The organism is Faecousia intestinalis (genome assembly GCF_040096185.1).
GTDB lineage: Bacteria > Bacillota > Clostridia > Oscillospirales > Oscillospiraceae > JAZOXB01.
Genome location: NZ_JBBMFF010000205.1, coordinates 1 through 57,671 on the forward strand (window position 1 = coordinate 1; position 57,671 = coordinate 57,671).

Here is a 57,671-nt window from a genome sequence, read left to right on the forward strand (position 1 = left end):
TCAGGAATCCCGTGTGCTACGCACACTCGCATCGTGCTGACGCACGCTGCGCCGTCTCATGCAGAATCTGACGCGCTTTCGGCGCTATAAAAAGCTTTTAAAGCTTTTTATCAGATTCTAGTATCAGTTCGCGTAGGCACGCCAGAGGAACGTCACGGCGTGAGCACGCTGGCAGAGCGTATCCGGCTCAAAGTGCGTCTCATCCATGCCCTTGACAATGCCGTTCTCTACGCCCCAGGCAACTGCCTGCGCATAGTAGGCATTGGCCGGGACATCGGCAAACGTCGTGCCGCTTGCCTGCGGCATGCCCTTCGCGCGCCACAGGAACGTCAGCGCATGCGCGCGGCTGCAGGCCGTATCCGGCTCGAAGTGCGTCTCATCCATGCCCTTGACGATGCCGTTCTCGACACCCCAGAGGACTGCGTCATAGTAGTAGGCAGAGGCATCGACATCAACGAACGGATTGGTCGTCGTCTTCGGCTGCGGCATACCGTTTGCACGCCACAGGAACGTCAGCGCCTGCGCACGGGTGCAGACCGTCTCCGGCTCGAAGTGCGTCTCATCCATGCCCTTGACGACGCCGTTTTCCACGCCCCAGAGAACCGCGTCATAGAAGTAGTCCTTCTCGGCCACGTCGACGAAGGGATTGCGGATGCGCCAGCCCGCGTAGACCGTCGTGTCGGCCTCGAGCGTCAGGCTTGTGATGGGCTGCGTCAGCGCGGCGTCGAGATACCAGCCGGTGAAGTCATAGCCCTCGCGCTCCGTCACATAGGCGCTCAGGTCCAGGGCAGTACCGACGGGCAGCTCCACGCGCTCCACAACGGAACCGCCGTTGGAGACAAAGCTCAGGACGGCATTGTGCACCGTCTCGATGGTGAATTCCACCCTTGTTTCCGCACTGACGGAGTTGCCGCGGACGGCGACGGCGCGCACGACGGCGGACTGCTCCAGCGTGAACGGGCCGGTGTAGAGCGTGCCGTTCAGAGGATCGGAGCCGTCAAGTGTGTAGTAGATCGCAGCGTCGGCAGAGGCCGCCGTGATGGTCACGGTCTGCGCCTCGGCGTAGCTGCCGCCGTCCGGCGTGATGACCGGTGCCTCGGGCGCCTGCGGGTCAAGCTCGAGCGCCGGAGCGTTCTTCTGCCGGACCTCGCCGTCCAGGATCCAGCTGTCCACCGTCAGGCTGCCGTCCGCACGCAGCTTGATGCTGTAGCGGGTGACGCCGTCCTGCAGGGCGGAACGCAGCTCGTGGTCCTCGCACTGGTTTTCGTTGAGCAGGTCGCGGAACGTCTCGCTGCGCAGCTCCGCGCCGGTCATGGCGGCCGTGTTGCGCACAACGCCGGTCGAGCCCATGGTCACGTTCGTGCCGATGTCCTTTGCAGGCGTCACGACGCTGTTGCCGCTGCGCTGCTCCTGCTCGCTGTTGAAGTAGCCGTAATTCACGGTGCCGATGGCCGTGTTGCGGCCCGCGATGCCGCCGATGTCGCCCGTGGCGTTCTTCGACGTGAGCTTCATGTCGGAATAGTTGTTGCCCGCAACACCCGCCTGCATACCGGCGATGCCGCCGATGGTCGCAGCGTTCACGCCTGCATCGGCATAGATGCTGCCCATGGCGTAGCTGTTGGCCAGGATCGAGAAGCCGTCCAGACCGACGATGCCGCCTGCCAGCGCACTGCCGCTGACGGAGACCGTCGTCAGGTCGACATGGGCGCTGCAGTTCAGGATCACGCTGTCATAGCTCTGACCCACGATACCGCCGACCGTGCTCCAGTCCTTGGAGGACGCGGAGACCGTGCCGGAGACGGCGCAGTTCGTGATGAGCGCGCCTGCGCCGGTCTCGGACTTATCCATAACACCGGCGACGATGCCCGCATAGATGCGGACGCTGTCCGTGCGCTTGATATTGATCTGTGCATTTTCGATGGCGACGTTGCGGATGATCGCGCCGTCGGCATAGGCGAACAGACCGGCTGCGACATAGTCCGCAGGCGTCTCCTCCGTGCCGATGCGCAGGCCGAGGATCTTGTGGTTCTGTCCGTCGAAAATACCGCTGAAACAGTGCGCTCCGGCATTGCCTGCCGGGACCCATTTGCGGCCCGCGAGATCGATATCCGCCGTCAGAACGATGTATTCCCCGGCAAAATGCTCTTCCTCATTCACGGCTGCCGCAAAGGCACGCAGCTGATCGGCCGTTGCGATGCGGTACGGATCGGCCTTCGTGCCGCTGCCGCCGTCGAAGATCGCGGTGGGATCGGCAGGATCATAGGTCGAGGTATCGCCGAGCAGGGCGCGGTTCAGGGCGACCTTCAGCGCGGACTTCAGGGTGCTGTCGTCCGCCGTGTCGCTGTCGGCGCGTTCGACTGTCTGGCTGCTGACCACGGCGGCGAGGATCTCCTCGGCATGGTCGGCGTCGAAGTCCTTCGGGGTGACGATCTCGGCGGAGACGATCTTGCCGTCCTTCACGACGATGCGGACAATGACATGCTCCGCCTCATCGCGGCCGTAGTACACGCCGTCCTGATAGGCATATTCGGGCGTCGGGTCCGGCTTTTCCACGGGGACATAGGTGATGCCCGCCGCGCCGCCGCGCGGGACCGCCTTGCCGTCGACGACCGTCCAGCGCAGGAGCGGGACCGTCAGCTCGGCCGGGTCGACCGGGAATGCGGCAAAGTTCTCATTCAGGGCCGCGGCCAGAGCGGCAGGCTCCAGCGTCATGGCCGTGACGTTGTAGATAAACGCACCGTTAAGCAGATCGCCGTCCTCGTTGTAGCCGGACGGAACGACCGTGCCGAAGGCGACCGGCGGATCGAGGCGCTGATCCTCGATGGTCAGGGCCACATCCTCTGCATAGTAGCTGTCATAGCTCTCGCTGATGGCCGTGGCCATGCCGCCGAGCGCGCCGACAAACTTCGTCCACGTCTTGGACGTCAGCGTGCAGTCGCTGTAGCAGTTCACAAGCGTACCGGCCTGGCAGCCTGCGATGCCGCCGAGGTAGCTCACGCCGCTGTCGTCCACGGTGCGGTCCGTAGCAGCGGTCAGCGTGCCGGTCGCATAGGAGTTTGCGATGATGCCGAAGGCGTTCATGGCCGTGATGCCGCCCGCCTCGGCGTTTGCCGTCTTGCAGTAGGCGTCGAGCGTGACATCCGCGCCGCAGTTGTAAATCTCGCTGCGCTGGCTGTAGCCGATGAGGCCTCCCGCGAAGCTGCTGTTTTCAAAGCTGCCGTTTTCGGTGCGGACCTGCACCGTGCCCACCGCATAGCAGCGGTCGATGAGCGCAAGGTCGCTGCAGCCTGCCAGCAGACCGGCAGACACCGTCTGCTCGCCCGTGACATAGATGCTGCCCTCCACGCGGAGGTCCTCGGCGGAAGCACCGTCCATCAGGGCCGCAAACAGGCCGTAGTACGTCTTCGTCGTGTCGGTCACAGGCGCGCTCGCTGTGCCGATGCTCATGCCGGAAATGGTGTGGCCACGGCCGTCAAAGTGGCCGCGGAAGGCCTGCACACCTTTGTCCGTGTGGCCGATGGGGGCCCACTCTGCACCGGTCAGGTCGAGGTCGGCCGCTAGAGCGATGTAGGCTCCGTCAAAGTCGCTCTTCGCAAAGAACGCGCGGAAGGCCTGCAGCTGGGCAAGCGTGCGGATGATCCACGGATCCTTCTCCGTGCCGTCACCGCTGTCAAAGAAGTCCGGCGTCGGGATCTCGGTATCCTCATAGACTCTGGCGCTCAGGACCGTCTTGCCGTCCTCATTGCGCTCCCAGGCATACCATGCCGCCGGGCGCAGCGCAGCCAGCTCCTCTGCGGTAAAGCCGACATCCTCGCCGGTCAGCCAGCGGTCGGTGCGGCCGAGGCCCGCAGTCGAGAGGCCCTCGTTCATGGTGTCTGCAAACGTCTTCGCGCCGGTGTCGGCAGCAGAGACATTCTCCAGCCGGACCGTGTCGCCCATGGCGCCCGCGGCAGCCGTCTCGATCTGCGTGCCGTTGGCCGTCACAACGGCGGCCGTCTCATAGCGGCAGCCGACGACCAAGCCGTTCAGCGCGCGGCTTGCGGAAATTTTACCGACCAGCATACCGGCAGCGGGCGTCGCCACATCCATGGCGTTGACCAGCTCGATGTTGCCGGAGGCATAGCAGTTGTGCAGCAGGCCGGTCGCCTGGCCGATCAGGCCGCCTGCAGCGCCGCTGATGGTGCTGGTGAGCGTGTAGCCGTTGTGGGAGATCACATCGCCCAGCGCGGCGCAGTTTGCCAGCATGGCGCCGTTGCTGTTGATGGCAGTGATGCCGCCGACGCAGGTCAGGCCGCTCTTGGAGATGGCGGAGACCGTCACATCGGTCCAGCTGTTCGTGATGACGCCGTTCATGGCCTGCGCGCCGAGGATGCCGCCGGTGTAGGCCCAGTTTTCCGCTGTCAGGGAGATGGCGGAGCCGGTGACGGAGCAGTTGTCGATACGGACGCCCGAGCCAATGCTCAGGGAGCCGCCCGCGATGCCGCCGACGAACGGACGCGTCCACTGGCCCACTGCGGAGCCGTAGATGCTCACGCCGGTCAGGTGCAGATTGCGGACCCGTGCATCGTTTGCCAGAATGTCAAAGAAACCGAGCGGCGTATCCGAGGCATCGGCCGGAGCGGACTCCGTGCCGATGGTCATGCCGGAGACCGTGTGGCCCTGGCCGTCGAACGTACCGGCGAAGGAATGGATCGGCGTCCAGTCGCCGTTCAGGGGGATATCGGCATCCAGCGCGACATACTGACCGGCATAGGTCTCGCCGTCCGCCGTCGTCGCTGCGAAGGCGCGCAGCTGCGCTTCGGTACGGATGAGGAACGGAGCGGTCTCGGAGCCGTCGCCGCCCGCAAACGTCGGGTCATCCTGCGAGCCGCCGAGGACGACTTTGCCGTCCGCAAGGCCCCAGCTCTGCCAGGCAGCCGGGCGCATGGCCGCAAGGCTCTCGGCAGTATAGGAGGTGAACTTGCCGCTGCTCGTCAGGTAGGCATCCGTCTCGGCAAGGCCGCTTTCGGAGATACCGTCGTTCAGGGTCGCGGCAAAGGCCGCATCCGTGACGCTGTCGTGCGCGGTGATCTTGTTGTAGTCAAAATACCATGAGGCGGGGATGGAGCCGGTCGCCTTGGCCGTCTGCGTCTCGCCGTTGCAGTGCAGGACTGCGCCGTTGAAATAGTGGCCGGAGACGACCACACCGCCGCTCTGCTCGCCGATGAGGCAGCCGAGATAGACGTTCTTGACGCTCTCGGCAGAATCCTGCAGGGAGACATTGCCGGAGGCGTAGCAGTTGTGGGTCAGATAGGCAGAGGAGCCCAGCAGGCCGCCCGCGCGGCACCAGTTGTATTCCGCACTGACGCCCGTGACCGAGACATCGCCCAGCGCGGCCGCATTGGCGATCATGCTGCTGCCGCCGATGGTGGCGACAAGGCCGCCCGCGCAGGCGGGAGAATTGGCAGAGAGTGCGGTGACGGCAATATCCGTCCAGCAGTTCGTCACAACGTTTTCGCGGTCGAGACGACCGGCAAGGCCGCCCGCATAGGCAAACGTGCCGGAGGTTGCAGAGATCGTGCTGCCCGTGACGGAACAGTTGTCGATACGCACATTGCTGCCCGCCGTGCCCGCGCCGCCGACGAGGCCGCCGGCATAGATGCGGTCATCCAGCGCCGCGCCGGAGCGCTGCACATAGACGGAGGCGTTCGTCAGGTGCAGGTCATGCACTCTGGCCGTGTTGGCCAGCACATCGAAGAAGCCCGCAGAAACCAGCTTGGAGGGCGCATCGGCCGTGCCGATGGTCATGCCGGAGACGGTGTGATCACCGCCGTCGAACGTGCCGCCGAAGCTGTGGACCGGCGTCCACTCGCCGTTCAGGGCGATGTCGGCCGTCAGGACGAAGCAGACGTTCGTCGTCACGAGCTTCCCGGCCTGCGTGGCCTCGGCAAAGGCGCGCAGCTGCGCTTCCGTCGCGATCTGATAGGGATCGCCGACCGAGCCGTCGCCGCCTGCGAAGTAATCCGGCTCTTCCGGCGTGACGGAGCCGCCCGCCGTGGGCAGCAGCGCGCCGTCCGCATTGCGCTCCCATGTGCACCAGCCGTTTTCCGTCATGCTCAGCAGGCTGTCGAGCGTGATGTCGCCGGTCAGCAGGGATTCGGACTTGAAGTAGGCCTGGCCCTTTGCCAGCTCCTCCGGCGTCAGGGCCGCGGTGAGCTTGTTCAGAAGCGTCTCGGAGGCGATCTCGGCGGCCGTCAGACCCTCGCAGTGATCGTTGTCGCTCTCGCTGTAGTTCAGCACGTCGTAACCGACGGCCAGCGGCGTCGAGACCTCGCCGTCATAATAGGTCTGCTTCTCTTCCTTGTTGAAATAGCAGTTGTAGGCCGCAGACAGAGCCGACGGAGAACCGACGACACCGCCGACCGGCACATCCGCGCCGTCGTCATAGGACATGGCGTCCATATGGATGCGGCTGGAGGAATAGCTGGCATAGACCGCGCCGGAGCTGTAGCCCACAACGCCGCCCGCGCCGTACATCATGGAGGTGTTGCCGTAGTTTGCCACGGAGCCGAGGGCCGCGCAGTTCACAACGGCGGAGTTGTTGCCGGTATCGCCGACGATGCCGCCGACGAAGCTGTCAGAGCTGCCCTTGGCATAGACGACAACGTTCGTCCAGCTGTTGCAGATGAGGCTCTTGATGCCGATGCTGCCGACGAGGCCGCCGACGTAGGAATAATAGGGAGAAGTCGTATCGCTGTAGATCGTGCCGGTCGCCCAGCAGCTCTCGACGATGCTGTTCTCGCTGATCCCGGCCGCCAGAAGGCCGACGCTCGGGTCCGTCGTGGTCTTGTTGTAGATCGCGGCGTTGATAACGCCGACGTTGCGGATGGCAGCGCCCTTGCCTACCGAGCCGAAGAGGCCTGCCTCCGTATAGGAAGCCTTCTCGCTCTCCGAGCCGATGGTCATACCGGTGATCGTATGATAGTTGCCGTTGAAGCTGCCGTTGAACGAGCCCGTCGCGCCGATGGGCGTCCACGCAGTCCCGGTCAGGTCCAGATCGGCATCCAGACTGATGTACTGGCCCTCATAGCCCGTGCCGCCGTTGACGGCTGCGGCAAAGGCCTGCAGCTGCGCGGCCGTGCGGATGAGATACGGGTCGCTCTTCGTGCCGCTGCCGGACGCGAAGACCGGAGTCTCCTTCGATTCGGCCTGACGGAACACGTCCTTCGCAGCTTCCTTGATGGCATTGCTGCTCAGGGTCGCGCCGGTCACGGCGTCGAGCTTTTCGACCTGCTCCGGGGTCTGCAGACCGACGAGCCGGTCAAGAAGCACCTTGGCCTTTTCCCAATAGCGGGCAGTTTCCGAATGGGTCACATTGTCCACGCTCGCGATCGCGCCGTTCGTCAGCGTGAGCGTCAGCGCCACAGACCCGTTGCGGCCCGTACCCGTACCGGTGTAGGTGCCGCTCTCGTAGGTCGCCGCGACAGCCGGAGCGACACAGCCGAGCACCAGAAGCACGGACAGCGCCACCGCCAGCAGGCGGCGAGTCACACGATGTTTTGTCATCTCTTGGGTTTCCTCCTTTTTTTATTTGGCAACACCGCATAATTTGGCCTTCGCCGGATATTTTTCGCCGAATGCTCTCGCTGAATTGTGCGGTGCTGCCTTAAAAAACGGACCAAAAAATTGATCCGATTTTTCAGATTTCCTTCGTCAGCTGCCGGTACAGCAGCGTGACGATCTGCGCGCGGGTGCACAGGTCATCCGGGCTGAAGCAGCCGCTGCCCGTGCCGTTCGTAACGTTGTTCTCCGCCGCCCAGGCAACGGCCGCGGCATAGTAGCTGTCCGCCGGGACATCGGCAAAGGCCGTATTGCCGGAGGGCTCCGGCTCCCCTGCCGCACGCCACAGGAACGTGACGATCTGTGCGCGCGTGCACGGGGCATCCGGGCTGAAGCAGCCGCTGCCCGTGCCGTTCGTAACGTTGTTCTCCGCCGCCCAGGCAACAGCCGCAGCATAGTAGCTGTCCGCCGGAACATCGGCAAACGCCGTATTGCCGGAGGACTCGGGCATCCCGGCAGCACGCCACAGGAACGTGACGGCCTGCGCGCGGGTGCAGGACAGGTCCGGCGAGAACGTCGTCTCCGACGTGCCGTTCACCACGCCGTGGGACAGGCCCCAGACGACGGCGTCATAGTAATAGGCATCCTCCGGCACATCCCGGAACGGGAGCTGCATCACTTCGCCGCAGCGGACGCAGAGGCCGTTCACGACCTCGTGGCCCAGCGGCTCCAGCGGCTGGCGGCGCAGTTCGCCGCAGATCGTGCAGCGGAAGTCGATCCAGCCCGACATGGTGCAAGTCGGCTCGCGACGGCCCGTTTCGACCAGCTGATGATCATGCATCTTCGGCTGCGTCGTATACCACAGGCTGCTCGTCTCGCCGCGGTAGACCGTCAGCGGAGTCTTCGTCTTGGCATAGCAGCGGAAGCAGCCCGCATCCGCATCATACTGCAGCGTGCGGCTGAGATAGCGCGCGCTGCGGATCGTCATATGACCGTCCTCCATGGAAATGACCCAGCGGGACAGCGACGTTCCGGCGTCCTGCGCCGTGTTGAGCTGCTCGCTGTTCGAGCGGCAGGCCAGATAGACCGCGTCGGAAGTACCGCCGAGGCGGATGGCATACTGCTCCGTGCCTGCGGCACGCTCGATCTGTACAACGACCGCAGCGGAAACGCCGCGCAGCGCGCCGTCCTCCTCTGCAAGCCCGGCATCGGCAAACGGGACTGCCGCCTCGCTGCTGCCGAGCGCCGCGCCCGTGACCGAGCCGTCGCACAGGAGGGCGCGGCCCGCAGCGGAAAGCACATAGGTGCCGCTCCAGTCCTCCGGGGCCTCCGTCAGCTCGTGGAAGGCAGGCGTCGTTCCGGCCGGAGTCGCAAAATAGCGATAGACGGCGTAAAGTGTCTGCTTCGGCTGCTCAACAGGCAGCTCGCTTCCGGCGCGGAGATAGGCCATGCTCTCAATCGGCTCCGCCTGCTCCTGCAGGGACCAACCGGCGAAGGAATAGTCCTGCGCATCCGCTGCCGGGGTCCCGGCGGGCAGCGGCAGGGGCTCCGCATCCCCGACATAGCTCTGGATATCCGCCTGCATGACACCGTTCGGCACGGCAAAGTGCAGCACAGCTGGCGTCTTGGCAGAGAAGTGGATCGTGATCGTGCAGTCCGCGCGCAGGGACGAGATGCGGAACAGGTCGCCCTCCTGCGTCACAACAGCGGCCCCCTCCGGGGTGACCGTTGCGCCGTCGGCATAGTAGCCGCGGGCCGGGACGGCCGTGACCGTCATGCCCTTCTGGACGACCGTTCCGGCCGTTTCCGGGGCGTCCGTCGTCACGGTCGCGGTGAAGCTCTCCAGCAGGCTCCAGACGGAGCTGACCTCCTGCACGGCGTCGACCTTGCCGTGACCGGGATAGGCGTCCTCCGCCGAGACGACGATGGGGAAGGCTGCATGCTTCCGCACGGCTTCCTCCAGCGATGCGGCGGTCTGGGAGGAATCGCTGCCCAGAATGGCGGGCGAGCAGTCCCAGTTGCCGTAGCGGGCCTTCATGGTGCGGATAGACTCCGCGACCGTGCCGCCCTGCAGCAGCTTGTTGAAAAATTCCTCTTCAAAGCAGTAATCGCCGATAAAGGTAACGGACTGGCTGTAGCCGTAGACGACACCGGCGCCCGCATCCATAAGCGGACCCTCAAGGCCGTCCGTCGCCATGCCGAGACAGATCGCCATCCAAACAAGGCCGCCGTTGGCGGGCTTGTCCATATGGTTGGCAATGACCGTACCGTCGACCTCGTAATAGCGCATGCCGTTGATGCCGCTTCCGCCGTAGACGGCGTGGCCGCCGGCATAGTCCTCGGTCGTCAGGCCCTCGCCGCTCTGCAGGCAGAGGTAGGACGTCGTCGCTTTGGAGGTGTAGTCCTCATTGTCGCCGGTATAGTCCGTGGTGCCGTGGCTGTCAAACAGGATAACGCCGCCGGACTCGACCGCGTCGGCAATGGCGTCGACCGTCGCGGCCTCCGTCTTATAATAGTAGAACGTGCCCTCGGACTTCGCGGCGATGCGTTGGCCCTCTTCGTAATACTGGCGCGTGAATGAGCTGTCCAGACCGTAGTACGGCTGGAAGAGATACACGTCGCGCCCGTGCTGCACGCCGCGCAGGGCGGGAATGCTTTCCAGCGTTTCCGTCTGCGCCGGTTCCTGCGCACGCTCGCTGATGCGCTCGAGCTGCGGGTTATACGAGCAGGTGATGCCCGCATCCGTCTGCCAGGTCACGCAGCTGCCGTTCGCAGAGACCGTGCCCGGCCGGACGCCGTCGGCTGTCTCCAGCCAATCGCAGAGCGCCCCGGTGTCGGCCGCACCCGCCGTGCCGCCGTTCGTGCCGTCCGCCGACGGCAGCGAGGCAAAGATCGCGTCGGCCGCGGCATAATCGGCAGCCGTCAGCTCCCGCGGCTCCGCCTGCCCGCCCGGTGCTGCCGAAGCGGCGGTGCACAGCGAGAACAGCACGGCCACGGATGCCAGCAGAGCCAGAAGCCGTTTCCATCGATTCAACATGCTATTTCCTCCTGTGAATTCTGGTTAGTCTTGCCTAACTCAAGGCCGCATCCCATCGCCGCATGCTCCGTCCGGAGGGGGTGGCCTCGCTTCCGTTCTGCCGCCGGTTTTGGTTAGTCAGCGCTAACTCATGTTGGAAAGAAATCCGCCCAAAGGCGGTCCGGATATCCGGTTCTCATTTCCCGTATATCCTAGTGTATTTTACCGGAGACATCGGGTATTGTCAAGATGGATTTGTGTAAAATTTTCCTGCGGCGAACACCCGGTTCGCCGCAGGTCAGAATCAGACAATATACTGCAGGACCTCGGTCTCGTCCTCGCCGTTGAGATAGATGCGCGGAATACGCTTGTTGATGCCGCACATCAGCTCATACGGGATGGTCCCAAGGCGGTTGGCAAGGCTCGTCACCTCGATGCTGTCGCCGCCATCCTCGCCGAAGACCGTGACGACGTCGCCGACCTTTGCCTCCGGCACGCGCGTGATATCGACCATGCACATGTCCATGCAGATGCGGCCGACCTGCGGCACGCGCCTGCCATGCAGCAGGAACGACACGTTGCTCGAAAGGCTGCGCGGGAAACCGTCTGCATAGCCGATGCCGACGACAGCGATGCGGGCCGGGTCCTCCGTCGTGTAGGTGCGGCCATAGCTGATCGTGATATTCGGCTCAAAGTCGCGGATCTGGAAGATCGTGGAGCGCAGGGACATCACGGGCCGCAGATCGATCATGCCGCGCAGGTCCTCCGACGGGAGCACACCGTAGGTCGCGATGCCGGGGCGGACCATATCGAGCGCATACTCGGGATAGAGAATGGTCGCGCCGCTGTTGCAGCAGTGGCGGATCTCCGGCTCGATGCCCACGCCCTTGAGGGCGCTCAGCATCTGCGTGAAGCGCTCGAACTGCGTATGCGTAAAATTCGCGTCGGCTCCGTCAATGGAATCCGCGACCGGGAAATGCATGAAAATTCCCTCGATGAGAAGCTTGGGCATCTGCGCAACTTCCTTCAGCTCCTCGACCGTCTTCGGGTGGTCATAGGCAAAGAAGCCGAGACGCGACATGCCCGTATCCAACTTGATATGGACCTTGAGGCGGCGCTCTGAGCCCTTGAGCTCCTCGTGCAGCGCGCGGGCATACTCGAGGCTGTGGACCTCCTGCCGCAGTCCCATAGCGACCAGATCGCGCGCATAGGCAGGCGGCGTATAGCCCAGGATCAGGATGGGACGGCGGATGCCGCCGCGGCGGAGCTGCATGGCCTCCTCCAGATTGGAGACGGCAAGGAACTCCGCGCCCAGCTCACACAGATGGCGGCTGATGGGCACGGCACCGTGGCCGTAGGCGTCAGCCTTGACCACGCCGAGGAGGCGGCAGCCTGATGGGATCTTCGCCCGGAGCTGCTGGTAGTTATGATTCAGGTTGTCGAGCGAAATATCCGCCCAGGTTCTCTTTAAATAATCCATGTAAATTTACTTCCGTTATTTCAGACTGAACTCTGATATCGTCAAATTCAGAATACGCTGACCATTATAGCATACTTCCGCATAAATTGGTATGCCATTTTCAAACCAGGTGTCCACCTTGAGCATTTTTTCTTCATAATCCTTCTCATAGGTCGCGCGGAACCGGCCGTCCTCCTCACCGCCCGCGGCGAGATAGGCGGAGGACCAGCAATATGCCACGACGGCCGGACCGGCCGCCGGAGCGAGCCTTCCGTTTGCCAACAGGCCGAAGTCCATCATCAGGCCGTCATAGGTGACGGTTCCTCCGGTCTCGTCCACCGCTGCGGTGATTCCGGCCAGCGTCTCGGGCGCGGCGACGGTGAAGCGCGTCGGGCCGTTCACCTCTGTCTCGCAGTCGAGCGCAAACGGGACGACATAGTCTCCGTAATCTGCCGTCAGCTCCGCGCGGAAGCTGCAGCCCCCGGCCTGCACCAGCGAGGCGCGGAACGCGATGGCGGGCGAAATGCCCTCGTTTCTTCCTCCGCAGCCGCCGAGCAGCAGGCAGAGGCACATCATCAGTACGGCGCAGCCTCGCCGCACGCGCATCCCCTCCTATGGCAATAGATATGGCAGCTCCGCCGCAACGTCCGAGGGCAGCAGGCCGTACTCCCCCATCCGGGCGGCGCAGCGGTCGGCCGCCGTTCCGTGGAGCCACGCAGCCGCAGCCGCTGCATGCACGGGCGGCAGGCCCTGCCCCAGCAGTGAGACGAGAATGCCCGCCAGCACGTCGCCGCTCCCGCCCGTAGCAAGGCCCGGATTGCCGCAGCGGTTCTCCCAGCGCTCGTCCGCGCCGCAGATGGCAGTCCGGTGTCCTTTGAGCAGCACCGTCGCGCCGGTCTTCTCCGCAAGCGCCGCAGCCGCGCCCATGCGGTCCTCCCCCGGCAGCCTGCCCATCAGGCGGCGGTATTCGCCGTCGTGCGGCGTGAGCACCACGGGACAGGCCGCGCCGCGCAGTACATCTATATGCCCCTCGAGCACGTTTATGCCATCGGCATCCACCACAACAGGGCAGGATGCATTGGCAAGCACAGCCTGCACGGCGGCAAACGTCCCGGCGCTTCTGCCCAAACCGCAGCCAATCAGACAGGCATCGCAGCCGGAAAGCCGCGCCAGAATTTCCGGAACGGCGCTCTCTGCCAACATGCCGCCCTGCGCGAGAAGCGGGAACACCATCGGCTCGAGCAGCTTCCCCGCCACGATAGGATACACCGGCTCCGGCACGCCGACGAAGATCAGTCCTGCGCCGGACCGCGCCGCACCCATGGCCGCCAGCGCCGGAGCGCCCGTATAGCCGACGGCCCCGCACAGCAGCAGAATGCGGCCGAAATCGCCCTTGTGCGTCTCGCGCGCCCGCCGCGGGAGCCAGCCGCAGAGCCGCTCCGCGTCCATGACCGAAATATCCGCCATTTTTCTTTCCCCCATCTGCCGCAATGCGGCCTTTTTCGATATGATTATAATGTACCGCAAAAAAATAGTCAAATCCCCGGCGGATTTCCCTTGCAACCTTTGAAGAAATATGTTAAAATTTTGGCGATACAGAAGAAAAGCTGTGACCGGGCCGCCGGCTGCAGAATGCGGGCTCAGAGAGGGTGCGTTGCTGTGAGCACTCCCCGCAGGCAGTGCAGGCCTTCCCCCGCGAGCTTCCGGCTGAACGCCCTGCGGAGCATACGCTCCGCGGCAATTAGGCACGGACGGGTCGCTCCGTTATCGGTTTGAGTGCGCCGTGTCAGCGGCGAATGGCGGGTGGTACCGCGGAAGTTCTGTCTTTCGTCCCCTTTCGGACGGAGGACTTTTTCTTTTCCTTGCAACATTTCTTTGCAAAAAGGAGAGCCAACATGAAAGAACAACTGGAACAGATCAAGGCGAAAGCACTGGCTGATCTCGCAGCGGCGGCAGATATGCCCGCACTGGATGCCGTGCGCGTGCGCGTGCTTGGCAAAAAGGGCGAGCTGACGGCCGTTCTGAAGCAGATGGGCAAGCTGTCTGCCGAGGAGCGCCCCGTCATGGGCCAGATGGCAAACGCCGTCCGCGCCAAGCTGGAGGAGGCACTGGAGAAGCGCCGCGCCGCGCTGGATGCCGCCGCGCTCGAGGCAAAGCTCGAGGCCGAGGCCGTGGATGTCACCATCCCAGGCAAGCCCGTGGAAATGGGCCACCAGCACCCGATGAACCGCGTGCTGCAGGAGGTCAAGGAGATCTTCATCGGCATGGGCTATCAGATCGTCGACGGCCCGGAGATCGAGGAGGCCGCCTACAACTTCACGAAGCTGAACATCGAAGAGGGCCATCCCTCCCGCGACCGCTCCGACACCTTCTACTTTGACGACGACGATTCCGTCCTGCTGCGCACGCAGACCAGCCCCATGCAGATCCGCGTGATGGAGCAGCAGAAGCCGCCCATCCGCATGCTGGCCCCTGGCCGCGTATTCCGCAAGGACGAGGCCGACGCCACGCACTCCCCGATGTTCCATCAGATTGAGGGCCTTGTCGTCGACGAGGGCATCACGATGGGCGACCTGAAGGGCGCGCTGGAGACGCTCATCAAGCGCCTGTACGGCGAGGACGCCGTCGTGCGCTTCCGCCCGCATCACTTCCCGTTCACAGAGCCGAGCTGCGAGGTCGACATGCAGTGCTTCAAGTGCCACGGCACGGGCGAGACGGACGGTCAGGTCTGCTCCACCTGCCACGGCGAGGGCTGGATCGAGCTGCTGGGCGCCGGTATGGTGCACCCGAAGGTGCTCGAGGGCTGTGGCATTGACCCGAAGAAGTACTCCGGCTTTGCCTTCGGCATCGGTCTGGAGCGCATGGCCATGGGCCGTCTGCGCATCAATGACCTGCGCCTGATCTTTGACAACGACGTGCGGTTCCTTTCGCAGTTCTGAGGAGGTAGAGCAATGAAACTGAACAGAAAATGGCTCAACGAAGAATTCGTGGATCTCTCCGGCGTGCCGGATCGGGAGTTTGTCGAGACCATGACCATCGCCGGTCAGAAGGTCGAGACCTATGAGCGGCTCGATGCCGAGCTGCGCAATGTCGTTGTCGGCCGCGTCGTGTCCATCACGCGCCACACGAACTCCGACCACATGTGGGTCTGCCAGATCGACGTCGGCGCAGGCGAGCCCGTGCAGATCGTCACCGGCGCACAGAACGTACACGAGGGCGACCTTGTCCCCGTGGCCCAGCATAATTCCTGGCTGCCCGGCGGCGTGCACATCACAAAGGGCAAGCTGCGCGGCGAAGTATCGAACGGCATGCTCTGCTCCCTGAAGGAGCTCGGCCTGACGCTCAACGACTTCCCCTATGCCATTGAGGACGGCATCTGGATCCTGCAGGAGGACTGCAAGCCCGGCGACGACATCAACACCGTCATCGGCAACGACGACACCGTTGTGGACTTTGAGATCACGAACAACCGCCCGGACTGCTATTCCATCCTCGGTCTGGCCCGCGAGGCCGCTGCCGCTTTCAACAAGCCGATGCGCCATCACGACCCGGTCGTGCGCGGCGGTGCGGCGGGAGAGCTGTCCGAGCTGCTGGAAGTCGAGGTTCCCGCTGAGGACCTGTGCCGCCGCTACACCGCGCGCATGGTACGCAATGTGAAGATCGCCCCGTCGCCGAAGTGGCTGCGCCAGCGCCTGCGCGCCAACGGCGTCCGCCCGATCAACAACATCGTCGATATCACAAACTATGTCATGCTGGAATACGGCCAGCCGATGCATGCCTTTGACTACCGCTATGTCGGCTCCGGCAAGATCATCGTCCGCCGCAGCGAGCCGGGCGAGGCCCTGACGACGCTCGACGGCAATGTCCGCACCCTGACGCCCGGCATGCTCGTTATCGCCGACGAGACGAAGCCCATCGGCCTTGCCGGCATCATGGGCGGCGAGAACAGCGAGATCATGGACGACACAGTCGATGTCGTCTTTGAATCCGCAAACTTCAACGGCACGTCCATCCGCCAGACGGCCCTTGCCCTCGGCATGCGCACGGAGGCCTCCGGCAAGTTTGAAAAGAACATCGATCCGCTGCTGACGCTCCCCGCCGTGGACCGCGCCTGCGAGCTCGTCGAGCTGCTGGGCGCCGGTGAGGTCATGGACGGCGTCATCGACGTGCTCAACGACATCCCCGAGCCGCGCACCATCGAGCTGGAGCCGGACCGCATCAATGCCCTGCTCGGCACGGACATCTCCGAGGCCGACATGGTCGAATATCTGCGCCGTCTGGAGATCCCCGTCGAGGGCCATGAGATCCACGTGCCGTCGTGGCGTCCCGATCTGGTCGGCATGGCGGACATCGCCGAGGAGGTCGGCCGCCTGTTCGGCTACAACAACATCCCCACGACGACGTTCCGCGGCGCTGCCACGGAGGGCGGCTATATGGAGGCCATGAAGCTCGAGAACCGCGCCGGTTCCCTGTGCCGCAGCCTCGGCTACAGCGAGATCCTGACGTATTCCTTCGTCTCCCCGTCCATCTTCGATCAGATCCGCCTGCCGGAGGACTCTTCCCTGCGCAATGCCATGCGCATTCAGAACCCGCTCGGTGAGGATGCCTCCATCATGCGCACCGTCGCACTGCCGTCCATGCTCGCCATTTTGGCGCGCAACAACGCCTATCACAACGATGCCGTCAAGCTCTATGAGCTGGCGAAGGTCTACCTGCCGAAGCCCGGCCAGATCCTGCCGGACGAGCCGAAGCATCTGGTGCTCGGCACCTACGGCGAGCACGAGGACTTCTTCAAGATGAAGGGCGAGATCGAGGCCTTCCTGCGCGGCATGAATGTCCCCGAGGCCCGCTATACCGCCGAGAAGCACGACCCGACGTTCCATCCCGGCCGCTGCGCCCGCGTCAGCGTGGGCGGCGTCGACCTCGGCTGCTTCGGCCAAATCCATCCGCTCGTGGCCCGCAGCTACGGCATTGACGGCGAGATTTTCGCCGCAGAGCTGAACTTCACGGCCCTGCTGTCCCTGCAGCTGCCGGAGAAGACCTATACGCCGCTGCCAAAGTACCCGGCCGTCACCCGCGACATCGCCGTCGTCTGCGACGAGGCCGTAACGGTCGCCGCCCTGTCCGACTGCATCCGCGCCGCAGGCGGCAAGCTGCTGCGCAGCGTGGAGCTGTTCGATATCTACCGCGGCAAGGGCATCGCTTCCGGCTCGAAGAGCGCGGCCTTCCGCCTGACGCTCCGTGCAGACGACCGCACGCTGACGGATGCCGATTCCGACGGCGTCGTGTCCGCCGTTCTGGCCGCTCTGGAAAAAGAGCTGAACGCCAAGCTCCGCTGAGCACCGTTTTGTTTCCAATTTGTTTACGCATTTTTCCTTTACTTTATCCCGAATTTCGGATATGATAGAGGAAAGGAAGAAAGGAGGCGGACGTAATTGGATCATAACACGATCAAATTCAGCGTGCCGGTCGACAACAGTGCGGAGATGAAGCAGATCCTCACGGAGGTCTATCGCTCCCTCACAGAAAAGGGCTATAATCCGATCAATCAGATCGTGGGCTATCTTCTTTCCGAGGATCCGACCTACATCACCAACCACAATAACGCTCGCAGCCTCATCTGCAAGCTCGATCGCGACGAGCTTCTTCAGGAGCTTGTCCGGCACTACCTGTTTGATTAGTTCCCCGCCCGGGGAGGCTTCTGCGGCAAGTAGAGGCCTCCCCTCTTTTTCTGCCCTCCCAAGCAAAAAACATCCGACAGTTCCAGCATCGCATTCCCGGACCATTGTAACGCTTTCCGCCGCAATGATTACAAATCGGCAGAAATTCCGAATTTGCTATTGACAATTCGGTTTCTATGTGTTACAATTCGGTTACATTTTATTTGGAGGTTCCCGAATGTCCGAAAAAAATGAAGTCCTCACCTACAAGGGCCACCCCCTGATGCGGAAGGACAATCTGGTTTATTACGGTTCCATGGCAGACGAATTCATCGTCATGCTGCAGATCCTCGAAACAAAAAAGCTCGACGATCTCGAGCTTGCAACAAAGGTCTCCGTCCAGCTCCAGCGCACGGATCCCGCCGCCAAGGCGCGCGACCGCGTGGTGAAGAAGACGGAAAAGGACGGCTTCTACACGGCTTTGGATGTTGGCTGTGTGTGGCTGGAACGTGCACTGAACGCAAAATAAGCACAATTTCTGTTTGGGAGGTACTTTTACATGAAACGGATGATCAAGGTCCTGTTGATCCTTGCCGCCACGGTCGCCGCTGTTGCAGCGCTTGCGATCACGGCAGGCGCCACGGAGCTGAAAACCGGCATCGGCATTGTCGAAGCGAGCGGCGGCCTTCGCCTTCGCTCTCAGGCTTCTACCAGCTCCGATATTCTCTCGACGGCGCACAACGGAGACAACGTCGTAGTCATCCGTCAGGTCGGAGACTGGTATCTGGTCAACTACAATCTGAAGATCGGCTACATGCACTCCGACTATATCACCTTCAAGGAGCGCGAGAACATCGAGCTGGGCTACGGCTCCGTCGATCCCTATCTCGCCAATATCCGCAGCGGCCCGTCCACTTCCTCCGGTCTTGTCGATCAGGCCGGCAGCGGCGCGAAGGTCTTCATCTTCGGCTTCAACTGCGGCTGGTACAAGGTGAAGTACAACGGCCAGATCGGCTACATCCGCAGCGACCTCGTCACCCTGCTGGAAAAGCCCTACTGCAACAGCGGTTCCTCGAGCAGCGGCTCGAGCTACTCCTCCGCCACCGGCTATGACGATTCCTATTCCTCGGGCAGCAGCTCTTCGAGCAGCACCTCACTTGGCACGCAGATCGCGAATTACGGCATGTCGTTCGTCGGTTATCCTTACGTCTACGGCGGCACTTCTCCCTCCGGCTTTGACTGCTCCGGCTTTGTGCAGTATATCTACCGCCAGTTTGGCTACAGCATCAACCGCACCGCGACCGCTCAGCTCGCAAACGGCTACTACGTCTCCTATGACAGCCTGATTCCCGGTGATCTCGTCTTCTTCGGCAGCGGCTCGTCCGCTTCCCATGTCGGCATGTACATCGGCGGCGGCGAATTCGTCCACGCGGCCAATTCCCGCTCCGGCGTCAAGATCTCGAGCCTCTCGGAAAGCTGGTACGCAGCCCGTTACATCGGTGCCCGCCGCATCGTCGGCTAAAGCGGAACATACTCCCCTGCGCAGGATAAGCTCCTGCGCAGGTTTTTTTACAGTTGATACCACGCATTTCCCATGGTATAATGAAGCAAATATAGTGGGAGGAGTAACCATCATGAGGTACAGAAGATTGGGAAAGACCGGGCTGCAGGTCAGTGAGATTGGCTTCGGTGGGGAATGGCTGGAGCGGCACCCCGAGGCAGAGGGCATTGAGCTGATCCACCACGCCGCCGCACAGGGGATCAACATTCTCGACTGCTGGATGGCAGACCCGACATCCCGGGATATCATCGGCAAAGGCATCCGGGACAACCGCAGTCACTGGTATATCCAGGGCCACATCGGCTCCACCTGGAAAGACGGTCAATATTTCCGAAGCCGAGACATACAATACGTGCGCCCGGCGTTCGAAGACCTTCTGCAGCGCCTGCAGACGGACTACATCGATCTCGGCATGATCCACTATGTGGACTCCGAGCAGGATTGGGCGCAGATCCAGCACTCGGATTATCTGGACTACATCATGGGCCTCAAAAAGGCCGGTGTCATCCGCCATATTGGCATCAGCTCCCATAACCCGAAGGTCGCAAAGCTGGCTGCGGAGTCCGGTTATGTCGAGATGATCCTGTTCAGCATCAACCCCGCCTTCGATATGCTGCCCGCCAGTGAGGATAGCGACACGTTGTTCGCGGAGGAATTCAGCGCAGAGCTCAAGGGGATCGATCCCGAGCACGCAGCGCTCTACAGCATCTGCGAGCAGCACGACGTCGGCATCACGGTGATGAAGCCCTTCGCCGGAGGCAGGCTATTCGACGCGAAGCGCTCCCCGTTCGGCGTAAGCCTGACGCCGGTGCAGTGCATCCACTATGCCCTGACCCGCCCTGCCGTCAGCTCGGTCCTATGCGGCTATGACACGAAGGAACAGGTCGATCAGGCCGTTGCCTACGAGAACGCCTCGCGCGAGGAAAAGGACTTCGCTTCGGTCATCGCCAACGCGCCGCTCCACGCCTATCGTGGCCAGTGCACCTACTGCGGGCACTGCAAGCCCTGCCCTGCCGGCCTCGACATCGGCATGATCAACAAATTCTACGATCTCGCCACCATGCAGCCGGAGGTCCCCGCCACCGTGCGCTCGCACTACGAGGCGCTGGAGCACACCGCCTCGGCCTGCATCGGCTGCCGCTCCTGTGAGTCCCGCTGCCCGTTCGGCGTGCCCATTGCGGAGCGGATGGAAAAGGCCGCAGCCCTGTTCGGCTGCTGAAGTCCCCTCTGAAACAGCAAATCACGCAGGCCGATTGTCAGCCTGCGTGATTTTCATTTCGATCTTTTATTTTTCTTCCGGCTTTTTCTCCGAGCAGAGCTCCGCTGCCGCATGCAGCCGCTCAGAGGACTCGCGGAATACGTCCTGCACACTGTCAAGCGCCTGCTTCAGACGGTCATAATCCGCGTGGAACCGATCGGACAGGCCTGTAATGTCCTGCCGTCTGGCCTTGAGCTTTTCCTCGGCCTGCTCGAACGCGCTGCGCATCCGGACGGCAGAGGCCGCGGCACGCTCGCGCGCCATGCGCTCTGTCTGCTCTGCACGGCGGTAAGCCGTCAGCTCCATCTCATCATAGCGCGGCTTCTGAACGGCCGCTGCAGGCCGCTCTGCGGGCTCCTGCGCCTGCCGGAGCGCAGCGTTCTGCTCACGCAGCTCGGCAAGCTCGGCGCGAAGCTGCGAAAGCTCCTGCTTCTGCCGCTCCGACTCCTCCTGCCGGGCGGCAAGCTCCTTCTTCTGCTGCTCCAGCTCCTCCTGCTGGCGGGTGCGCTCCTCCGCCAGGCGGCGCAGCTCCAGCTCGTGCTCGCTCGTCGTCTTCTGAATGAACTGCACCACATCCATGCGGTTGAAGCCGTGCAGGGAGCTGCGGAAGCTATCCGTCGTCGCTGCCATTGCCATTCCTCCCGATTCTCTCCCGATTCGGGAGTTTTTTCTCATTATAGCACGCGGAACGGCGAAAAACAATACATTCCACGGAAATTTGACGGATGTTCTCTCCCCTGCCCGGCAAGTTTTCCCATTTTTCTTCTTTACTTTGTCCAAACTATCTGCTATAATAATGGATGCAAATGCGCCGGTGGCTCAATGGATAGAGCATCAGATTCCGGTTCTGAGGGTTGGGGGTTCGAGTCCCTTCCGGCGTGCCATCTCCGGATCAGGCGGGCTGACGATTCATTCGTCGGCCCGTTTGTTGTTTATGCCGAAAAAAACGCGGATGATGCGCCTGTACTTTCTTCTTTCTCCTGTTTTCCGCTATAATCATAGCCGCGGTATCCCGCAAATCAGAACGAGGAGAAAGAAAATCATGAGAAAATGCATCCGCACAGCAGCCGCTCTGCTGCTGGCCCTCGCCCTTGCAGCCGGACTTTTCGGCTGCAGCAAACTTACCCCGATCGTCAGTGGGGGCGACAAACCCCACACCACGGAGCCTGTGGCCACAGGATCGCAAACGGACACCGAAGACACGCAGAACATGGAAAATGCAGAAGACACCGGTGAGCAGGACTGGGCCGGCGAAGAGGAGTCCTCCGATCCGGCGCCCGTGGAGACGGACCCGCCTGTGTGGGAGGGGCCGGAAACCGTAGTATATCTCGCGCCCTATGACGCGCTGGCCGTGGAATACGGCGGCTATTTCTATTATGTGGACCGGGACGACAATCTCTGCCGCACGACCACGGACATGACGGACTATACGCTCTTCTGCGAAGCGCAGATCCGGGGCGACGTCCGCATCATTGGCATCACGGACGCCGGGAGGATGTACCTGAGCAGCGGCGGGCAGTCGTGCTATGTCGATCTGGCCGAGGGCCGGGACGGCATGGCGGCCGACTACGGCATGGTCGAGTCGCAGACGTTCACAGGCGCTGCCCTCTCCATCGGCATCCGCGCCCTGCGCGGCGGCTGGATGTACTACACGAAGTCCGGCGAAAACGGTCTGTTCCGCGCAAAGATCGGCGCAGTACCCGAGGAGGAAAACTGCATCGTCTTCGACAAGGACATCCGTGAAGCGGCCGTGACCGGCGATTACCTGATCTACACCTACAACAGAGGCAGCCGCGCCGACCTGCAGGTCACGCTGGCAGACGATCCCGACAGCCTGCTGCTCACGATCGAGGGCAACGGCACCTATCCGACGACCATGCTCGCCGGTACGGACGACCGGAGCGGGACGCCCCTGCTGCTCGTCTCGCGCTATGAGCTCATCGACCGCGGCGCCGAGTACTCCGTCTACGACCTTTCAACGCTTGAGCTTGCGACAAACAGCATGCTCGACAGCGCCAAATTGCAGCGCCTTGGATATTGCTTCGGCAAAAATGGGGACGAGATCGTCTGCTTCAACAACTGTCTCCGCTTCGATCCCTTCGGGACGTTCTCAGACGGCAGCAGCCAATACTATCCGAACGCCTACTATACGGACGACTATCTCGTGAGCTTTTTCAGCATCACCTATGCCGGAAACGGCTGGTACTTCTTCGCGGACGCGGATCAGGGCGGCGCGACCCATGCCATTGAGGAAGGCGGCACCGAGCTCATCCCGCTCGTCTGACCCATAAAATCAGCCCGGCTGCCAAATGATGGCAGCCGGGAAAATTTAGGGAAGCTCTGATTAAATCAGCAAGAGTGGATGGCGAGAGATTTTCTGTCAAGTCAAGGTTTGAAAAATGCAGGAATACTTTGTGTATTTCAAGTTTTTCAAACCGATGGATTGGCGGAAAATATCCGCCATCCACCGCAGATGATTTATTCAGAGTTTCCTTAGCTCAAATGTGGTGTCAGGAACGCCGCAAGCGTTACGCTTTCCAGATAATTCTGAATGAGATTGTCCAGCTCCGTCCAGATCGGTTTCGTGCGGCAGTCCTGCGTGCGGTCGCAGGAGCACTGACCGTTTTCCATGCACGAAACAGGGGCCAGCGTGCCCTCCGTCAGGTTCAAAATTTCGGCCAAGGTGTATTCCTCCGGTCGGCGATTCAGCCGGTAGCCGCCACCCTTGCCGTGAATAGCATCGACGAGCCCAGCCTTCGACAGGACGGTCATGATATTCTCCAGATATTTTCTGGAGATCTCCTCGCGGTCTGCGATCTCCTTCAGGGGGACATATTCCTCCAGCCCGCTTTCCGCCAGATCGATCATGACGCGCAGCGCATAGCGGCCCTTTGTTGAAATCATCATTGCGTATTTCTCCTCAGAGGATCGTTCCGCCGCCAACGACGGTATCGCCGTCATACAGCACAACGGCCTGCCCGCGTGCAATGGCGCGCTGCGGCTCGTCGAACGAGACATGCACCGTGCCGTCCGGATTCTGCGTGACGGTCGCGGGCTGTTCCTGCTGACGGTAGCGGATTTTTGCCTTGACGTGCAGCTCAGCGGGCGGCGTTTCATAGGCGATCCAGTTGAAATCGCCCGCATCCAGCTCCGTGGTGAACAGGGCCTCATTCGGGCCGAGCACGACGGTGTTGTCCTCCGGGCGCTTCTCACAGACATAATACGGATGCTCGATGCCGAGGCCCAGTCCCTTTCGCTGGCCGATCGTATAGTGGATGATGCCTGCGTGCTCACCAAGCACATGGCCCTCACGGTCCACAAATGGGCCGGGCTTCGCCTTTTGGCCGGTTCGCAGCTCAATGACGCGGGCATAGTCTCCGTCCGGTACGAAGCAGATATCCTGACTGTCGCGCTTTCTGGCGTTCACAAGGCCATGCTTCTCGGCAATCTCACGCGCCTCGGTCTTGTGCAGCGTGCCGAGCGGGAAGCGCAGATGCGCCAGCTGGCGCTGATTCAGGAAATACAGCACATAGCTCTGATCCTTGCTGTCGTCCACGGCCTTTTTCAGGAGCCAGCGGCCGTTTTCCTGCTCGATGCGGGCATAGTGCCCCGTGGCGACGGCATCACAGCCAAGCAACTCCGCGCGCTCGACGAGTTTGGCGAATTTCATGTAGCGGTTGCAGTCGATGCAGGGGTTCGGTGTCGCGCCGCGCTCATAGGCATCCACAAAGCGGTCCATCACCTGCTCGCCGAAGCCGTCCGTGAAATTGAACACATAGAACGGCATACCGAGCTGATAGGCCACGCTGCGCGCATCCTCGACGTCTTCGAGCGAGCAGCAGCTCTTTTCGCGCGATACCCCGGCGTCCTCATTGTGGAACAGCCGCATCGTTGCGCCGACACATTCGCAGCCTGCCTCAGATAGCAGGAGGGCGGCGACGCTGGAATCCACGCCGCCGCTCATCGCGATCAAGATCTTCTCAGGCTTCACAGTGGTCACAATGCGAGCAGTCCGGGAACTTGGACTCGTCATAAGCGATGCCGTGCTTGTCGTAGTAGTCCTTCACCGCTGCCTTGATGGCCTCCTCCGCCAGAACGGAGCAGTGCATCTTGTACGCGGGCAGTCCGTCCAGCGCCTCGGCAACAGCCTTGTTCGTCAGCTCAAGGGCCTGAGACAGGGGCTTGCCCTTGATGAGCTCCGTTGCCATGGAGCTCGAGGCGATGGCGGAGCCGCAGCCGAAGGTTTCGAACTTGACGTCGGAGATTTTGTCGTCATCGATCTTCAGGTAGATCTTCATGATATCGCCGCACTTGGCGTTGCCGACCTCGCCGATGCCGTCTGCGTTTTCAATGACGCCGACATTGCGCGGATGCTGGAAATGGTCCATCACTTTTTCGCTATACAGTGCCATAACTGATTCCTCCTCAGAGAATAAACGATTTCTTGCCCTCGACCAGATCGCGCCAGACCGGGGACATGCCGCGCAGATAGGCGACGATCTCCGGCACGCAGGCCAGAATATGGTCGATCTCCGCTTCCGTGTTGCTCTCGCAGAGCGTCAGACGCAGCGAGCCGTGCGCGACCTCATGCGGGCGACCGATGGCCAGCAGAACGTGGCTCGGGTCGAGTGAGCCGGACGTGCAGGCGGAGCCGGACGAGGCACAGATGCCCTTGCCGTCGAGCAGCAGGAGCATGGACTCGCCCTCGATGCCCTCAAAGCAGAAGTTCACATTGCCGGGCAGGCGATGCTCGCGGTCGCCGTTGAGCGCACAGTGCGGAATTTTCGACAGGCCGTCGATGAGCTTGTCCCGCAGGGCCGTGACCTTGGCGATGTTCTCATCCATATGCTCGCAGGCCTCGCGGAAAGCCGCAGCCATGCCGGCGATGCCGCCGACGTTCTCGGTACCGGCGCGCTTGCCGCGCTCCTGGGCGCCGCCCTCGATGAGGTTCGTCAGGAAAATGCCCTTGCGCGCGTACAGAAGGCCGACGCCCTTCGGGCCGTGGAACTTGTGGGCAGAAAGCGAGAGCATGTCGATGTTCTGCTCGCGGACGTTGATGGGCAGATGACCGGCAGCCTGCACCGCATCGGTGTGGAACAGGACGCCGCGCTCGCGGCAGACCGCACCGATCTCGGCGATCGGCTGGATCGTGCCGATCTCGTTGTTTGCATACATGACCGTCACGAGGCAGGTATCCTCGCGGATGGCGTCCGCGACCTGCTGGGCCGTGACGAGGCCGTTTTCATGAACATCGAGCAGCGTGACCTCAAAGCCCTGCTTCTCCAGCCGCTTCAGGCTGTGCAGGATGGCATGATGCTCAAAGGCGGTGGAGATGATGTGCTTTTTGCCCTTGCGCGCGCCGAGCGTGGCCGCCGTCAGCAGGGCCTGATTGTCCGCCTCGCTGCCGCCGGACGTGAACGTGATCTCCCGGGCGTCGCAGCCAAGGTACTTTGCCATCGTCTCGCGCGAAGCCTGCAGGGACTCCGCAGCCTTCTGCCCCAGCGTATACAGGCTCGAGGGGTTGCCATAGCTCTCGCGCAGGAAGGGCAGCATGGCATCCACGGCGGCCTGACTCATCCGCGTGGTGGCAGCATTGTCAGCATAAACGTTCATGTGGATTCTCCTTTATGGTGTCTCCGGCCGGGCCGGAGTTGGAATTGTAAGATGCCTCCGGAAGAATTTCCCATCATCCCGGTAGGTTAATAGGATGATATCATATTTTACCCACAAAGTCAATGGGTAGTCCGCAGTTTCCCGCAACTTCGCGAAAAAATCTCAGAAAAGACTTGACTTTTGGCGAAAAATCGAGTATGATATGCAAGCTGATTTCAGTGATCTGATATCGGCGCAAAGTGGAGAGGTGGCTGAGCTGGCCGAAGGCGCACGACTGGAAATCGTGTAGGCGTTAAAAGCGTCTCGCGGGTTCGAATCCCGCCCTCTCCGCCAGGAAAAAGAGCACTTGCTGATGCAAGTGCTCTTTTTCAGTATAATCCACCCTTGCGGGTGAGGGAAATACCGCTCCGCGGTGTGATATCCGCCTTCGGCGTGTGATATCGCTGCGGCGGTGGGTGGATTTTATTTCACTTTCTGCAAAGCAGAAAATTTCACGCGCGTATCAACGCGCATTTCATATTTTGCGCCAGCGAAATATTTCACAAAACCGTTCTTTCATAAGTTCAAATTCATCTGTTCAAAGCACGTTATTTTGTTCTCTGCTATATGTCCGCCGTAATTTTGACAGAATTACGGTGGTTTTTTATTGCACGGTGCATTCATGCGTGATACAATGACGATAGATAATGCAATTGGGGGAGGAATATTATGATTTACCACGGTTCATGTATATCCGGACTGCACACGATCAAGGCAAATTCAAAATCCCATTCCACCGGCAGACTTGTTGCATATTTCAGCGAGGACAGATGCTATGCGCTGGTTTGCTGCAGAATCAAGGCTGAAAACTTTGTCACCATGGGCGTTGGTGCGGACGGCAGGCAGCACTATTTTGAGCGTTTTCCAAATCAACTGGAATCCCTCTACAAGGGCCGGCAGGGTTATATTTATCTTCTTGACTCGACGGATGGACTGACACACGGAAAAGGGCACTCATGGGAGAGCGAACATGATGTTCCCGTATCTCAATGCGAGAGCATTGCCGATGTATACAGCGAAATTCTGCGGGAGGAATCCCTTGGCAATATCATCATCCACAGATATGCTGAAATAGATCCGGCAGAGCAGACGGAACACGCAAATTATATCAGGGATCATATTACGGACGAAGGAGACGAGATGGCAAAATTCTACCGTACCCATTTTTCTGCCCTGTGGGATTGACAGCTTTCACCACAAAACGCTCACCGGTCTTATCTATGTACATATAATCTTTCGATATCCAACTAGCTTGTTTCTCTAGCTTTTTCGAGTTTGGCACCTGTTCCTTATCGCACGAATCTTTGTTCTCCGCCAGGAAAAAGACCTGTTGACGTTCGTCGACAGGTCTTTTTCCTGTATTCTTCACTTTTCAGTCTTCATGATTCATTCTTCATTCCCCAACCGCCGAATACGCCCCGACGTACGCGACCGTTGCCGTCGGGATCACGATCCGGCCGTTCTCTGCCCAGCGGTCAAAGATCGCATGAATCTCCTCCAGATAGGCTGCATAGCGCCCGTCGCTCTCTTGCAGAGAATACGAGGAGGACAGCACCCGGTCGAGATAGCCCTGCCGGTCATAGACCTGCGGATTGTCGGCACGGATCAGCTGCTCCCCGCATTTTGATTTTTGCCGCATAGCCGGTATACTGCCAGTCCGTCGCTGATCCCGCAGTCGTGAAAGCCTTTTTTGACCGCGATCCGCTTTGTGGCCTCCTGCGCCGGGTCACATTCGAGCACGACGTCCTTCTGCTCCCGCCGCGCGCGGCCGATCAGCAGGTCTGTCAGCGCCGAGGCATAGCCGCGCCCCCAGGATTCCGGGAACAGCACCCAGCCGATCTCCACGCTTTCCGCATCATATGCGTGATAGATCACATAGCCGAGAAAAGCGCCGTTCTCCTCGGCGGCATACACGAGCGGCGGCTCCGCCAATCCCGCCGTGCGCAGAAACACCTCGGCCTGTGCCCGGTCATAGGGCGGCTCCAGATAACGCATGACCGCCTGATCGGACAGCAGGCGGTACAGCGCGTCCACGTCATCAGGCCGCATGCGGCGGATCGTGATGTTCATTGGTTTCCTCCTTCTGCTTTGCTTTACGGCCCTGCACCTTCCCATTCGTGTTGATATACTGCCCATGCTTCTTTGTCCGGCTGCCATACTGGATGGCAACTATGGGCGGCAGTTCTCCAGGCTTTGGGGAACGGGTCCGCATATCTGCGGTTTTCTGCTGCAGGGAAGCGGAAAATCGTACCATTTTTATTATATGTCGGAAGGGCGATCCTGTCAATCCGGCAAGACCGGCTGATGCCCATGCGGAGAATCTATGGCAAAAACCGCCGGAGCGGCTGCCTCGCAGCGGCTCCGGCGGTTCTGTTTTCGTTCCGTTCAGGACGCCTGCTCAAACTGGCTGTTATAGAGGTCGGCATAGAAGCCGCCTGCAGCCAGCAGGCTCTCGTGTGTGCCCTGCTCGATGATGTCGCCGTCCTTCATCACGAGGATGAGGTCCGCGTTTTTGATCGTCGAGAGGCGGTGGGCAATGACGAAGCTCGTGCGGTGCTCCGTCAGTGTATCCATGGCCCGCTGCGTCAAAAGCTCGGTGCGGGTATCGACGGAGGACGTTGCCTCATCGAGGATGAGCATCGGGCTGTTCTGCACCATGGCGCGGGCAATGGTGAACAGCTGCTTCTGTCCGGCGGAAATGGCGACGTTTTCGCGGAGAACCGTGTCAAACCCGTGCGGGAGCGTCTCGATGAAGTGATAGATACCGCAGGCGCGGCAGGCGCGCTCCAGCGTTTCGTCCGAAACGCCGGTCCTGTTGTAGACAAGATTCTCGCGGACCGTGCCCTCAAACATCCAGGTATCCTGCAGGACCATGCCGAACAGGCCGTGCACCTCCTCGCGGCTCATATCCTTTGTGGAGATACCGTCGATGCGGATGTCGCCTCCGTCCAGATCATAGAAGCGCATGAGCAGATTGACCATCGTTGTCTTTCCGGCGCCGGTCGGACCGACGATGGCGACCTTCTGCCCCGGCGCAACATGGGCAGAGAAATCATGGATGATCGTCTTCTCCGGGTGATCGGGGTAGCTGAAGCGGACGTGGTCAAACTCGATCTCACCGCGCACCGGCTGCGGCGCGGGCAGATTCTTCGACTCGTCCGGCAGCTCCGGCTCCTGCAGGAAATCAAACACGCGGTCGCCCGCCGCCGCGGCGGACTGCAGCTGCGTCATGCCCTGCGCGATCGTCGTCAGCGGCGAGGTGAACAGGCGCACATAGAGGATGAAGGCCGTGATGACACCGAACTTGATGCTGCCGTTCATCACGAGCGCAGCGCCCAGCACGCACACGGCGACATAGCCGAGGTTGCCGATGACGTTCATCAGCGGCTGCATGATGCCGGAAAGGAACTGACTCTTGCGGTTTGCCTCATAGACAGCGCGGTTCATGCCGCGGAATGTCTCCTTGATCCTGTCATTCGCGCGCGAAATGCGCACGACGTCATGGCCGGAATACATCTCTTCAATATAGCCGTTCAGCGTGCCGAGGCTCTCCTGCCGGTCGACAAAGTATTTCTGCGAGCGCTTCATGATGAGGAACATGAACACAAAGCCGATCATTGTCGCCGCGATGGCAGCCAGCGCCATGCGCCACTCCGTCACGAACATCATGATGACGCAGCCCGTAAGCTGGGCCACGGCGCTGATCATGGACGGCAGGCTGTTGGACAGAGCCTGCTGCAGCGTACTGACATCGTTCGTCACGCGGCTGAGGATATCGCCGTGCGCAATGCGGTTGAAGCAGCTCATGGGCACGCGGTTGATCTTGGCGCACAGGTCGCGGCGCATCTGCTTCGAGAGGCCGAGCGTCACGGTCGCCATGATATAGTGCTCGATATAGGTCAGCAGGGCACTGAGCGCATAGATGCCGAGCAGCACGCCCGCCACGCGGCCAATGGCCGCGAGGTCGATCTCCCCCATCAAAGAATCGGAGATCAGATTCGTGATCTTGCTGAGCTGATTCGGCCCGAGAATCGTCAGCACCGCGCCCGCGGCCGCGAGCACCAGCGCGATCAGCATTGGGAGCTTGATCCTCTCGGAATAAGAGAACAGCTCAAGCTGCACGCCGCGCAGGCCGCGCTTGCTCTTCTCAGCAGGGCGCATGCCGCGCCCGCCCATCGGTCCCATTGCCATCAGACTCCCTCCTTTTCCAGCTCTGCCGCAGAGAGCTGCGACATGGCGATCTCACGGTAAACGCTGCAGTTCTTCATCAGCTCGTCGTGCGTGCCGATCCCGGCCACACGGCCCTCGTCCAGCACGACGATGCGGTCGGCATGACGGATCGTGCCGATGCGCTGCGCCACGATCAGGCAGGTCGTGTCGCTCAGCTCGCGCGCCAGACCGGCGCGGAGGCTGGCATCGGTGCGGTAATCCAGCGCGGAGAACGAATCATCAAAGATGAGGATCTCCGGCTTGCGGGCCAGTGCGCGCGCGATGGAAAGGCGCTGCTTCTGGCCGCCGGAGACGTTTGCGCCCGCCTGTGCGATCGGCGCATCGAGCTTGCCGGGCAGCTTGTCCACAAATTCCGTGGCCTGCGCCAGCGAGAGCGCGCGCTGCACGGACTCGTCGTCCTGCGGGGCGCTGCTTTCGCCGAACAGCACATTGCTGCGCACGTCGCCCGCAAACACAATGGCCCGCTGCGTCACATAACCGATGCGGTCGTAGAGCGCATCGAAGCTGTAGCTGCGGACATCCTGCCCGTCGATGAGCACCTGCCCCTCCGTTGCGTCATAGAAGCGGGCCGCAAGGCTGACAAGCGTCGTTTTGCCGCTGCCGGTCGCACCGATGAAGGCGACGGTCTCGCCCTTGTTTGCGCGGAAGCTCACATGCTCGAGCACGTCGCCGGACGAGGACGGATAGCGGAACGAGACATCGCGGAATTCCACGGTCCCCTGCTCCGGCGCTTCGGTCATCTTTCCCTCATGCAGGGAGATCGGCGCATCGAGCACCTCGTTGATGCGGACGGCAGAGACCTGCGCCATCGGCAGCAGAACGAGGATCATGACGAGCATCATAAGCGACATGATGATATACGTCGCATAGGTGCCGAACACCACGATATCGCCGAATGTCGAAATGCGCCCGGCAAGGTCCGTTGCGGATACGCGGTTCACAATCGCCGCGCCGACCCAGTAGATCGTCAGCGACAGGGCGTTCATGGCTAGGCCGACCGCCGGCATCAGCAGCGCCATGGCGCGCTGGTTGAACAGCTGCGTGCGCATGAGAACATCGTTGGCCTTCTCGAACTTGTCCTCCTGGTATTCCTCGGCATTGTAGGCATGGACCACGTTGATGCCGGTCAGATTTTCCCGGGAAATGAGGTTGATGTTATCCGTCAGCTTCTGCACGCGCTTGACCCGCGGCAGAATGACGAGGACGACGATAAGCATCAGGGCCAGCAGCGCCACGACAAAGCCCGCCGTGATCACAGACAGTGTCCAGCTCTTGTTGACGATCTTGATGACCGCCCACACGGCCATGACAGGGGCCTTGATCATGGTCTGCATGCCCATGGCAACGAACATCTGGATCTGCGTGATATCATTCGTCGTGCGGTTGATGAGGCTCGGCACGGAGAATTCCAGCATCTCCTTCTGACCGAAGTCCGCAACCTTCTGGAACACGCTTTCGCGGATGTGATAGCTGAAGCCTGCCGCGACCTGTGCATTGAGATAGCCGCAGAGGATGGCCATTACCGCGCTGATGAGCGTGCAGGCCAGCATCTCAAGGCCGGTGTGCAGCACGTCCGAAACGGTACTGCCCGGCGTTTTGATCTGCACGGTCAGATCGCTCATATAATCCGGCAGGCGGAGGTCAAAGTAGATCTGGCCCAGAATAAGTGCAACGCACAGCAGCGCCATGATCCACTGTTTCGCCTTCATTTGTTTGAGTAGTCTAAGCATAACAGGATTTCCTTCCAGAAATTATCTGCCCATACCGCTGAGCGCCAGCACGATGCCGTCCACGCCCAGCAGGATGAGATAGAAGCCGATCGTCAGGCTCATGGAAACGGCCGACAGCACGGGGTGCAGCAGCATGAGCGTTGCCAGCACGATGCCGAGGATATTCAGAATGAGTGAAATTGTATAGCTCGCGCGGCCCGCCGTCAGGCGCACCCAGTTCAAGTGCGTCAGGTTGGAGATGCAGTGCGTCAGGAACCACAACGGGAACAGCAGGGTCATGGCCCACTGCCCGGCAGAGGGATAGACCAGCAGCATGAAGCCGCACATCACGCTCAGAATACCACTGACAAGCGCCGTCATCGGGCCGAAGCCCGTATGGCGCTCCACGCGCGCATAAAACGCAATGTCCATGATTCCCGTGGCCACGGCAAGTACGCCATAGACCATCACAAAGCTCTCGAGCGCCGCCTCCGGCCAGATAAAGGTCGCAATGCCGAGCAGCACGAGCAGGATGCTGACGATGAGCGCCAGCCAGCCAAAGCCGGAACGGTCACGCATGATGCTCTTCCTCCTTCTGCGCCGCGTGAAGGATCCGCATGAATTCTTCACCGGTGATCGTTTCCTTTTCATACAGCACCTGTGCCAGCTGATCCAGCAGCGCGCGGTGCTCCGTCAGCAGGCTGTGCGCCCGCTCATGCTCCGTGCGGACCAGCTCAACGACCTTGCGGTCGATCTCGCGCTGCGTCTGCTCCGAGCAGCTCATGGACGTATCGCCGCCCAGATACTGATTCCGCGTGGTCTGCATGGCGACCATGTCGAATTCATCCGTCATGCCGTACTGCGCGATCATGGCGCGCGCGATGCGCGTGGCCTGCTCGATGTCGTTCGAAGCGCCGGTCGTGATCTCACCGAGCGCGACCTCCTCGGCCGCGCGGCCGCCGGTCAGCGTAGCCAGCTTGGCCAGAAGCTCGCCGCGGGTCATCAGGTTCTTTTCGCCCTGCTCGACCTGCATGGTGTAGCCCAGCGCACCGGACGTGCGCGGGATGATCGTGATCTTCTGCACGGGCGCGGAGTCCGTCTGCAGGGCCGCCACGAGCGCGTGGCCGATCTCATGATAGGACACGACGCGCTTTTCATGATCCGACAGCACGGCGTTTTTCTTCTGATAACCCGCGATGACAGTCTCGATGCTCTCCTCAAGGTCCGCCTCGGTGACGGTCTTGCGGCCGTCGCGCACGGCGCGCAGCGCGCCCTCGTTGATGATATTTGCAAGCTCTGCGCCGGAAGCGCCCGCCGCCATACGCGCGATGGTGTGGAAGTCCACATCGTCGCCCACACGGATTTTGCGCGCATGCACGCGCAGGATGGCCTCTCTGCCCTTCAGGTCCGGCAGCTCGACCGGCACACGGCGGTCAAAGCGGCCCGGACGCGTCAGCGCCGGATCGAGTGACTCGGGGCGGTTCGTCGCGGCGAGGATCATCACGCCGTTGTTGCCCTCGAAGCCGTCCATCTCGGTCAGCAGCTGGTTCAGGGTCTGCTCCCGCTCGTCGTTGCCGCCGAACTGGCCATCACGCTTTTTGCCGATGGCATCGATCTCATCGATGAACACGATGCACGGGGCCTTTTCCTTGGCCTGACTGAACAGATCGCGCACCTTTGATGCGCCCATGCCCACGAACATCTCAACGAATTCCGAGCCGGAAATGGAGAAGAACGGCACATTCGCCTCACCCGCGACAGCCTTGGCCAGCATGGTCTTGCCGGTTCCCGGAGGGCCGACGAGCAGGATGCCCTTTGGCATGGAGGCGCCGACGTCCGTATACTTCTTCGGATCGTGCAGATAATCGACGATCTCCGCAAGGCTCTCCTTGGCCTCGTCCTCGCCTGCCACATCGCTGAAGTGGATACCGGCCGTGGACTGCACATAGACCTTGGCGTTGCTCTTACCGAAGGCCATGGCATTCTTGCCGCCCGCCTGCTCCACGAGCTTCTTGCCCACATAACGGCCAAGCGCCAGGAACAGCAGCAGCGGCACGATGGACGTCAGGAAAAAGCTCAGCAGCGGCGACATCGTCTTCTGCACATCGCGGCTGAACGTCGCGCCGGAGGCATACAGCCGCTCCGTCAGGCTCGGGTCGTCCATGACGCCCGTGCAGTAGACGGTCTTGCCGCCCTTTTCCGTGTAATAGATCTCATCGTCGTCGATCTCGACCTTTTCGATCTGCTGGGCCTCGATCTTGCTCATGAACGTGCCGTAGTCGACCTCCTCGATGCTGCGGCGGTTCAGCAGCGGCGTTACGAGCAGATTGAACAGCGCAATGATCAGAAGCACGATGCCGTAGTAATACAGCAGGGGCTTTTTCGGTGATTTGACTTCCTTCATTCTGCAGCACTTCCTTTCCTCTGTTCATCGCGGATGGCCTCGAGCGCCACAAGCAGCGCATGGCGCGCCGCCTGCATGGCAAAGTCCATCGCATATTCCGCGAAGAGGAGCTGCATCTCCTCTCCGCTCTCATCGCCGCGCCGGACCTCGGTCTGCACGCGGCGGACAATTTCGCGGATCTCCTCAAACGCATCGGCGATCTCGCCGACCTGATGCGCGCGGCTGTGGCGCAGGCGCTCCGCCAGCGCATGGGCGCATTGTGCCGTCTCCTCGCGCGTCTGCGCAATGGCGGCATCCAGCTCGGCGCTTTCCATCTGCGCGGCTGACTGCAGCTTTGCATGCACGCCCGCAAGCTGGGCGTCTACCTCTGCCAGCTTTCCCGCCAGCATGTCCTGTTCCATGTTCCAGCACTCCTTTCCGTTTGCTCCCGTATTTTACCCCGTCGGCCCGGGAAACGCAATTTACACTTTCGCAGGCCTGTATAGACAAAAAAGCCGAAGTGTAAAGGTTTTTTACACTTCGACTCAGCTGTCAAATCCTTCAATCCTTCAATTTTTCCGGCAGGCGCGTCGCACCGCCCGGCGCAAAGGCGTTCATGCTGGCTGCCATCATCCGGTAGATATCGCGCACGGTCTCGTCGATGTGCGCCGAGTCCTCCTCCGTCCAGCTGCGCATCAGGCCCACCACAGCGTTGAGATGGTAGCGCAGCATCAGGCTCATCTGCTCGCGCGTGCAGCCCGGCGGGAAATGCCACCGCCGCAGGATGCGCTCGATGAGCGAGTTGAACGACTGCGTCACGAGCCGCTCCAGCTCTTCCCGATAGCCGGCGTGCATGGCCTTTTCCACAAACAGACGGGAGCTGAGCGACAGCGTGATCAGGTATTTCAGGCTCTCCTCCGGCGTGCTCTGCATGGAGGCCTCCTGCATGCTGCGCTTCAGGTTTCGCTTCATCATCCACAGCAGCAGATCCGGGATATCCTCAAAATGATAGTAGAACGTCTGTCTTGTGATATGGCATTCGTTCACAATATCCGTCACGGTCAGCTTTTTGCCGTCCCGGCGCAGGAGAAGCCGCCTTGCCGCGGCTGCAATGAGCTCTTTGCGATCATCCGGCATGCTTTTTCCCTCCCGTGCGGCGGCGCTGCTCCAACGTTTCACGCAGCTCGCGCAGATGTTCGTTCAAGGGGCGCTCCGAGCGCAGTGGGAAGAAGAAGCTTGCCTTCTGCGCGGAGCGGTCGTGCACGCTGCGGACGTGTGCCTTGAGGTTTTCATACTTGACGATAACCTCATTCTCATCTGCGAGCTTCTTGATACGGTGGATGAGCTTCGTGGAGTAGACGACGTCGATGAGGAACACGCCGTAAAACAGGCCGATGACAAAGGAGAACGCCAGATTGCGCGAAAGCCAGTCAATAGCGTGCAGGATACGCGGATGGATCAGAAAATAATACGCCGCGCCGAGAATGGCCCACGCCAGCGAGAATTTCGGGCAGATGAGGCCCTGAATATTGCCCCACTGCTTGCTGTAGTCCCACAGGCGGACATGGAAGCCCTTGAGGGCGATGAGACCGGCGAAATATTCCGTCACGGTCATGCACACCGCCATGATCAGGAACAGGACCACGCGATTCCAGAACGGGTCGCGGATAATACTGAACTGCTCCAGCGAGGCGATCAGGTAGAGAAAGCACAGACCGCAGCCATACAGCGGCAAATATGGTCCGACGCAGAAGCCGGGATTGATCCACTTGCGCTCCGGGTTCGCCGAAGAGAAAAAGCGGCGGAACAGCAGCTCCAGCACCCAGCCCAGCGTTGCACCGATGAAAAACAGGAAGGCAAGCGTCAGAAAAATATTCATGGTTCCTCCATGCGCCACGCGCTCGGTTTCGTCGACATCATTATATTCTGTTTTCGCCCGAAACGCAAGGGGTGATGATTCAGTTTGTCAAAAAGTCCCTCCGGGGCTTTTTTGCCAAGCTGCTTCCAGAATTGCAAAATATAATTTTGCTGTATCTTATTTTGCAATTCTGCCGCTGCGGCGGGTTATGGAACGGGAAAGGACACCCTGACGGTTTCCTTTCACACTTTTCTTCCCTCCGAAACTTTTGGTCTGGCAGATTTTTTGGCAGTCTGGATTCCCGTGTAATGTTAATGCATTTTGCAGCCGCTCCGCCGCGCTCCAGATCAGGCGGCTCAGGCCGCAGCACACGAGCGCAGGCAGCAGCAGAAGCCCGGAAAGCACCGCGCCCGTCCAGAAAACAGCGGCAGCGGCCGCTGTCCACAGCCTGCCCGTTCCCGTTTTGCGCATGATTCCACCTCCGCAGAAGGATATATGCGCGCCGGGTGCAGAAAAGAACCGTGCCGCATTGACAAATCTCCGATTCCGGGATATACTAAAGGTCAGAAAGGAGGCGTTCACAATGGATAACGAAAACGTCAAGAAGGAATGGAAGAAAGCCGGTTCCGATCTGGGTCACGCCTTCGCAGGTCTGGGCAAGATGCTCATCCGCACGGCCAAGGTCGGCATGGAAAAGGCCGATGAGTGGGCCAATAGCGACGATTCTCCCAAGGAGGAACAAAAGCCCGAGGGGCAGGAATAATTCCGCACAAAAATATGCCGGGCGATCCCGCATGGCGAGATCGCCCGGTTTTTCTGTTTATTCTGATTCCGCCTGCGGCTCCTCCGCGAATTCCGCAAACGCGCGGCCGAATTCCTCGGCGGCAAAGGCCCGCATCCGGGCGCAGTAGTCCCCATAGGCCGCAAGCAGACGCTCGGCCTTTGGAGAAAGCTCCGCGCCGCCGCCGTGCCGCCCGCCCGTCACCGAGACGAGCAACGGAAAGCCCAGCTCGCGCTCCGCCTGCTTTACGATGGTCCACGCCTTGGAATAGGCCATGCCCATGGTCATGGCCGCGCCCCGCAGGGAATGCGCCTCGCGCACATGGCGCAGGAGCTCCGCAACACCGGGGCCGAAGCATTTTGTTTCCCGAAAGATCCGGATGCTGATAACCGGCCTTAATTTCTTGTCCATAGCTTCAGTATACCACACCGCACGGGCCGCGTCAAGCGCGGCGGAGTTGACGAATCGGGCAGAATGTGCTATAGTCAGTGGCAAAGAGATCACAAGGAGTCGTGTCCTGTTATGCTATTTTCCGAAGCGCTGGAAATTCGCCCCGGCCTGACCGCCGTCATGGGCAGCGGCGGCAAGACCTCCCTCGTCTGCCGTCTGGCGGACGAGCTTTCCGCCGCGCGCGTCATCATCGCGACCTCGACGCATATGCGGCAGGTCCCTGCCCTGCAGACGCGCGTCGGCACCGTTGCGCCCGGCACGCCCGCCATCGTGGGAACACCGTGCGGCGACGGAAAATTCGGCCCGCCGGAGCAGAGCTGGGCCGAGCTCTGTACGCTTGCCGACTATGTGCTCGTGGAGGCCGACGGCTCCCGCGGGCTGCCGCTCAAGGCTCACCTGTCCCACGAGCCGGTCCTGCCGCAGGAGGCCGGGCAGGTCATCGCCGTGCTCGGGCTGACGGGGCTTGGCCGCCCTATTGCAGAGGCTGCGCACCGGCCGGAGCGCTATGCCGGGCTGGCTGGCTGTGCACCGGAGGACATTGCCACGCCGGAGCGCGCCACGCGCGTGCTCGAGACCGAGGCACTTCACACGCGGGTGCTGCTCAATCAGGCCGATGCCGCCGACGGCACGGCCCTGCTGGACCGGCTGCACTGCCCGGCCGTCCTCGCCAGCTTACGAAAAGGAGAAATCATATCATGCTCGTTCTGATCCGCGGCGCCGGAGACCTCGCCTCCGGCATTGCGCTGCGTCTGCACCACGCCCATCTATCCGTCGTCATGACGGACCTTCCGCAGCCGACCGCCATCCGGCGAACCGTCTGCTTTTCGCAGGCCATCGTCTACGGCAGCATGACGGTCGAGGACGTCACGGCCCGCTTCTGCGCCGCACCGGAGAACGCCGCCGCCATTCTGGCTGCCGGAGAGCTCCCCGTTCTGGCCGATCCGGAGGCGAAGTGCCGCACGGCCCTGCGCCCGGATGTCGTCGTCGACGCCATTCTGGCCAAAAAGAATCTCGGCACGCGCATCACGGACGCGCCCTGCGTCATCGGCGTCGGGCCCGGCTTCACGGCAGGTGAGGACTGCCATGCCGCCGTGGAGACCATGCGCGGCCACACGCTCGGCCGGGCGCTGTATCACGGCTCTCCCCTGCCGAACACGAACATTCCCGGCCTTATCGGCGGCTTTGCCGGAGAGCGCGTGCTGCGCGCCCCGGCGGACGGCATTTTTGTGCAGAAGCTCGAGATCGGCACATCTGTCCGCACGGGCGACATAGCTGGTACGGTAAACGGCGTGCCCATGCTCTGCCAGATCGACGGCATGCTGCGCGGCATCCTGCCGGACGGCACCCCCGTCACGCGCGGCATGAAGTCCGGCGATGTCGACCCGCGCGGAAAGCGCGAATACTGCGACCTTGTCTCGGACAAGGCGCTTGCCATCGGCGGCGGCGTTCTGGAAGCGATCCTTTCGCTCACCGGAGCGCTCCGCGCCTGAGGGAGGCCGTTATGGAAAGCCGCGGAAGACGCGTTCACTCCATTGAAAAGGCCATTCGCCTGCTGGACTGCTTCTGGGAAGCGGACAGTCCCCTCTCGCTGCACGAGCTGGAGCAGCGGACCGGCTGGGCCAAGAGCACGATCCACGGACTGCTTGCCACCATGCTGGACTCCGCCGTCGTGGAGCAGAATCCGACCGACGGGAAATATCGCCTCGGCTATCATCTCTTCGAGCTGGGCAGCGCCGTCCGGCAGGGCTGGAGCGTTCCGGAGCTCTGCCGCCCCCATCTGCGCGCCATGGCCGCGCGCCTCGGCGAGTCGGTCCATCTGGCCCGCCTGTCCGGTGATGAGCTCATCCTCGTCGCCTGCGAAGCCCCGCAGCGCGGCTTCCACATGACCTCGGAGACGGGCACGCGCCTGCCGGTGCACGCCAGCTCGCAGGGCAAGGCCATTCTGTCCGCCATGCCAGTCTACGAGGCAGAGGCCCTGCTGCGCAGGCGGCCGCTGCAGGTCTGCACGCCGCACACCGTGACGGCCCCGGAGCAGCTTCTGGCGCAGCTCCCCGCCATTCGCCGCGGCGGCTATGCCGAGGAGCACGAGGAATACCGGCTGGGCCTGAAATCCGTGGCCGCGCCCATCTACGAGGGTGACGGGCCATGCCGCTATGCCATCGGCGTCATCTGCATTGCCGGAACACCGGCTGCAGAATTCGCCTCCATGCGAGCCGCCGTGATGGAAACGGCGCAGAATCTCTCCGCCCTGCTGGGCCATCGCGCCCCGGGCGGTATATAAGAGGGGGATCCTATGCAGTATGAACCAACAACGCCGCAGCGGGACGGCTTTTCCATGCCCGCAGAGTTCTCTCCGCATCAGGGCTGCATTCTGATCTGGCCGGAGCGCCCCGGCTCGTGGAAAAACGGCGCAGCCGCCGCACGCAAAGCGTTCCGCAGCGTTATCGCCGCCATTGCCGAGAGTGAGACGGTCTATGTCGCCGTGAATCCGCACTCGCGCCCCTCGGCCGAACGGATGCTCGCCGGAATGGCCAACGTCCGCCTGCTGGACCTTGACAGCGACGATGCCTGGGCGCGCGACGTTGCCCCGACATTTGTCCGCCGGGCCGCCGACGGCGCGGTGCGCGGCGTCAACTGGCGCTTCAACGCCTGGGGCGGCGAGGTCGACGGCCTGTACGCCCACTGGGAGAAGGACGATGCCTTCGCGGGCGGCCTGCTGGATATGCTCGGCTTTCGCGGCTATGATGCCGCGCCGTTCGTGATGGAGGGCGGTGCCGTCCACAGCGACGGCGAGGGCACGCTGCTCGTCACAGAGGCCTGCCTTCTGAGTGCCGGGCGCAATCCGCAGCTCACGAAGGACGAGATCGCCGCAGCACTCTGCCGTATGCTCGGCGCGAAAAAGGTTCTGTGGCTGCCGCGCGGCATCGACGGCGACGAGACGAACGAGCACGTCGACAACGTCTGCGCCTTTGTGCGGCCGGGTGAGGTCGTGCTCGCGTGGACGGACGATCCCACAGACCCGCAGTATGCCTGCTCGCAGGCCTGCCTGCGTTATCTGGAGGGCGAGACGGACGCGCAGGGCCGCCGCATCCGCGTGCATAAGCTGCCCATCCCCCGCGTGCCGGTCCTTGTCACGCAGGAGGACCTCGAGGGCTATACGTTTGAAGACGGCGAGGACGTCCGCGAGGCCGGCGAACGGCTGGCCGCATCCTATGTGAACTACTACTGCGCAAACGGAGCCATTGTGCTGCCCGCATTCGGCGGCGAGAACGCCGCGTCGGACGCGCAGGCCGCGGCCATTCTGGCCGGACTGTTCCCGGAGCGCCGCATCATCTCCGTCTATGCCCGCGAGATCTTAACGGGCGGCGGCAATATCCACTGCATCACGCAGCAGATCCCGGAAGGAGCGAAATTATGAGAAATATCACCGTGGCAGCCATCCAGATGTGCTGCGTCCCCGATCCCGCCGAAAATCTGCGCACGGCCGAGCGCCTCGTGCGGCAGGCCGCCGGGCAGGGTGCGCAGGTCGTCCTGCTGCCGGAGCTGTTTGAGCGGGAGTATTTCTGCCAGCAGCGCCGCTACGATTTTTACGCCTATGCCACGCCGACGGACGAAAATCCCGCCGTGCAGATGGGAATCCGTCTGGCGCGGGAGCTGCACATTGTGCTGCCCATCAGCTTCTTTGAGCGCGACTGCAACAATTTCTACAACACCGTTGCCTGCATCGACGCGGACGGCACACTGCTCGGGACGTACCGCAAGACGCACATTCCCGACGACCATTATTATCAGGAAAAGTTCTATTTCACGCCCGGCGACACCGGCTTCCGCGTGTTCCGGACGAAATTCGGCTGCATCGGCGTCGGCATCTGCTGGGATCAGTGGTTTCCGGAGACGGCGCGGTCCATGGCCCTGCTCGGGGCAGAGCTGCTGCTCTATCCCACGGCCATCGGCTCGGAGCCGATCCTGGAATGCGACTCCATGCCGCACTGGCAGCGCTGCATGCAGGGCCACGCTGCGGCGAATCTCATGCCCGTCATTGCGGCCAACCGCATCGGCACGGAGGCCGTGCTCCCCTGCCCCGAAAACGGCGGCCAGCGCTCGGAGCTGTGCTTCTACGGCTCGTCGTTCCTGACGGATGAGACCGGCGCGCTGCTGCAGTGCGCCCCGCGCGATGCGGAGGCCGTGCTGCTGCAGACCTATGACCTCGACGCGCTGCTCGAGAGCCGCAGCTCGTGGGGCCTGTTCCGTGACCGCCGCCCGGAATATTACGGCGCCATCACCCACCGCGCACAGGATGATCTGACGCGATAAAGTAATTTAAAAAACCATACCGGCAGCTGTGAATGAACAGCAGCCGGTATGGTTTTATTATTTTCGGCTCAGATACTGTGCCACAGTGTCCGGCTCCGGGAAGAGGGAGGCCTGATGGATGTTGACCTGTTCGAGCTGCTGCACGATGGCCGCCTTGCAGCCTGCCGGGATCCGCAGCTCCTTGAGCACATGCTTGCGGAGCTTCCGGTCACTGTCCGCCTCGTCCGTGTCGAGGCCCGACAGCAAGAACGCGCCGTCCTGCCGGAGGATGCGTGGGTTGTCCTGATTGCTCTGGACAAAGACGGGGCGCAGCAGGTCAAACGGGCGGATATCGCGCGTGAAGGCGTTGTTCTCCTTCTGAATGTCGTAATACAGCCGCTCGAGGACAGCGTCGTCATATTTCTGGTTGCTCTTCTGCGGGAATTTGCCCGGCCGGAGCATGTAGCGGTACGACAGAGCCTCGAGATGGCGCTGATCCGCATGGCTCAGCTCCGGCAGATGGGACAGCATCTGCACACGGTCACTGGAGGCATAGGCCACATCTGCGGCCTCCACACAGAACACGATGACCTTACCGTCGCAGTCAGGCTCCGCTGCGCAGGCAAAATACAGGGCAACGAGCGGATTTGCCGTGATATCGAGCAGGCGCGTCGGCGCGCCGTAGTGCTGCATGTACGTCAGCTTTTCCAGATAGCGGCGGCCCGCGAACGGAGCCGGGCAGCGCACCTGCAGCTCATGGAAATAGAAGTCCTCCGGCTTTTCCCCGGTGCGATAGACACCGGGTGCGAGCAGGTAGCGCTCATTTGCCGCGCCGCGGTAGAAGAAGCGCAGCCGCTCACGGGAAAGCGCCTGCTCTGCGCTCCCTGCCTCCGGGAAGCAGGCGTCATAGAACGCCGCGGAATAGGCCCGGCTTCTGGCCGCCGCCAGCCCGGCAGCGTCGCCGCCCTCGAACAGGCGGATCTGCTCCCCGGCATCCGGCTCCCGCAGCGCCTCGGTCAGGCCCTCCCGGTCCGGCGTCGCATCGGCGGCGAGCCGCTTCCGGAAGCCCTCCAGCTCCGCATTCTCCGGGAAAAACGCCTGCAGAAATTCCTGCAAATTCTGACATTCCTTCATGAAAACGCGCCCTCTTTCTCTCTGATTTGCGCGGGGAATGGGCCTCAGTCGCCCAGGGGGATCTTCGCATCGGGGTCCGGGCCGAGCGTACCGTGCTCGGGAATGGTGCAGTAGGAGACGGGTTTTCCGTCCTCAAATGTGATCTGGTAGCCGTGGCCGGGGTCCGGCGTCCAGACAAAGCGGTGCGGCATACCGGGGAACCAGCGGTACATCAGCCCGCCGATCACGCCGCCGTGCGCAACGATGACCGTGTCCTTCCCCTGCGCCAGAATGGGGGCAAGCGCCTGCAGCGCGCGGTCCGTCAGGCCGTTCCAGCTCTCGCCGCCGGGGCAGACGTTGTTTTCATAATCGCCGCTGCACCACGCGCGGAAGGCCGGGTCGTCCTTCAGGTCCGCGTAGGTCTTTCCTTCGAATTCGCCGAAGCGCATCTCCTGCATGCCGGGGAGCGTGCCGTGCGGCCGGTCGCCGTACAGGGCGGCAAACGTCTGCTCCGTGCGGGTCATGCCGCTGGTAAAATACCGCTCCGCCTCCGGATAGCCGCCGCCGTCGCGCAGCGCGTGCAGGGCCTCGATGCCATCAGGCAGCAGCGGCAGGTCCATCGCGCCATAATAAAGCCTGCGGATGTTGCCCTCCGTCAGGCCATGCCGAATCAGGGTCAATTTCACTTTAACCGTTCCTCCAGTCCGCAAAATATCCGGCTGACGTGCTCCGCTCGGGCCGCAAGGCCCTGCAGCACCGCGCCGTGCACCTCGCGCCAGCGGCGCTCCGCCGCATCGAGCGGCACGACACCGGAGCCGACCTCGCGCGAGATGACAAACGCCTCCTGCGTCAGCGGCAGCAGGCGGTCCAGCACCTGCTGCGCCGTCTCGCCGCGGTCGGAAGCCGCGCGCGTCAGCGCTTCAAGATGGCGGCAGCAGCGCACGGGCGCTTCGGGCCAGCCATCCTTCAGGTCGAACACCGGTCCGACCATACCATGCGACGCCGCCCAGGTGAGCTTTCCCTGCCACGCGCCGCCCAAAATCAGGATCATTCTCTTACCTCACAAGACACAAGACCGCAGCCCCGGCCAGCTCGCCAACTGTCAGGCTGAAGCCGGAAATATCACCGGACATGCCGTCCAGCTGCCGGAAGCCGCGCCAGACGGCAAGGCAGTAGCCCGCCGCCGCCGCAAGCGGCGCAAGCCCGGCCGCCCCGCAGAGCACAGGCGGCACAACGCAGGCCGCCAGCAGGCACACGAGTGGGAACACGAGCTGCAGGCCCGTACCGCGCTGCATGGCGGCATACTGGCTCGTGCCCATCGGGTGCAGGCGCTGCACGGCAACGGAAGCGCAGGCGCGGCTCGCCACGGGGAGCGCCCCGAGCGGCAGCAGACGCAGCCACGGCGCACCCGCAAACAGCGCGCACTGGCCCGCGGCCAGCAGGACCATACAGATGACGGCAAAGGCCCCACAGTGCGAATCCTTCAGAATTTTCTGCCGCGTGGCAAGGTCGCGCCGCGACAGCAGGGCATCGCAGACGTCCATATAGCCGTCGAGATGCAAAAAGCCCGTGACGAGCCACGGCGCAGCGGCCAGCAGCACCGCCCGCAGCGGCGCAGGGCAGCCGAGGCGCTGCAGCAGCCATGTCATCGCCGCCCACACAAGTCCGACCACGCCGCCCGTGAGCGGCAGGCAGGCGACCATGTGCGGCCGCGCCTTCTCGTCCCAGATGCGGCACGGGCACGGAATGGCCAGAAACATGCCCCATGACATCATAAAGCCCGTGAACCAGCGCTTCACGGCAATTCCCCCTTCCAAAGACGCGGCAGTCCGGCCGTGACCTCGCAGACCGTGTCGAATTCCGCCGCTAGCGTGCGGCAGACGCACGCAAGGCCGCTGCGGTAGCGCTCCGTCCATTCGTCATAGGCCGCACCGTCGCGGAAAATATCGTCGCAGACGCAGACCAGATGTGCCGCACGGCAGCTGAGCGCCAGCAGCTCCTGCGCTGCCCGCTCCGGGGCGGCGGCATCCGGCTGCGCGCCGGAGAACATCTCGTTTGCGAGCAAAGCCGTCACGCTGTCAAACAGCACGCAAGCCCTCTCCGGCAGTGCGGCGCGCTCCAGCGCCCGGCCGCACTCGACCGTGCTGAAGCCCCAGCCCGCGCGCTCGTCCAGATGGCGGGCGATGCGGGCGCGGTCCTCGCCGTCCACCGGCTCCATCGTCGCCCAGTAGATCATGGGCGCACCAGCGGCAAGCCGGACGCAAAGCCGCTGCGCAAGGCCGCTTTTTCCGCTTTTGCTGCCGCCGACCAGTAAAATTTTCATGGTGTATCCACCCGGAACGCATCCGGCGTGCGGATGGACTCCAGATAATCGTCGTTGATGGCGGCCTCCGCAAACGTCGCCATGCCATTCATGACGGCGCAGGCGGCCTTCAGCACCTGAAAGGCCAGCGGACAGCCGCTCCCCTCGCCCAGCCGCATGCCGAGCTGCAGGAAGGGCGCAAGGCCCAGCTCCTCCGCAGCGCGGCGGTAGCCCGGCTCCTTTGAGGCATGGGACAGGAAGATCGCATCCCGCGCAGCCGGGCACAGGCGCACGGCGCACAGGGCTGCGACCACGGAGATGAGCCCGTCGGCTACGGCCGGGACATGCGCTGCGGCAAGGCCGAGGAACGCGCCCGTCATGGCCGCAAGATCCAGACCGCCGACCGCGGCCAGCACGCCGACGGGGTCTGCCGGGTCCGGCCGGTGCAGCGTGAGCGCACGCCGGATCACGTCCTTTTTCTTCCGGAAGGCATCGTCCGTCAGGCCCGCGCCGCGGCCGGTCAGCTCCTCCGGCGCAAGGCCGGTCAACGCCGCCAGAACGGCGGCCGACGTCGTGGTGTTGCCGATGCCCATCTCGCCGATGCCGACGGCCTGCATACCGTCCTGCGCGGCGCGCTGCGCCTGCTCCATGCCGACGGAAATGGCCGTCAGCGCCTGCTCCCGCGTCATGGCGGGCTCCCGCGCGATATCGCCGGTGGAGCGGCGGATCTTCCGATCCACGATCTCCGGGCAGCGGACATCCGCGTCGATGCCGACGTCCGTCACGACGACGGAATCGCCAAAGGCCGCCGCCAGGGCGGACATGCCCGTGATATGCCGTGTCATATTGATAGACTGACTGAGCGTGACCGAGACCGGCGTTGCCGAAACGCCCTCGGCCGTAACGCCGTTATCCGCCGCGAACACGAGCACGCGGCAGCGGTCAATCCGATTTTTCACCCGGCCGGTCAGTCCTGCCAGCCGGATGGAGACATCCTCCAGTGCGCCGAGGCTGCCCGGTGGCTTGGCCAGCTCCGCCTGACGGCGGGCGGCAGCGTCCATCGCGGCGCGGTCCGCCGGGCGGATGGAGCGCAGAAAGGTCTGAAATTCCTGCTCTGTCATGGTTCCTCCAGATAGCCCCGCGCGCAAAGCCAGCGCAGCGAGAGCTCACAGTTCTGATTTTCGATCGTATAATCCGCCGCCGGGCACTGCTCCGCCAGCGCGGCAAGGATATCCGGCATCGGGATCATGCCCTGCCCGAGCGCGTCGTGCAGGTCCCAGTCGCCGTCGTTGTTGTGCAGGTGCACATGGCGCAGCCACGGGGCCATCGGCGCGATCCAATCCAGAGGCGGCGTTTCGCTCACGCGGGTATTGGCATGGCCGACATCGAGGCACAGGCCGAAGCGCGGGTCGTTGACTGCGGCAGCGATCTGCACGAGCATATCCGGCCCCGGCTCCATCACGTTTTCCAGCGCAAGGCAGAGGCCGTCCGGGGCATCCCGGAGAAATTCCCGCCAGAATTCGACGGAACGGGCCGTGAACCACTCCGGAAAATAGACAAGCGGGATATAGCCGCTGTGCACCACGATGCGCCGGATGCCGAGCGCCAGCGCCGCCTGCGCGGTCTGCCGGAAGCGCAGCATGACGACCTCGCGCACGCGCGGGTCGATGGCGCAGGGCGACAGCTCCGCAAACGGCGCATGCAGCCAGAGAGAGCCGATCCCGCTGCAGCGCGCCCGTGCGGCCTCCGTAGCCGCAGGCTCCTCCAGCCTCCGCGCCTCGCAGAAATCCGTCAGCTCCAGCCCAAGGCCCCATTTCCGGGCCAGTGCGGCGGCATTTTCATCCATCCCGGAGAGAAATAACTTCCCGCGTAGCGTCTGCATGTATTCACCCACTTTCAAAGCCGCACCGCACGATTCCGTAAGAGCATTCGGCGAAGGCCGAAGCTGCAATTGTGCGGTGTTGCTCAAATATGATATCACAAAAAGCGGCGGATGCCAACATCAATCTCGATGCGGCATCCGCCATTTTCCCGGCATTCCCGCACCGCCGCAGAGCGGCGCGGGAGCGCCATAGTCTCAGGGAATCTCCGAACCAATCGTCTGCGGCTGAGCCGCGAAGCTTCTGCCGATTGATTCAGCGCTTTCCTTACTTGCCGAGGGAAGCGAAGCGCATCAGCAGCGTTGCGACCTCTGCGCGGGTCGCCGTGCCCTGCGGCTCGAGGCGGCCGTTGCCCATACCGCGCAGCAGGCCGACGGCAACTGCCCAGCGCACCGCTGCGAGCGCATAGGAGCTGACCTGCATCCCATCGGAGAACTGCGACAGATCATCGCGTGCGCCGGTGACAGCGCCGGTCTTTTCCGCATAGCGGACGATCATCGTGACCATCTGCTCGCGGGTCACCGGGGACTCGGGGTCGAACGCCGTGGTGGACACGCCGTTGATCACGCCGGCCGCATAGGCCCAGCGGACTGCATCGGCATACCAGGCATCGGCAGCGACATCCGCAAACGGGAGCGCCGCGGAGCTTGCCGGGCTGCCTGCCACGCGCCAGAGCACCATGGCGAACATCGCGCGGCTCATCTGGCCGTTCGGGCGGAACGTGCCGTCCTCAAAGCCGATGAACAGGTGGTTCGTGATGGCATAGTCCGTGCTGAGGTGATACCACTGCGCGGGATCAAGATCCGGGAAGGCGCGGCTCGGGCAGTTCGCACCGCCGTCACACACCGGGGCCTTGCCCGTCACCGTGACGACACACTGGCTGTAGGTGTGGTTGCTGTCGCCCGTCGTGAGGACGTAGACGCCTGCGGTGTCAAAGTGCCAGGCAAACGTGCCGTCCGCGGCCGTCCTGCCGAGCAGCTCGCCGCCGCAAAAGATCTGCACGCCCTCTGCCGGAGCAACACCGGTTCCCATCTGGTACACCGTTGCCGTGAACGTCTCGCTCGCCGCTGCGGTGAGCGCGGTCTCGTGGAACCAGACGTTGTACTTATAGCCGTAGTAGCTGTCGGAGTCGGCCGTCGACTCATTGGCAAACACGCCGTAGATGCCGCCGGCCGTGACGGGGACCGTCAGCGGGGAGGACGTATCATACGCGCCGTTCACGAAGTAATACTGGCCCCAGTATGCCACTGCCGCATTGGCCGCGTTGAAGTCTTCCGGGCCGGTCAGGCTGCCGATGTAGCCATATTCGCTGACCGTGAGGACATAGTCCTCGCCGAAGCCCTGCTGCAGCGCCTCTGCGACCGTGCTGGAGGAAGAGACCTCCAGCGTGCGGTCGATCGCGCCGATGCCGTTCACGCCCGTTAGGCGGACCGTGACCGTCGCCTTGAAGGGCTTCTCCGTCACATGGACGCGGCACTGGCTGTAGGTGTGCAGCTCGTCGCCGGTCGTGAGCACATAGTCGCCCGCATGCTCAAAGCGGCAGATAACCTTGCCGTTCTCATCGCTGACGCCCATCACATTGCCGTCCGCATAGACCTTCACGCCTGCCTGCGGCACGGCGGTATTGCCCTGCATCTGGCAGACCGTGACGTCAAAGGCCGTCTCGGCCTCGGCGGTAACGCTGCGCTCGTGGATCCAGACGTTGTACTTGTAGCCGTAGTTCTCGCCGGTCGTGTTCTTCTCGTTGGCGAAGATGCCGTAAACTGCGCCGTCCGTGACAGGGACCGTCAGCGGAGAGGACGTGTCATACGCGCCGTCGATGTAGTAATACTGACCCCAGAACTCAACGCCCGCATTGGCGGCGTTGAAATCGTCCGGGCCGGTCAGACTGCCGATGTAGCCATAGCCGCTGACCGTGAGCGTGTAGTCCTCGCCAAGGCCCTCCTGCAGAGCCTCTGCCACGGTCTTATCCGACGTTGTGTCGAACGTGCGGTCCACCGCGCCGACACCGTTCACGCCGGTCAGCACGACCGTGACCGTCGTCTTAACGGGAGGCTGGTCGCCGTCCGGGTTCGGGCCGTTCGTGCCGAGGACCGTCATGGTGGCGGAGACCTTCTGACCGATCAGCTTGGAGAAGTAGTCGTCATACCATGCGCCGGACGTAATCTTCTTGGCATACTTGGCAAAGACGGCATGCTCCAGGACGCTCTCAACGGTGACAGACGTGTTGTACTTCGGCTGCGTCAGCACCAGATTCTCATGGGCAATGACGGCCGGATTGCTGGACTTGAACTTGTTGTACTGCTCCTGACCGCCGACGGAGGAATAATCCGCCTGATCTCCGGCCACGATGCCAGCACCATGCGCGTCGCGGTAGTCATACAGCCACGTCAGGCCGCCGTTCTCGCCCGCAACGGCCTCGCGGAAGGCGTGGAGGCTCTTCGTCACGGCGTACTGCGACTCGTTCGCTCCGTCGTTCAGGCCGTCCCAGTAGTGGGCCTTGGCCTGCTCCATGAGGTTCAGCGCATCGTCAAGCTCCGCCTTTGTCAGCGGCAGGACCTTGAGGGCGATCTGCTTCTGTACGGAGACGTCCTTCGTCTTGTGCTGCATGGTAACGGTCAGCGTCACCTCCGCCGCGGCTTCGCCGGGCATCGGGCGGTAGATATTGGCGCGGTAGGCGTTGATCTCGGCCACATCCGGATCGCCCGAGGTGACGATGAACTTATAATCGTCATAGTTCTCGATGCCGGTAGCGCGTGCCGTGAGGAGCTGGATGTCGCCGTTCACGGCCTCGGGGTCGATGACCTCGCCGGTCACAACATAGGTCAGCTTCGTGACGAGATAGTTCTCGTCAAGCTCCTTCTGCATCTGCTGACGCAGCGGCTCGAGATCCTCGGCCGGGAGCGTCAGACGGAAGCCCTCGGCCTGCAGCGAGCTCTCGTTGAGCTGGAACGTCAGGGTCGGATAGAGATGGACCTTCGTGTCAACGCTCGGGCGTGTGACGCGGCCCGTCAGGACTTCGCCCGCCGTGCTGCCCTCGATGGAGATCAGCTTGGAATCGGATGTCCAGGCGAACGTGACGAACGGATAAGCGCCGGTACGCTGCGGGAGCTGCAGGTCGGAGATAATCTCCGCTTCGCTTGTATTCTGATTGCGGATGGTATCGAACGTAACGGAGGCCGCCGCCTTTTCGAGGTAATCCCGGACGGTGTCCAGATCCCAGTTCAGGATGACCATCGCCGTGATATCCGCACTGCTCTCGCCGCGCGTAAGCGTCAGCTCCACGCCGGAGACGCGGGCAAAGTGCGCCGCAAGGCCCAGCGTTGCGGGGTCCGCATTGAAATAGGTGATCTTGCCGTCGGCCGCGATGCCGGTCGTCTGCGCCACATCCATCGGGTAATCGAGCGCGCCGGGGTCCTTCACGGTGACGGTGAGGCCGTCAAGGTTATTTCTGCTCAGATAGTTTTCCACATAGGTGCAGAGGTTCGTATCCGTACCGGGGACCGGGTTCAGCGTGGACTTGCTGTCCAGCAGGGACTTGGCCGCCGTGACAAGCTCGTCGTTCTGCGCCTTCAGGGACTTCACCGTGATGAGGAAGGTCTTCGTGCCGGTCTCGCCGCCGTAGGCCAGCGTTGCCGTCAGCTTCACATAGACCGTGCCCGCAGACGGGAGCGTCACGACGCCCTCCGGCGTGATGACCGCGCCGTTCGAGCTGGCCCAGGTGATCGTGCCGTCAAAGCCCTCGACCGTCGAAGCAAGCGCCAGTGTGCAGTTCTCGGTGACGAGCGTCGGCTCGACCGTGAGCTTTTCCGCCGCGCGCGCAATGGCCTCGGCCGCCGCCGTGTTGACCACATGCGTGCCGCCCTGCCATGCCAGCAGCGGATAGCCGCCGTTGCGGCCGTCGTCCTGGTGGAAGGCTTCATTGCCGAGTGCAAGGACAAAGGCAGTCTCCTTCATCTCCGCGGCGGTCTTGGCCGTCGCTTCGACATTGACGCCGTCCTTCGTGTTGCCGGTCGCAGCAGAGGCGGAGCCTTCGAGATAATAGCTGTTCCGAATTTCGGCCGCATATTCGCCGACGAGCGCGCCGCAGGAAGCACCCTTGACGCTGCCGGTGTTATAGCAGTTCGTGACCGTGGGGTCCATGCCGCCCGTGTGCTTGCCCGCGATGCCGCCGACGCAGGTCGCGCCGGTGACGGAGCCGGTATTATAGCAGTTCAGGATCTGCACGCTGCCGTTTTCGGTGTAGCCGACGATGCCGCCGACATAGCCGCGGTTGTTGCTGCCGCCGTTGATCGCGCCGGTGTTATAGCAGCCCGTGATGGGCGCGTAGCTTGCGCCGACGATGCCGCCGACCTTCGCGTCGGAATAGGCGCTGCTCAGCGTGCAGGTCACACTGCCCTCGTTGCCGCAGTTCACGATCGCACCGCTGGCATAGACGCGCGCGGCGATGCCGCCCGTCACGCCGCCGTAGGAGGCCGCATTCGTCACGTTCACACGGCTGACGCAGCCCTCGATACGGCCGTAGCTCTGGTTGGCGAAGGCGCCGATCGCGCCGTCGCCCTCGATCGTGCCGACAAGCGTCAGATTCTTGATCACGCCGTCTGCCCCGAGGTAGCCGCACAGGCCCATCGCAGATTCGTAGGTATCGTCATTATCGCAGCTGTAATAGCCGCTGATCGTCTTGCCGTTGCCGTCCAAAATGCCGCCAAACTGCGCGCTGTATTTGCCGATACCGCCCCAGCGGTTGGCCTTCGGAGCCTCCGTGCTGTTGAGCACGAGGTTCACCATGATGCGGGCGTTGATCGTCGTCTCACCGCTGTTGACCTTCGCAGCAAACCACGCAAGCTCCTCCGGCGTCTTGATGAGGTACCACGTCACGCCGTTTTCGGTCTTCGTCTCCGGCGCGGTATCGGAGGCCTTGCCCGTCCAGACATTGCTGCCCTCCTCGAGTCTGACCGTAACAGTCAGATCCTTGCCCGCGACCGTGAAGGAACCGGCCACATTCAGATAGCCGTCCAGCATGACGGCATAGGAATAGGTGCCGTCTGGCAGGCTGTAGACGCCGTTCACCGCCGTCTGCTCGCCGCCCTCGGCATGTGTCACGGTAATGTCCGCGCCGCTCAGCGTGCTGCCGTCGTCCGCCTTCACGGTGGCAATGCGCACACTATGGCGCGCCGCCTGCTGCAGCGTGACATGCAGGCTGTCGTTTTCGCCCGTGACCGTCAGGCTGCCCGACGCGGTCTCATAGCCGAACAGGCTCGCCTCATAGGTGTAGCTTCCCTTCGGCAGGCGCCATGCGCCGTTCACGGCGCTCCACTGCTTGCCATCGGCATCGCGAAGAACGAGCTTTGCCTCGGCCGGGGTCAGCGTCACGCTGACGGGATAGGTGCGGACCGAGAGGGTGACCGTGATGGTGCGGCCTGCGCCGTCGATCGTAAAGCTTCCGGTCACATCGTCGCACTCATCGCGCGTGACAAGATAGGTATAGCTTCCGGAGACAAGGCGATAGGTGCCGTCCTCCTCCGGGGTCTGCTCCACGTTCTGCGCATCGTAGACATGGACGGAAGCGCCGGTCATGTTGACGGAGAACGCCACGATGAGCTTGGCATCCGCATCCTGCCAGGCAAGGACGGGATAGCCGCTGTTCTGATTCTTCGCGTCGTTCACGAATGCGCCGCCGAGCTTCAGCACGGTGTCGAGCGACTTCAGCTGCTCTTCCGTGAGGGCAGTTGTGTCGCCGGAGCCTCTGCCGATGGCCTGCATGCCCGTGAGGTAATAGCAGTTCGAAACGGAGCCGCCGTCGTTGTAGCCGATGAGCGAGCCCGCATAATTATAGTTGCCCGCTGCGGCCAGTGTGATCGCACCGGCATTGTAGCAGGACGTCACGGTCGTGTTCGAATCCGTCTGGCCGAGAATGCCGCCGACGCGGTTGCCGGTGGCGGAGCCGACGTTATAGCACTCACTCAGCGTAGTATAGTAGGCAGTGCCAACGATACCGGCCGAGAAATTGTTCGTACCATTGCTGATCGTGCCGAAGTTCGCGCAGCGCAGGACGGTCGAGCGCGCAGCGGACTTGCCGTTCAGACGGCCGACGATACCGCCGACATTCCGGCTCGTACCGGTGACCGTGGCATAGTTCGCGCAGGCCTCGATCGTGGCGCTGTCCGCCTGACCGGCGATGCCGCCGACATAGCCGCGGCCGGAGATGCTGCCGCGGACCGTCAGGCGGCGTACGGCCGCGCCGGTATCCAGGCAGCCGAACAGACCGGCATAGTCCGTCGTCTGCGAGACGAGCAGATTATCGATCGTGTGATACGCACCGTCAAAGCTGCCCGCAAAGCGGCGGGCATCGCTGCCGATCGGCGTGAAGGCCACATTGCCCATGTCCAGATTGGCTGCGAGTGTCACATGCTTTCCGGCAAAGGCATTGCCGGAGGCGACCTGTGCGGAGAGATAGGCCAGCTCCTCGCCGTTCGAGATGAGATAGGGATCCGCCTGCGTGCCGGTGCCGCCCGCAAAGCCGTCTGCCACCGTTCCGTCCCACTCGATGCCGGGGACCATGGTGACCTTGACTGTCGTGTCGGCCTCGCCGAGCGTGAACGTGCCGCGTGCCGTCTTATAGCCCGCAGCCTTCACCTGATAGGAATAGTCCGCCGGGAAGAGCAGGTAGGAGCCGTCCTCCTCGGCCTGCATAACCTCGTCGCCGTGCTTCACGGTAACGGCCGCCGTCGTGCCTGCGGCAAGGCCCGTGATCAAGAACGCCGCCTTATAGCGTGCAAGCTCCGTCATGGTCACGGGGACTTCAACGGCCGCATCCGTCACGGTAAAGCTGCCGGTGGCCTGCGCATAGCCGAAGGCCTCGGCCGTATAGCGGTACTCGCCCGCCGGAACGCTGGCCTTGCCGTCCGTCACGGCATAGGAAGCATCCGCGCTGTCCGTCAGCGTAAAGGCCGTGCCTGCAGGCGCGCCCGTGAACGTGACGCCATAGTACGTTTTGCAGCTGAAGTCCTTCAGATAGAGCGTGTCATCGTTCCTATCGCTGCTGTAGTCCTTGGAATACCCGATGGTCACGACGTCATTCGCCGCAACCTCCATCGTGTAGGTCTGGAAGGACGTCATCGCACCGGAATACGAGGTCGCATTGGACTTCGTCAGGTCCGTTCCGTTCTTCGTAACCGCCATATAGTCGTATTTGGACTCACTGGAGACCTTATAGGAGAAGCGGAACGTACCGCCGCTCCGGAAGGTCAGCTTGAGGGCGGAAGTCGTTCCCCCCATACCCTTGTTGCCGGATATCAGGCAAGTCTCGTCGTCGCTCTCCGCAAAGGGATAGGAGGCGTCGTTTTCCACGGTCGCCGGAACGTCCGCAAAAAACTCATCAAAACTTGCCGCTGCTGCGACCGGGATGCTGCACAGCACCATGCACAGCACAAGGATCGCCGCGATCATTCGTTTCATGATCCAATCTTCCTTTCTTAATACGAAAATAATAAAAACACTGCGGCAGAGGGCCTCGTTTCCCCTGCCGCAGCCGTTTTCCTGCGTCATGGCGCACCTGCGCCGCATGCTTCTGTAGGTCTTCTGACTCGTGCTCTCGGGTCTCCCCCGCAACGCGGCGCTCAGCCTTCTCAGTTCCCCCAATGACCGGCTTTCGCCCATGGAGCTCGCGTCTTGCACATACAGCGCCGGTCGGCGTTGCAGGCTCTCACTGCATTCCCTTGTCCATCTCCGGCTGTACATATGCCCTGCCGGAGCCACAAAAGCTTTTTATTTTTAACCTATTCAGTATAGCATATTTCCGCAGCATTGTAAAGCCGGATGAAAAACGTTCCGACCCTATAACCGCCGTTGACGAAGCGCCGAAAATACGCTATAATTTGAATTGTATATTATGATCCGCCCCCGGCGGGAAGGAGTGCAGCATTATGATCCAGTTATCTGATTTCTATGGCTACAGCATGTATACCATCTCTTCCGATACGCTTTCCGTCTCCGTGATGAGCCTCGGTGCGACCGTCACAAGGCTTGCCTATCAGGGCCGCAATGTCGTGGTCAGCCTGAAGACTCCGGACGACTATCTGCAGGACACCAGCTACCTCGGCGCGATCGTCGGACGCTATGCCAACCGCATTGCGGGCGGCCGCTTCCCGCTAAACGGCAAGACGGTGCAAGTCGAGCAGAACGAGGGCCGCAATCACCTGCACGGTGGCAGCGTCGGCTTCCACAAGCGCATCTGGGCCGCTGAATGCCTTGGGGAGCAGGCAGTGCGCTTCACGCTGCACACGCCGGACGGCGACGCGGGCTACCCCGGTGAACTGACGATGCACGTCACCTATCGCGTGGAGGGCAGCCGGCTCTTCCTCGATTTTGAGGGTGTCAGCACAAAGGACACCATCCTCGCGCCCACAACGCACATGTATTTCAACCTCGGCGGCACGGAGAGCATCCTCGGAACGACGCTGCAGATCAATGCCGGCCGTTGGATCCCCGTGGACGGCGAGCTCATTCCCACCGGAGAGCTGCGCCCGGCCGAGGGCCCGTTCGACTTCCGCACGCCGCACACCATTGCGCAGAACTTTGACCACGGCTTCGTGCTCGACGGCCAGGACGCTCTTGTGGCAGAGGACGGCGGCGTCCGCCTGTCGCTGCACACGGACTACCCTGCCCTGCAGCTCTACACCGGTGAATTCCTCTCGGGCAAGCTCCATCCGAATCAGGGCTTTGCCATTGAGCCGGAGGCCTGCCCCGACACGCCGAACCATCCGGAATTCGGCTCCTCCGTGCTGAAGGCCGGTGAGACGTTCCATCGCTCCATCACCTATACCTTCGAATCCACCGCAAAATGAGCCGCGCCGATTTGCTCTACCGCGAGACGTGTGCACGCATCCTGCGCGAGGGCGTCTGGGACACCGATCAGTCCGTTCGCCCGCGCTGGGCGGACGGTTCCCCGGCCCATACGGTCAAGTGCTTCGGTGTGGTGAACCGCTATGATCTGCAGGAGGAATTCCCGCTCATGACGCTGCGCCGCACCTATTGGCGCTCATGCGTGGAGGAACTGCTGTGGATCTGGCAGAAGAAGTCGAACAACGTCCGCGACCTCGGCAGCCATATCTGGGACAGCTGGGCCGATGAGAGCGGCTCCATCGGCAAGGCCTACGGCTATCAGCTCGGCATCAAATACCGTTTCCCGGAGGGAGAGTTCGATCAGGTCGACCGCGTGCTGTACGACCTGAAGCACAACCCGGCCAGCCGCCGCATTCTGACAAGCCTCTACAATTTCGCCGATCTGCACGAGATGGCTCTGTATCCCTGCGCCTATTCCATGACGTTCCATGTCAGCGGCAACCGGCTCAACGCCATTCTGAATCAGCGCTCGCAGGACATGCTCACGGCAAACAACTGGAATGTCGTGCAGTATGCCGTGCTCGTGCACATGCTGGCGCAGGTCAGCGGTCTTGTCGCAGGCGAGCTCGTGCATGTGATCGCCGATTGCCATATCTACGACCGCCACATTCCGCTTGTCGAGCAGATGCTGGAGCTGGAGCCGTATCCCGCGCCGGAATTCCGGCTCGATCCTGCGGTCACGGACTTCTATGCCTTCACGCCGGACAGCGTGCAGGTGGAGAACTACCGCTATCATCCGTTTTCGGCCAGAATTCCTGTCGCCATTTAGGAGGAGCCATGGACTGCATCGTCAACGTCACGCAAAACTGGGGCATCGGGAAGGACGGCGATCTGCTTGTCTCCATTTCCGCTGACCTGCGCCGCTTCCGCGCGCTCACGACCGGGAAGACCGTGATCTATGGCCGCAAGACCCTGCTCACCTTCCCCCACGCGCGCCCGCTGCCGAACCGCGAGAACTGGATCCTATCGGCCACGCCCGGCTTTTCCGTGCCGGGCGCAGCGGTGTTTCCGTCGCTTGCGGCCCTGCAGGAAGCCATGCGTACCCGTCCGGCCGATTCGCTGTGCCTCATCGGCGGTGCGAGCGTCTACCGCGCGCTGCTGCCGTGGTGCAGCCGCGTGCTGCTCACGCAGACCTGCGCCGACCTGCCTGCCGACCGGTTTTTCCCCGATCTGGACCGGCTCCCGAACTGGCGCTGCACGGACACCGGCCCCCTGCAGGAGGACGGCGGCCATTGCTTCCGCTATCTGACCTACGAAAACGACGCTCCGCTTCCATTATGAACATAGAATTGCTCCCTTCTGCGCAGACTAAGCGCCGAAGGGAGTGATTTTTATGCCGATTTTACCTTTGACGGAAGAAAATTTCGAGCAGGAGGTCCTGCAGGCCGAGGGGCCGGTGCTCGTAGACCTCTTTGCCGCGTGGTGCGGCCCGTGCCGTGCGCTTGCGCCGGTGCTGGAGACGCTGGCAGAGGCTCGGCCGGAGCTGCGCATCGGAAAGGTCGATGTGGACGCCCAGCCCGAGCTTGCGGCGCGGTTTGACGTGCTGACCGTCCCGACGCTGCTGCTGTTCCGCTCCGGCAGGCTGCTCCGGCGCACGACCGGCGCAAAAACGCTGACGGAGCT

General features: G+C 62.3%; 46 protein-coding genes, 2 tRNA genes and 1 riboswitch (1 of these 49 running past the window's edge). Of the genes, 20 read left to right on the plus strand and 28 right to left on the minus strand.

Going from position 1 to position 57,671, the window contains the following annotated elements:
- Positions 1-123: 123 nt before the first annotated feature.
- The 5 genes from WMO66_RS06800 to WMO66_RS06820 form a co-directional block, all read right to left on the minus strand.
- On the minus strand, positions 124-7,545 hold the full coding sequence (locus WMO66_RS06800; protein ID WP_349135649.1) for an S-layer homology domain-containing protein: 7,422 nt from the start codon (positions 7,543-7,545) through the stop codon (positions 124-126).
- 133 nt (positions 7,546-7,678) lie between these two features.
- Positions 7,679-10,576, minus strand: coding sequence for an S-layer homology domain-containing protein (locus WMO66_RS06805; RefSeq protein ID WP_349135651.1), 2,898 nt, complete (start codon positions 10,574-10,576; stop codon positions 7,679-7,681).
- Positions 10,577-10,859: 283 nt separating this feature from the next.
- A complete protein-coding gene (gene alr, locus WMO66_RS06810; protein ID WP_349135653.1) occupies positions 10,860-12,035 on the minus strand; it encodes an alanine racemase in 1,176 nt (391 codons plus the stop codon).
- Positions 12,036-12,050: 15 nt separating this feature from the next.
- On the minus strand, positions 12,051-12,614 hold the full coding sequence (locus WMO66_RS06815) for a hypothetical protein (protein ID WP_349135654.1): 564 nt from the start codon (positions 12,612-12,614) through the stop codon (positions 12,051-12,053).
- A 12-nt stretch (positions 12,615-12,626) separates the two neighbouring features.
- Positions 12,627-13,481: an NAD(P)H-hydrate dehydratase gene (locus WMO66_RS06820; protein ID WP_349135655.1), complete on the minus strand. Its 855-nt coding sequence runs from the start codon at positions 13,479-13,481 to the stop codon at positions 12,627-12,629.
- 428 nt (positions 13,482-13,909) lie between these two features.
- On the opposite strand from WMO66_RS06820, the gene pheS reads away from it, so the two are divergent.
- The 6 genes from pheS to WMO66_RS06850 all read left to right on the plus strand — a co-directional run bounded on the left by pheS (position 13,910) and on the right by WMO66_RS06850 (position 20,454).
- Positions 13,910-14,953, plus strand: a complete 1,044-nt coding sequence (gene pheS, locus WMO66_RS06825) for a phenylalanine--tRNA ligase subunit alpha (protein WP_349135656.1) — start codon at positions 13,910-13,912, stop codon at positions 14,951-14,953.
- 12 nt (positions 14,954-14,965) lie between these two features.
- Positions 14,966-17,353 carry a phenylalanine--tRNA ligase subunit beta gene (gene pheT, locus WMO66_RS06830; RefSeq protein ID WP_349135657.1) on the plus strand — a complete coding sequence of 796 codons (2,388 nt, stop codon included), beginning with the start codon at positions 14,966-14,968 and terminating at the stop codon, positions 17,351-17,353.
- A gap of 96 nt (positions 17,354-17,449) precedes the next feature.
- Positions 17,450-17,695 (plus strand): IreB family regulatory phosphoprotein, encoded by a 246-nt coding sequence (locus WMO66_RS06835; protein ID WP_349135658.1) that lies wholly within the window; start codon positions 17,450-17,452, stop codon positions 17,693-17,695.
- A 217-nt stretch (positions 17,696-17,912) separates the two neighbouring features.
- Positions 17,913-18,203, plus strand: coding sequence for a hypothetical protein (locus WMO66_RS06840; RefSeq protein WP_349135659.1), 291 nt, complete (start codon positions 17,913-17,915; stop codon positions 18,201-18,203).
- A gap of 30 nt (positions 18,204-18,233) precedes the next feature.
- Positions 18,234-19,196 (plus strand): C40 family peptidase, encoded by a 963-nt coding sequence (locus WMO66_RS06845; RefSeq protein WP_349135660.1) that lies wholly within the window; start codon positions 18,234-18,236, stop codon positions 19,194-19,196.
- Between the two features lie 112 nt (positions 19,197-19,308).
- Positions 19,309-20,454 (plus strand): aldo/keto reductase, encoded by a 1,146-nt coding sequence (locus tag WMO66_RS06850; protein ID WP_349135662.1) that lies wholly within the window; start codon positions 19,309-19,311, stop codon positions 20,452-20,454.
- Positions 20,455-20,520: 66 nt separating this feature from the next.
- Here the strand turns inward: WMO66_RS06850 and WMO66_RS06855 are convergent, their stop codons facing one another.
- Complete coding sequence (locus WMO66_RS06855; protein ID WP_349135663.1) at positions 20,521-21,123, minus strand: hypothetical protein; 603 nt, start codon at positions 21,121-21,123, stop codon at positions 20,521-20,523.
- 178 nt (positions 21,124-21,301) lie between these two features.
- Between WMO66_RS06855 and WMO66_RS06860 the strand changes: the two genes are divergently transcribed.
- Positions 21,302-21,377 (plus strand) — tRNA-Arg (locus WMO66_RS06860).
- Positions 21,378-21,535: 158 nt separating this feature from the next.
- A complete protein-coding gene (locus WMO66_RS06865; RefSeq protein ID WP_349135664.1) occupies positions 21,536-22,777 on the plus strand; it encodes a hypothetical protein in 1,242 nt (413 codons plus the stop codon).
- A gap of 209 nt (positions 22,778-22,986) precedes the next feature.
- On the opposite strand, the gene WMO66_RS06870 is transcribed toward WMO66_RS06865, so the two are convergent.
- The 4 genes from WMO66_RS06870 to nifS are packed head-to-tail and all read right to left on the minus strand — an operon-like array spanning position 22,987 to position 26,106.
- Positions 22,987-23,400, minus strand: coding sequence for an RrF2 family transcriptional regulator (locus tag WMO66_RS06870; protein ID WP_349135665.1), 414 nt, complete (start codon positions 23,398-23,400; stop codon positions 22,987-22,989).
- Positions 23,401-23,413: 13 nt separating this feature from the next.
- A complete protein-coding gene (gene mnmA, locus WMO66_RS06875; RefSeq protein ID WP_349135666.1) occupies positions 23,414-24,526 on the minus strand; it encodes a tRNA 2-thiouridine(34) synthase MnmA in 1,113 nt (370 codons plus the stop codon).
- The gene (gene nifU, locus WMO66_RS06880; protein WP_349135667.1) at positions 24,474-24,905 is read right to left on the minus strand and encodes a Fe-S cluster assembly scaffold protein NifU; all 432 of its coding nucleotides are present in this window, start codon (positions 24,903-24,905) and stop codon (positions 24,474-24,476) included. The genes mnmA and nifU overlap by 53 nt, the downstream gene beginning before the upstream one ends.
- 13 nt (positions 24,906-24,918) lie before the next feature.
- Entirely contained in the window at positions 24,919-26,106 is a 1,188-nt protein-coding gene (gene nifS, locus WMO66_RS06885) for a cysteine desulfurase NifS (RefSeq protein WP_349135668.1), read from the minus strand.
- Positions 26,107-26,347: 241 nt separating this feature from the next.
- Here nifS and WMO66_RS06890 point away from each other — a divergent pair.
- Both WMO66_RS06890 and WMO66_RS06895 read left to right on the plus strand, forming a co-directional pair.
- Positions 26,348-26,439 (plus strand) — tRNA-Ser (locus WMO66_RS06890).
- 375 nt (positions 26,440-26,814) lie between these two features.
- Positions 26,815-27,330 (plus strand): hypothetical protein, encoded by a 516-nt coding sequence (locus WMO66_RS06895; protein WP_349135669.1) that lies wholly within the window; start codon positions 26,815-26,817, stop codon positions 27,328-27,330.
- A 208-nt stretch (positions 27,331-27,538) separates the two neighbouring features.
- On the opposite strand, the gene WMO66_RS06900 is transcribed toward WMO66_RS06895, so the two are convergent.
- From WMO66_RS06900 to WMO66_RS06940, 9 genes are all read right to left on the minus strand, one after another.
- Positions 27,539-27,784 (minus strand): hypothetical protein, encoded by a 246-nt coding sequence (locus tag WMO66_RS06900; RefSeq protein WP_349135670.1) that lies wholly within the window; start codon positions 27,782-27,784, stop codon positions 27,539-27,541.
- Positions 27,751-28,215: a GNAT family N-acetyltransferase gene (locus WMO66_RS06905; protein WP_349135671.1), complete on the minus strand. Its 465-nt coding sequence runs from the start codon at positions 28,213-28,215 to the stop codon at positions 27,751-27,753. Before WMO66_RS06905 ends, WMO66_RS06900 begins: the two co-directional genes overlap by 34 nt.
- A 315-nt stretch (positions 28,216-28,530) precedes the next feature.
- A complete protein-coding gene (locus WMO66_RS06910) occupies positions 28,531-30,336 on the minus strand; it encodes an ABC transporter ATP-binding protein (RefSeq protein WP_349135672.1) in 1,806 nt (601 codons plus the stop codon).
- Positions 30,336-32,105 (minus strand): ABC transporter ATP-binding protein, encoded by a 1,770-nt coding sequence (locus tag WMO66_RS06915; RefSeq protein WP_349135673.1) that lies wholly within the window; start codon positions 32,103-32,105, stop codon positions 30,336-30,338. The genes WMO66_RS06910 and WMO66_RS06915 overlap by 1 nt, the downstream gene beginning before the upstream one ends.
- A 21-nt stretch (positions 32,106-32,126) precedes the next feature.
- On the minus strand, positions 32,127-32,663 hold the full coding sequence (locus tag WMO66_RS06920) for an HdeD family acid-resistance protein (protein WP_349135674.1): 537 nt from the start codon (positions 32,661-32,663) through the stop codon (positions 32,127-32,129).
- Entirely contained in the window at positions 32,656-34,488 is a 1,833-nt protein-coding gene (gene ftsH, locus WMO66_RS06925) for an ATP-dependent zinc metalloprotease FtsH (RefSeq protein ID WP_349135675.1), read from the minus strand. Before ftsH ends, WMO66_RS06920 begins: the two co-directional genes overlap by 8 nt.
- Positions 34,485-34,889 carry a hypothetical protein gene (locus tag WMO66_RS06930; protein ID WP_349135676.1) on the minus strand — a complete coding sequence of 135 codons (405 nt, stop codon included), beginning with the start codon at positions 34,887-34,889 and terminating at the stop codon, positions 34,485-34,487. Before WMO66_RS06930 ends, ftsH begins: the two co-directional genes overlap by 4 nt.
- A gap of 139 nt (positions 34,890-35,028) precedes the next feature.
- Complete coding sequence (locus WMO66_RS06935) at positions 35,029-35,604, minus strand: TetR family transcriptional regulator (RefSeq protein ID WP_349135677.1); 576 nt, start codon at positions 35,602-35,604, stop codon at positions 35,029-35,031.
- On the minus strand, positions 35,594-36,346 hold the full coding sequence (locus tag WMO66_RS06940; protein ID WP_349135678.1) for a putative ABC transporter permease: 753 nt from the start codon (positions 36,344-36,346) through the stop codon (positions 35,594-35,596). The genes WMO66_RS06935 and WMO66_RS06940 overlap by 11 nt, the downstream gene beginning before the upstream one ends.
- Before the next feature lie 562 nt (positions 36,347-36,908).
- Between WMO66_RS06940 and WMO66_RS06945 the strand changes: the two genes are divergently transcribed.
- A complete protein-coding gene (locus WMO66_RS06945) occupies positions 36,909-37,088 on the plus strand; it encodes a hypothetical protein (protein WP_349135679.1) in 180 nt (59 codons plus the stop codon).
- 57 nt (positions 37,089-37,145) lie between these two features.
- On the opposite strand, the gene WMO66_RS06950 is transcribed toward WMO66_RS06945, so the two are convergent.
- Positions 37,146-37,517 (minus strand): winged helix-turn-helix domain-containing protein, encoded by a 372-nt coding sequence (locus WMO66_RS06950; protein ID WP_349135680.1) that lies wholly within the window; start codon positions 37,515-37,517, stop codon positions 37,146-37,148.
- A gap of 111 nt (positions 37,518-37,628) precedes the next feature.
- Here WMO66_RS06950 and yqeC point away from each other — a divergent pair, with 111 nt between their 5' ends.
- The 5 genes from yqeC to aguB are packed head-to-tail and all read left to right on the plus strand — an operon-like array spanning position 37,629 to position 41,870.
- The gene (yqeC, locus tag WMO66_RS06955; RefSeq protein WP_349135681.1) at positions 37,629-38,264 is read left to right on the plus strand and encodes a selenium cofactor biosynthesis protein YqeC; all 636 of its coding nucleotides are present in this window, start codon (positions 37,629-37,631) and stop codon (positions 38,262-38,264) included.
- Positions 38,252-39,046, plus strand: coding sequence for a selenium-dependent molybdenum cofactor biosynthesis protein YqeB (yqeB, locus tag WMO66_RS06960; RefSeq protein WP_349135682.1), 795 nt, complete (start codon positions 38,252-38,254; stop codon positions 39,044-39,046). Before yqeC ends, yqeB begins: the two co-directional genes overlap by 13 nt.
- Before the next feature lie 11 nt (positions 39,047-39,057).
- Positions 39,058-39,837 carry an IclR family transcriptional regulator gene (locus WMO66_RS06965; RefSeq protein WP_349135683.1) on the plus strand — a complete coding sequence of 260 codons (780 nt, stop codon included), beginning with the start codon at positions 39,058-39,060 and terminating at the stop codon, positions 39,835-39,837.
- Between the two features lie 12 nt (positions 39,838-39,849).
- Entirely contained in the window at positions 39,850-40,974 is a 1,125-nt protein-coding gene (aguA, locus tag WMO66_RS06970) for an agmatine deiminase (protein ID WP_349135684.1), read from the plus strand.
- Positions 40,971-41,870 (plus strand): N-carbamoylputrescine amidase, encoded by a 900-nt coding sequence (gene aguB / locus WMO66_RS06975; protein ID WP_349135685.1) that lies wholly within the window; start codon positions 40,971-40,973, stop codon positions 41,868-41,870. Before aguA ends, aguB begins: the two co-directional genes overlap by 4 nt.
- A gap of 57 nt (positions 41,871-41,927) precedes the next feature.
- On the opposite strand, the gene WMO66_RS06980 is transcribed toward aguB, so the two are convergent.
- From WMO66_RS06980 to WMO66_RS07015, 8 genes are all read right to left on the minus strand, one after another.
- Complete coding sequence (locus WMO66_RS06980) at positions 41,928-42,983, minus strand: FRG domain-containing protein (RefSeq protein ID WP_349135686.1); 1,056 nt, start codon at positions 42,981-42,983, stop codon at positions 41,928-41,930.
- Positions 42,984-43,027: 44 nt separating this feature from the next.
- On the minus strand, positions 43,028-43,648 hold the full coding sequence (locus tag WMO66_RS06985; RefSeq protein ID WP_349135687.1) for a histidine phosphatase family protein: 621 nt from the start codon (positions 43,646-43,648) through the stop codon (positions 43,028-43,030).
- Positions 43,645-44,013 (minus strand): bifunctional adenosylcobinamide kinase/adenosylcobinamide-phosphate guanylyltransferase, encoded by a 369-nt coding sequence (locus WMO66_RS06990; RefSeq protein WP_349135688.1) that lies wholly within the window; start codon positions 44,011-44,013, stop codon positions 43,645-43,647. Before WMO66_RS06990 ends, WMO66_RS06985 begins: the two co-directional genes overlap by 4 nt.
- A 4-nt stretch (positions 44,014-44,017) precedes the next feature.
- A complete protein-coding gene (locus WMO66_RS06995) occupies positions 44,018-44,761 on the minus strand; it encodes an adenosylcobinamide-GDP ribazoletransferase (protein ID WP_349135689.1) in 744 nt (247 codons plus the stop codon).
- Positions 44,758-45,285 (minus strand): bifunctional adenosylcobinamide kinase/adenosylcobinamide-phosphate guanylyltransferase, encoded by a 528-nt coding sequence (locus WMO66_RS07000; protein ID WP_349135690.1) that lies wholly within the window; start codon positions 45,283-45,285, stop codon positions 44,758-44,760. The genes WMO66_RS06995 and WMO66_RS07000 overlap by 4 nt, the downstream gene beginning before the upstream one ends.
- On the minus strand, positions 45,282-46,385 hold the full coding sequence (gene cobT / locus WMO66_RS07005; RefSeq protein WP_349135691.1) for a nicotinate-nucleotide--dimethylbenzimidazole phosphoribosyltransferase: 1,104 nt from the start codon (positions 46,383-46,385) through the stop codon (positions 45,282-45,284). Before cobT ends, WMO66_RS07000 begins: the two co-directional genes overlap by 4 nt.
- On the minus strand, positions 46,382-47,146 hold the full coding sequence (locus WMO66_RS07010; protein WP_349135692.1) for a sugar phosphate isomerase/epimerase family protein: 765 nt from the start codon (positions 47,144-47,146) through the stop codon (positions 46,382-46,384). Before WMO66_RS07010 ends, cobT begins: the two co-directional genes overlap by 4 nt.
- Positions 47,147-47,411: 265 nt before the next feature.
- A complete protein-coding gene (locus WMO66_RS07015) occupies positions 47,412-54,602 on the minus strand; it encodes an S-layer homology domain-containing protein (RefSeq protein WP_349135693.1) in 7,191 nt (2,396 codons plus the stop codon).
- Positions 54,603-54,698: 96 nt separating this feature from the next.
- Positions 54,699-54,920: riboswitch (cobalamin riboswitch) on the minus strand.
- A gap of 149 nt (positions 54,921-55,069) precedes the next feature.
- Here WMO66_RS07015 and WMO66_RS07020 point away from each other — a divergent pair.
- The 4 genes in view from WMO66_RS07020 to trxA are tightly spaced (at most 52 nt apart) and all read left to right on the plus strand, a layout consistent with a single transcriptional unit that may run on beyond the window.
- Positions 55,070-55,990: an aldose epimerase family protein gene (locus WMO66_RS07020; protein ID WP_349135694.1), complete on the plus strand. Its 921-nt coding sequence runs from the start codon at positions 55,070-55,072 to the stop codon at positions 55,988-55,990.
- Positions 55,987-56,817 carry a thymidylate synthase gene (thyA, locus tag WMO66_RS07025; RefSeq protein ID WP_349135696.1) on the plus strand — a complete coding sequence of 277 codons (831 nt, stop codon included), beginning with the start codon at positions 55,987-55,989 and terminating at the stop codon, positions 56,815-56,817. Before WMO66_RS07020 ends, thyA begins: the two co-directional genes overlap by 4 nt.
- Positions 56,818-56,825: 8 nt before the next feature.
- A complete protein-coding gene (locus WMO66_RS07030) occupies positions 56,826-57,329 on the plus strand; it encodes a dihydrofolate reductase (RefSeq protein ID WP_349135697.1) in 504 nt (167 codons plus the stop codon).
- A gap of 52 nt (positions 57,330-57,381) precedes the next feature.
- Positions 57,382-57,671 carry the 5' portion of a thioredoxin gene (gene trxA, locus WMO66_RS07035; protein WP_349135698.1) on the plus strand. 31 nt of this gene lie beyond the right edge of the window, so only the first 290 of its 321 coding nucleotides appear in the window; the start codon lies at positions 57,382-57,384; its stop codon lies off the right edge, out of view.

Excerpts from the sequence above, each read along its gene's own strand:
- WMO66_RS06800 (WP_349135649.1), bottom strand. The coding sequence starts at position 7,545 with ATGACAAAACATCGTGTGACTCGCCGCCTGCTGGCGGTGGCGCTGTCC.
- WMO66_RS06805 (WP_349135651.1), bottom strand. The coding sequence starts at position 10,576 with ATGTTGAATCGATGGAAACGGCTTCTGGCTCTGCTGGCATCCGTGGCC.
- alr (WP_349135653.1), bottom strand. The coding sequence starts at position 12,035 with ATGGATTATTTAAAGAGAACCTGGGCGGATATTTCGCTCGACAACCTG.
- WMO66_RS06820 (WP_349135655.1), bottom strand. The coding sequence starts at position 13,481 with ATGGCGGATATTTCGGTCATGGACGCGGAGCGGCTCTGCGGCTGGCTC.
- pheS (WP_349135656.1), top strand. The coding sequence starts at position 13,910 with ATGAAAGAACAACTGGAACAGATCAAGGCGAAAGCACTGGCTGATCTC.
- pheT (WP_349135657.1), top strand. The coding sequence starts at position 14,966 with ATGAAACTGAACAGAAAATGGCTCAACGAAGAATTCGTGGATCTCTCC.
- WMO66_RS06840 (WP_349135659.1), top strand. The coding sequence starts at position 17,913 with ATGTCCGAAAAAAATGAAGTCCTCACCTACAAGGGCCACCCCCTGATG.
- WMO66_RS06845 (WP_349135660.1), top strand. The coding sequence starts at position 18,234 with ATGAAACGGATGATCAAGGTCCTGTTGATCCTTGCCGCCACGGTCGCC.
- WMO66_RS06850 (WP_349135662.1), top strand. The coding sequence starts at position 19,309 with ATGAGGTACAGAAGATTGGGAAAGACCGGGCTGCAGGTCAGTGAGATT.
- WMO66_RS06855 (WP_349135663.1), bottom strand. The coding sequence starts at position 21,123 with ATGGCAGCGACGACGGATAGCTTCCGCAGCTCCCTGCACGGCTTCAAC.
- WMO66_RS06865 (WP_349135664.1), top strand. The coding sequence starts at position 21,536 with ATGAGAAAATGCATCCGCACAGCAGCCGCTCTGCTGCTGGCCCTCGCC.
- WMO66_RS06870 (WP_349135665.1), bottom strand. The coding sequence starts at position 23,400 with ATGATGATTTCAACAAAGGGCCGCTATGCGCTGCGCGTCATGATCGAT.
- mnmA (WP_349135666.1), bottom strand. The coding sequence starts at position 24,526 with ATGACGAGTCCAAGTTCCCGGACTGCTCGCATTGTGACCACTGTGAAG.
- nifU (WP_349135667.1), bottom strand. The coding sequence starts at position 24,905 with ATGGCACTGTATAGCGAAAAAGTGATGGACCATTTCCAGCATCCGCGC.
- nifS (WP_349135668.1), bottom strand. The coding sequence starts at position 26,106 with ATGAACGTTTATGCTGACAATGCTGCCACCACGCGGATGAGTCAGGCC.
- WMO66_RS06895 (WP_349135669.1), top strand. The coding sequence starts at position 26,815 with ATGATTTACCACGGTTCATGTATATCCGGACTGCACACGATCAAGGCA.
- WMO66_RS06900 (WP_349135670.1), bottom strand. The coding sequence starts at position 27,784 with ATGCGGCAAAAATCAAAATGCGGGGAGCAGCTGATCCGTGCCGACAAT.
- WMO66_RS06905 (WP_349135671.1), bottom strand. The coding sequence starts at position 28,215 with ATGAACATCACGATCCGCCGCATGCGGCCTGATGACGTGGACGCGCTG.
- WMO66_RS06910 (WP_349135672.1), bottom strand. The coding sequence starts at position 30,336 with ATGGCAATGGGACCGATGGGCGGGCGCGGCATGCGCCCTGCTGAGAAG.
- WMO66_RS06915 (WP_349135673.1), bottom strand. The coding sequence starts at position 32,105 with ATGCTTAGACTACTCAAACAAATGAAGGCGAAACAGTGGATCATGGCG.
- WMO66_RS06920 (WP_349135674.1), bottom strand. The coding sequence starts at position 32,663 with ATGCGTGACCGTTCCGGCTTTGGCTGGCTGGCGCTCATCGTCAGCATC.
- ftsH (WP_349135675.1), bottom strand. The coding sequence starts at position 34,488 with ATGAAGGAAGTCAAATCACCGAAAAAGCCCCTGCTGTATTACTACGGC.
- WMO66_RS06930 (WP_349135676.1), bottom strand. The coding sequence starts at position 34,889 with ATGGAACAGGACATGCTGGCGGGAAAGCTGGCAGAGGTAGACGCCCAG.
- WMO66_RS06935 (WP_349135677.1), bottom strand. The coding sequence starts at position 35,604 with ATGCCGGATGATCGCAAAGAGCTCATTGCAGCCGCGGCAAGGCGGCTT.
- WMO66_RS06940 (WP_349135678.1), bottom strand. The coding sequence starts at position 36,346 with ATGAATATTTTTCTGACGCTTGCCTTCCTGTTTTTCATCGGTGCAACG.
- WMO66_RS06945 (WP_349135679.1), top strand. The coding sequence starts at position 36,909 with ATGGATAACGAAAACGTCAAGAAGGAATGGAAGAAAGCCGGTTCCGAT.
- WMO66_RS06950 (WP_349135680.1), bottom strand. The coding sequence starts at position 37,517 with ATGGACAAGAAATTAAGGCCGGTTATCAGCATCCGGATCTTTCGGGAA.
- yqeC (WP_349135681.1), top strand. The coding sequence starts at position 37,629 with ATGCTATTTTCCGAAGCGCTGGAAATTCGCCCCGGCCTGACCGCCGTC.
- yqeB (WP_349135682.1), top strand. The coding sequence starts at position 38,252 with ATGCTCGTTCTGATCCGCGGCGCCGGAGACCTCGCCTCCGGCATTGCG.
- WMO66_RS06965 (WP_349135683.1), top strand. The coding sequence starts at position 39,058 with ATGGAAAGCCGCGGAAGACGCGTTCACTCCATTGAAAAGGCCATTCGC.
- aguA (WP_349135684.1), top strand. The coding sequence starts at position 39,850 with ATGCAGTATGAACCAACAACGCCGCAGCGGGACGGCTTTTCCATGCCC.
- aguB (WP_349135685.1), top strand. The coding sequence starts at position 40,971 with ATGAGAAATATCACCGTGGCAGCCATCCAGATGTGCTGCGTCCCCGAT.
- WMO66_RS06980 (WP_349135686.1), bottom strand. The coding sequence starts at position 42,983 with ATGAAGGAATGTCAGAATTTGCAGGAATTTCTGCAGGCGTTTTTCCCG.
- WMO66_RS06990 (WP_349135688.1), bottom strand. The coding sequence starts at position 44,013 with ATGATCCTGATTTTGGGCGGCGCGTGGCAGGGAAAGCTCACCTGGGCG.
- WMO66_RS07000 (WP_349135690.1), bottom strand. The coding sequence starts at position 45,285 with ATGAAAATTTTACTGGTCGGCGGCAGCAAAAGCGGAAAAAGCGGCCTT.
- cobT (WP_349135691.1), bottom strand. The coding sequence starts at position 46,385 with ATGACAGAGCAGGAATTTCAGACCTTTCTGCGCTCCATCCGCCCGGCG.
- WMO66_RS07010 (WP_349135692.1), bottom strand. The coding sequence starts at position 47,146 with ATGCAGACGCTACGCGGGAAGTTATTTCTCTCCGGGATGGATGAAAAT.
- WMO66_RS07015 (WP_349135693.1), bottom strand. The coding sequence starts at position 54,602 with ATGAAACGAATGATCGCGGCGATCCTTGTGCTGTGCATGGTGCTGTGC.
- WMO66_RS07020 (WP_349135694.1), top strand. The coding sequence starts at position 55,070 with ATGATCCAGTTATCTGATTTCTATGGCTACAGCATGTATACCATCTCT.
- thyA (WP_349135696.1), top strand. The coding sequence starts at position 55,987 with ATGAGCCGCGCCGATTTGCTCTACCGCGAGACGTGTGCACGCATCCTG.
- WMO66_RS07030 (WP_349135697.1), top strand. The coding sequence starts at position 56,826 with ATGGACTGCATCGTCAACGTCACGCAAAACTGGGGCATCGGGAAGGAC.